66 protein-coding genes, 1 other RNA gene, 2 riboswitches and 1 other annotated feature (2 of these 70 cut by a window edge) are annotated in these 57,671 nt (G+C 29.1%); of the genes, 8 read left to right on the forward strand and 59 right to left on the reverse strand.

Features of this window, described 5'->3' with window-relative positions:
• The 4 genes in view from pstB to KQI42_RS09235 are tightly spaced (at most 44 nt apart) and all read right to left on the reverse strand, a layout consistent with a single transcriptional unit that may run on beyond the window.
• Positions 1–149, reverse strand: partial view of a phosphate ABC transporter ATP-binding protein PstB gene (pstB, locus tag KQI42_RS09220; protein WP_216519407.1) — the beginning only. 601 nt of this gene lie to the left of the window's left edge; 149 of the gene's 750 nt are visible here — the first part of the coding sequence; it begins with the start codon at positions 147–149; the stop codon falls past the left edge of the window.
• A 19-nt stretch (positions 150–168) separates the two neighbouring features.
• On the reverse strand, positions 169–987 hold the full coding sequence (gene pstA / locus KQI42_RS09225; RefSeq protein WP_216519092.1) for a phosphate ABC transporter permease PstA: 819 nt from the start codon (positions 985–987) through the stop codon (positions 169–171).
• On the reverse strand, positions 984–1,853 hold the full coding sequence (pstC, locus tag KQI42_RS09230; RefSeq protein ID WP_216519094.1) for a phosphate ABC transporter permease subunit PstC: 870 nt from the start codon (positions 1,851–1,853) through the stop codon (positions 984–986). The genes pstA and pstC overlap by 4 nt, the downstream gene beginning before the upstream one ends.
• A 44-nt stretch (positions 1,854–1,897) precedes the next feature.
• Positions 1,898–2,800 (reverse strand): phosphate ABC transporter substrate-binding protein, encoded by a 903-nt coding sequence (locus KQI42_RS09235; RefSeq protein ID WP_246566325.1) that lies wholly within the window; start codon positions 2,798–2,800, stop codon positions 1,898–1,900.
• A 180-nt stretch (positions 2,801–2,980) separates the two neighbouring features.
• Between KQI42_RS09235 and ychF the strand changes: the two genes are divergently transcribed.
• Positions 2,981–4,072 carry a redox-regulated ATPase YchF gene (ychF, locus tag KQI42_RS09240; RefSeq protein ID WP_216519097.1) on the forward strand — a complete coding sequence of 364 codons (1,092 nt, stop codon included), beginning with the start codon at positions 2,981–2,983 and terminating at the stop codon, positions 4,070–4,072.
• A 73-nt stretch (positions 4,073–4,145) separates the two neighbouring features.
• Here the strand turns inward: ychF and KQI42_RS09245 are convergent, their stop codons facing one another.
• The 16 genes from KQI42_RS09245 to KQI42_RS09320 all read right to left on the reverse strand — a co-directional run bounded on the left by KQI42_RS09245 (position 4,146) and on the right by KQI42_RS09320 (position 15,998).
• A complete protein-coding gene (locus tag KQI42_RS09245; RefSeq protein WP_216519099.1) occupies positions 4,146–4,418 on the reverse strand; it encodes a putative signal transducing protein in 273 nt (90 codons plus the stop codon).
• Between the two features lie 160 nt (positions 4,419–4,578).
• Positions 4,579–5,364, reverse strand: coding sequence for a family 1 encapsulin nanocompartment shell protein (locus tag KQI42_RS09250; protein WP_216519101.1), 786 nt, complete (start codon positions 5,362–5,364; stop codon positions 4,579–4,581).
• Positions 5,365–5,378: 14 nt separating this feature from the next.
• Complete coding sequence (locus tag KQI42_RS09255) at positions 5,379–5,732, reverse strand: encapsulin-associated ferritin-like protein (protein ID WP_216519103.1); 354 nt, start codon at positions 5,730–5,732, stop codon at positions 5,379–5,381.
• 136 nt (positions 5,733–5,868) lie between these two features.
• Positions 5,869–6,783, reverse strand: coding sequence for a ribonuclease Z (locus tag KQI42_RS09260; protein WP_216519105.1), 915 nt, complete (start codon positions 6,781–6,783; stop codon positions 5,869–5,871).
• 235 nt (positions 6,784–7,018) lie between these two features.
• A complete protein-coding gene (gene deoC / locus KQI42_RS09265) occupies positions 7,019–7,672 on the reverse strand; it encodes a deoxyribose-phosphate aldolase (protein ID WP_216519107.1) in 654 nt (217 codons plus the stop codon).
• Between the two features lie 11 nt (positions 7,673–7,683).
• Entirely contained in the window at positions 7,684–8,256 is a 573-nt protein-coding gene (pduL, locus tag KQI42_RS09270; RefSeq protein ID WP_216519109.1) for a phosphate propanoyltransferase, read from the reverse strand.
• A gap of 81 nt (positions 8,257–8,337) precedes the next feature.
• Positions 8,338–9,618 carry a 3-phosphoshikimate 1-carboxyvinyltransferase gene (gene aroA, locus KQI42_RS09275; RefSeq protein ID WP_216519111.1) on the reverse strand — a complete coding sequence of 427 codons (1,281 nt, stop codon included), beginning with the start codon at positions 9,616–9,618 and terminating at the stop codon, positions 8,338–8,340.
• A 43-nt stretch (positions 9,619–9,661) separates the two neighbouring features.
• Complete coding sequence (locus KQI42_RS09280) at positions 9,662–10,144, reverse strand: PTS sugar transporter subunit IIA (protein ID WP_216519113.1); 483 nt, start codon at positions 10,142–10,144, stop codon at positions 9,662–9,664.
• 79 nt (positions 10,145–10,223) lie between these two features.
• Positions 10,224–11,255, reverse strand: coding sequence for a 3-dehydroquinate synthase (aroB, locus tag KQI42_RS09285; RefSeq protein WP_216519114.1), 1,032 nt, complete (start codon positions 11,253–11,255; stop codon positions 10,224–10,226).
• 4 nt (positions 11,256–11,259) lie between these two features.
• A complete protein-coding gene (aroC, locus tag KQI42_RS09290) occupies positions 11,260–12,381 on the reverse strand; it encodes a chorismate synthase (protein WP_216519116.1) in 1,122 nt (373 codons plus the stop codon).
• Positions 12,382–12,407: 26 nt separating this feature from the next.
• A complete protein-coding gene (locus KQI42_RS09295) occupies positions 12,408–13,001 on the reverse strand; it encodes a flavodoxin family protein (protein WP_216519118.1) in 594 nt (197 codons plus the stop codon).
• 9 nt (positions 13,002–13,010) lie between these two features.
• Positions 13,011–13,568, reverse strand: a complete 558-nt coding sequence (locus tag KQI42_RS09300; protein WP_216519120.1) for a folate family ECF transporter S component — start codon at positions 13,566–13,568, stop codon at positions 13,011–13,013.
• 65 nt (positions 13,569–13,633) lie between these two features.
• A riboswitch (THF riboswitch) is annotated at positions 13,634–13,727 on the reverse strand.
• A gap of 29 nt (positions 13,728–13,756) precedes the next feature.
• Positions 13,757–14,689 carry a restriction endonuclease gene (locus KQI42_RS09305; RefSeq protein WP_216519121.1) on the reverse strand — a complete coding sequence of 311 codons (933 nt, stop codon included), beginning with the start codon at positions 14,687–14,689 and terminating at the stop codon, positions 13,757–13,759.
• Positions 14,682–15,329, reverse strand: coding sequence for a TIGR01906 family membrane protein (locus KQI42_RS09310; RefSeq protein WP_216519123.1), 648 nt, complete (start codon positions 15,327–15,329; stop codon positions 14,682–14,684). The genes KQI42_RS09305 and KQI42_RS09310 overlap by 8 nt, the downstream gene beginning before the upstream one ends.
• Before the next feature lie 107 nt (positions 15,330–15,436).
• Positions 15,437–15,610 (reverse strand): hypothetical protein, encoded by a 174-nt coding sequence (locus KQI42_RS09315; protein WP_216519125.1) that lies wholly within the window; start codon positions 15,608–15,610, stop codon positions 15,437–15,439.
• 214 nt (positions 15,611–15,824) lie between these two features.
• The gene (locus tag KQI42_RS09320) at positions 15,825–15,998 is read right to left on the reverse strand and encodes a hypothetical protein (RefSeq protein WP_216519126.1); all 174 of its coding nucleotides are present in this window, start codon (positions 15,996–15,998) and stop codon (positions 15,825–15,827) included.
• Positions 15,999–16,240: 242 nt separating this feature from the next.
• Here KQI42_RS09320 and KQI42_RS09325 point away from each other — a divergent pair, with 242 nt between their 5' ends.
• The gene (locus tag KQI42_RS09325) at positions 16,241–17,458 is read left to right on the forward strand and encodes a helix-turn-helix transcriptional regulator (protein ID WP_216519128.1); all 1,218 of its coding nucleotides are present in this window, start codon (positions 16,241–16,243) and stop codon (positions 17,456–17,458) included.
• A gap of 190 nt (positions 17,459–17,648) precedes the next feature.
• Here the strand turns inward: KQI42_RS09325 and KQI42_RS09330 are convergent, their stop codons facing one another.
• The 5 genes from KQI42_RS09330 to nadE form a co-directional block, all read right to left on the reverse strand.
• Complete coding sequence (locus KQI42_RS09330; protein WP_216519130.1) at positions 17,649–17,855, reverse strand: hypothetical protein; 207 nt, start codon at positions 17,853–17,855, stop codon at positions 17,649–17,651.
• Positions 17,856–17,970: 115 nt separating this feature from the next.
• On the reverse strand, positions 17,971–18,105 hold the full coding sequence (locus KQI42_RS21340) for a hypothetical protein (RefSeq protein WP_281420398.1): 135 nt from the start codon (positions 18,103–18,105) through the stop codon (positions 17,971–17,973).
• A 281-nt stretch (positions 18,106–18,386) separates the two neighbouring features.
• Positions 18,387–19,277 (reverse strand): hypothetical protein, encoded by an 891-nt coding sequence (locus tag KQI42_RS09335; protein ID WP_216519132.1) that lies wholly within the window; start codon positions 19,275–19,277, stop codon positions 18,387–18,389.
• Positions 19,278–19,742: 465 nt separating this feature from the next.
• Positions 19,743–20,486 (reverse strand): YebC/PmpR family DNA-binding transcriptional regulator, encoded by a 744-nt coding sequence (locus tag KQI42_RS09340; RefSeq protein ID WP_216519134.1) that lies wholly within the window; start codon positions 20,484–20,486, stop codon positions 19,743–19,745.
• A 69-nt stretch (positions 20,487–20,555) separates the two neighbouring features.
• The gene (nadE, locus tag KQI42_RS09345; RefSeq protein WP_216519136.1) at positions 20,556–21,284 is read right to left on the reverse strand and encodes an NAD(+) synthase; all 729 of its coding nucleotides are present in this window, start codon (positions 21,282–21,284) and stop codon (positions 20,556–20,558) included.
• A 111-nt stretch (positions 21,285–21,395) separates the two neighbouring features.
• Between nadE and KQI42_RS09350 the strand changes: the two genes are divergently transcribed.
• Both KQI42_RS09350 and KQI42_RS09355 read left to right on the forward strand, forming a co-directional pair.
• A complete protein-coding gene (locus tag KQI42_RS09350; RefSeq protein WP_216519138.1) occupies positions 21,396–21,755 on the forward strand; it encodes a sulfite exporter TauE/SafE family protein in 360 nt (119 codons plus the stop codon).
• Complete coding sequence (locus KQI42_RS09355) at positions 21,752–22,102, forward strand: sulfite exporter TauE/SafE family protein (RefSeq protein WP_216519141.1); 351 nt, start codon at positions 21,752–21,754, stop codon at positions 22,100–22,102. Before KQI42_RS09350 ends, KQI42_RS09355 begins: the two co-directional genes overlap by 4 nt.
• Before the next feature lie 12 nt (positions 22,103–22,114).
• On the opposite strand, the gene KQI42_RS09360 is transcribed toward KQI42_RS09355, so the two are convergent.
• The 5 genes from KQI42_RS09360 to yunB form a co-directional block, all read right to left on the reverse strand.
• Positions 22,115–22,522 (reverse strand): CoA-binding protein, encoded by a 408-nt coding sequence (locus KQI42_RS09360; RefSeq protein ID WP_246566328.1) that lies wholly within the window; start codon positions 22,520–22,522, stop codon positions 22,115–22,117.
• 50 nt (positions 22,523–22,572) lie between these two features.
• Complete coding sequence (locus KQI42_RS09365) at positions 22,573–23,220, reverse strand: YigZ family protein (protein WP_216519143.1); 648 nt, start codon at positions 23,218–23,220, stop codon at positions 22,573–22,575.
• Positions 23,221–23,352: 132 nt separating this feature from the next.
• Complete coding sequence (locus KQI42_RS09370; protein ID WP_216519145.1) at positions 23,353–23,793, reverse strand: NUDIX hydrolase; 441 nt, start codon at positions 23,791–23,793, stop codon at positions 23,353–23,355.
• Positions 23,794–23,894: 101 nt separating this feature from the next.
• The gene (hflX, locus tag KQI42_RS09375) at positions 23,895–25,178 is read right to left on the reverse strand and encodes a GTPase HflX (protein WP_246566331.1); all 1,284 of its coding nucleotides are present in this window, start codon (positions 25,176–25,178) and stop codon (positions 23,895–23,897) included.
• A gap of 63 nt (positions 25,179–25,241) precedes the next feature.
• On the reverse strand, positions 25,242–25,895 hold the full coding sequence (gene yunB / locus KQI42_RS09380) for a sporulation protein YunB (RefSeq protein ID WP_216519147.1): 654 nt from the start codon (positions 25,893–25,895) through the stop codon (positions 25,242–25,244).
• A gap of 159 nt (positions 25,896–26,054) precedes the next feature.
• Between yunB and KQI42_RS09385 the strand changes: the two genes are divergently transcribed.
• Positions 26,055–28,961 carry a penicillin-binding protein 1A gene (locus tag KQI42_RS09385; RefSeq protein WP_216519149.1) on the forward strand — a complete coding sequence of 969 codons (2,907 nt, stop codon included), beginning with the start codon at positions 26,055–26,057 and terminating at the stop codon, positions 28,959–28,961.
• 10 nt (positions 28,962–28,971) lie between these two features.
• Here KQI42_RS09385 and spoVAE read toward each other — a convergent pair whose 3' ends face one another.
• The 13 genes from spoVAE to KQI42_RS09450 form a co-directional block, all read right to left on the reverse strand.
• Positions 28,972–29,328, reverse strand: coding sequence for a stage V sporulation protein AE (spoVAE, locus tag KQI42_RS09390; protein WP_216519151.1), 357 nt, complete (start codon positions 29,326–29,328; stop codon positions 28,972–28,974).
• Positions 29,329–29,340: 12 nt separating this feature from the next.
• Positions 29,341–30,360, reverse strand: coding sequence for a stage V sporulation protein AD (gene spoVAD, locus KQI42_RS09395; RefSeq protein WP_216519153.1), 1,020 nt, complete (start codon positions 30,358–30,360; stop codon positions 29,341–29,343).
• 4 nt (positions 30,361–30,364) lie between these two features.
• The gene (spoVAC, locus tag KQI42_RS09400; RefSeq protein WP_216519155.1) at positions 30,365–30,814 is read right to left on the reverse strand and encodes a stage V sporulation protein AC; all 450 of its coding nucleotides are present in this window, start codon (positions 30,812–30,814) and stop codon (positions 30,365–30,367) included.
• Between the two features lie 12 nt (positions 30,815–30,826).
• Entirely contained in the window at positions 30,827–31,246 is a 420-nt protein-coding gene (locus KQI42_RS09405; protein WP_216519157.1) for a stage V sporulation protein AB, read from the reverse strand.
• Positions 31,247–31,266: 20 nt separating this feature from the next.
• The gene (locus tag KQI42_RS09410) at positions 31,267–31,899 is read right to left on the reverse strand and encodes a stage V sporulation protein AA (protein ID WP_343231679.1); all 633 of its coding nucleotides are present in this window, start codon (positions 31,897–31,899) and stop codon (positions 31,267–31,269) included.
• A complete protein-coding gene (locus KQI42_RS09415) occupies positions 31,883–32,047 on the reverse strand; it encodes a hypothetical protein (RefSeq protein ID WP_216519161.1) in 165 nt (54 codons plus the stop codon). The genes KQI42_RS09410 and KQI42_RS09415 overlap by 17 nt, the downstream gene beginning before the upstream one ends.
• Positions 32,048–32,116: 69 nt before the next feature.
• Positions 32,117–32,875: an RNA polymerase sporulation sigma factor SigF gene (gene sigF / locus KQI42_RS09420; RefSeq protein WP_216519163.1), complete on the reverse strand. Its 759-nt coding sequence runs from the start codon at positions 32,873–32,875 to the stop codon at positions 32,117–32,119.
• Positions 32,876–32,880: 5 nt separating this feature from the next.
• Positions 32,881–33,321 (reverse strand): anti-sigma F factor, encoded by a 441-nt coding sequence (gene spoIIAB, locus KQI42_RS09425; protein WP_216519165.1) that lies wholly within the window; start codon positions 33,319–33,321, stop codon positions 32,881–32,883.
• Positions 33,322–33,334: 13 nt separating this feature from the next.
• Positions 33,335–33,670 (reverse strand): anti-sigma F factor antagonist, encoded by a 336-nt coding sequence (spoIIAA, locus tag KQI42_RS09430; RefSeq protein WP_246566333.1) that lies wholly within the window; start codon positions 33,668–33,670, stop codon positions 33,335–33,337.
• Between the two features lie 119 nt (positions 33,671–33,789).
• Positions 33,790–34,635, reverse strand: a complete 846-nt coding sequence (locus KQI42_RS09435; RefSeq protein WP_216519167.1) for a bifunctional 5,10-methylenetetrahydrofolate dehydrogenase/5,10-methenyltetrahydrofolate cyclohydrolase — start codon at positions 34,633–34,635, stop codon at positions 33,790–33,792.
• Positions 34,636–34,798: 163 nt separating this feature from the next.
• Complete coding sequence (locus KQI42_RS09440) at positions 34,799–36,283, reverse strand: Na+/H+ antiporter NhaC family protein (RefSeq protein ID WP_216519169.1); 1,485 nt, start codon at positions 36,281–36,283, stop codon at positions 34,799–34,801.
• A 214-nt stretch (positions 36,284–36,497) separates the two neighbouring features.
• The gene (locus KQI42_RS09445; protein ID WP_216519171.1) at positions 36,498–37,529 is read right to left on the reverse strand and encodes a C40 family peptidase; all 1,032 of its coding nucleotides are present in this window, start codon (positions 37,527–37,529) and stop codon (positions 36,498–36,500) included.
• A 215-nt stretch (positions 37,530–37,744) separates the two neighbouring features.
• Positions 37,745–38,608 carry a cation diffusion facilitator family transporter gene (locus KQI42_RS09450; RefSeq protein WP_216519173.1) on the reverse strand — a complete coding sequence of 288 codons (864 nt, stop codon included), beginning with the start codon at positions 38,606–38,608 and terminating at the stop codon, positions 37,745–37,747.
• Positions 38,609–38,994: 386 nt separating this feature from the next.
• Here KQI42_RS09450 and KQI42_RS09455 point away from each other — a divergent pair, with 386 nt between their 5' ends.
• Positions 38,995–39,669: a PHP domain-containing protein gene (locus KQI42_RS09455; protein WP_216519175.1), complete on the forward strand. Its 675-nt coding sequence runs from the start codon at positions 38,995–38,997 to the stop codon at positions 39,667–39,669.
• Between the two features lie 30 nt (positions 39,670–39,699).
• Here KQI42_RS09455 and KQI42_RS09460 read toward each other — a convergent pair whose 3' ends face one another.
• Positions 39,700–39,954, reverse strand: a complete 255-nt coding sequence (locus tag KQI42_RS09460; protein ID WP_216519177.1) for a TIGR03905 family TSCPD domain-containing protein — start codon at positions 39,952–39,954, stop codon at positions 39,700–39,702.
• 417 nt (positions 39,955–40,371) lie between these two features.
• A riboswitch (glycine riboswitch) is annotated at positions 40,372–40,476 on the forward strand.
• A 109-nt stretch (positions 40,477–40,585) separates the two neighbouring features.
• Between KQI42_RS09460 and KQI42_RS09465 the strand changes: the two genes are divergently transcribed.
• On the forward strand, positions 40,586–41,647 hold the full coding sequence (locus tag KQI42_RS09465; protein ID WP_216519179.1) for a PTS sugar transporter subunit IIC: 1,062 nt from the start codon (positions 40,586–40,588) through the stop codon (positions 41,645–41,647).
• A 350-nt stretch (positions 41,648–41,997) separates the two neighbouring features.
• Positions 41,998–42,996, forward strand: a complete 999-nt coding sequence (locus KQI42_RS09470) for a 3-oxoacyl-[acyl-carrier-protein] synthase III C-terminal domain-containing protein (protein WP_216519181.1) — start codon at positions 41,998–42,000, stop codon at positions 42,994–42,996.
• A 23-nt stretch (positions 42,997–43,019) separates the two neighbouring features.
• Here the strand turns inward: KQI42_RS09470 and KQI42_RS09475 are convergent, their stop codons facing one another.
• The 15 genes from KQI42_RS09475 to era all read right to left on the reverse strand — a co-directional run.
• Positions 43,020–43,376 (reverse strand): hypothetical protein, encoded by a 357-nt coding sequence (locus KQI42_RS09475; protein ID WP_216519183.1) that lies wholly within the window; start codon positions 43,374–43,376, stop codon positions 43,020–43,022.
• Between the two features lie 158 nt (positions 43,377–43,534).
• An RNA gene (rnpB, locus tag KQI42_RS09480) (RNase P RNA component class A) lies at positions 43,535–43,876 on the reverse strand.
• A 92-nt stretch (positions 43,877–43,968) separates the two neighbouring features.
• Complete coding sequence (locus tag KQI42_RS09485) at positions 43,969–44,688, reverse strand: zinc ribbon domain-containing protein (protein WP_216519185.1); 720 nt, start codon at positions 44,686–44,688, stop codon at positions 43,969–43,971.
• A 20-nt stretch (positions 44,689–44,708) separates the two neighbouring features.
• Entirely contained in the window at positions 44,709–45,809 is a 1,101-nt protein-coding gene (locus tag KQI42_RS09490) for a Nif3-like dinuclear metal center hexameric protein (RefSeq protein ID WP_216519187.1), read from the reverse strand.
• Positions 45,799–46,494 (reverse strand): tRNA (adenine(22)-N(1))-methyltransferase, encoded by a 696-nt coding sequence (locus tag KQI42_RS09495; protein WP_216519189.1) that lies wholly within the window; start codon positions 46,492–46,494, stop codon positions 45,799–45,801. Before KQI42_RS09495 ends, KQI42_RS09490 begins: the two co-directional genes overlap by 11 nt.
• A 59-nt stretch (positions 46,495–46,553) precedes the next feature.
• Positions 46,554–47,678 carry an RNA polymerase sigma factor RpoD gene (gene rpoD, locus KQI42_RS09500; RefSeq protein WP_216519191.1) on the reverse strand — a complete coding sequence of 375 codons (1,125 nt, stop codon included), beginning with the start codon at positions 47,676–47,678 and terminating at the stop codon, positions 46,554–46,556.
• 24 nt (positions 47,679–47,702) lie between these two features.
• Positions 47,703–49,559, reverse strand: coding sequence for a DNA primase (gene dnaG / locus KQI42_RS09505; protein WP_343231676.1), 1,857 nt, complete (start codon positions 49,557–49,559; stop codon positions 47,703–47,705).
• Between the two features lie 66 nt (positions 49,560–49,625).
• Positions 49,626–50,642 (reverse strand): deoxyguanosinetriphosphate triphosphohydrolase, encoded by a 1,017-nt coding sequence (locus KQI42_RS09510; RefSeq protein WP_216519193.1) that lies wholly within the window; start codon positions 50,640–50,642, stop codon positions 49,626–49,628.
• Positions 50,643–50,867: 225 nt separating this feature from the next.
• Positions 50,868–51,695 (reverse strand): pyruvate, water dikinase regulatory protein, encoded by an 828-nt coding sequence (locus KQI42_RS09515; protein WP_216519195.1) that lies wholly within the window; start codon positions 51,693–51,695, stop codon positions 50,868–50,870.
• Positions 51,696–51,706: 11 nt separating this feature from the next.
• Complete coding sequence (gene ccpN, locus KQI42_RS09520; RefSeq protein WP_216519417.1) at positions 51,707–52,345, reverse strand: transcriptional regulator CcpN; 639 nt, start codon at positions 52,343–52,345, stop codon at positions 51,707–51,709.
• Positions 52,346–52,390: 45 nt separating this feature from the next.
• On the reverse strand, positions 52,391–54,472 hold the full coding sequence (gene glyS / locus KQI42_RS09525) for a glycine--tRNA ligase subunit beta (protein WP_216519197.1): 2,082 nt from the start codon (positions 54,470–54,472) through the stop codon (positions 52,391–52,393).
• On the reverse strand, positions 54,465–55,352 hold the full coding sequence (gene glyQ / locus KQI42_RS09530) for a glycine--tRNA ligase subunit alpha (protein ID WP_216519199.1): 888 nt from the start codon (positions 55,350–55,352) through the stop codon (positions 54,465–54,467). Before glyQ ends, glyS begins: the two co-directional genes overlap by 8 nt.
• A gap of 57 nt (positions 55,353–55,409) precedes the next feature.
• Positions 55,410–55,583, reverse strand: a binding site (T-box leader).
• A gap of 61 nt (positions 55,584–55,644) precedes the next feature.
• A complete protein-coding gene (locus KQI42_RS09535; RefSeq protein ID WP_216519201.1) occupies positions 55,645–56,148 on the reverse strand; it encodes a DUF4342 domain-containing protein in 504 nt (167 codons plus the stop codon).
• Between the two features lies 1 nt (position 56,149).
• A complete protein-coding gene (recO, locus tag KQI42_RS09540) occupies positions 56,150–56,905 on the reverse strand; it encodes a DNA repair protein RecO (protein WP_246566337.1) in 756 nt (251 codons plus the stop codon).
• A gap of 14 nt (positions 56,906–56,919) precedes the next feature.
• Positions 56,920–57,671, reverse strand: partial view of a GTPase Era gene (era, locus tag KQI42_RS09545; protein WP_216519203.1) — the 3' portion only. 133 nt of this gene lie beyond the right edge of the window; 752 of the gene's 885 nt are visible here — the last part of the coding sequence; its start codon lies off the right edge, out of view; the stop codon is at positions 56,920–56,922.

Genomic DNA, 57,671 nt, shown 5'->3' on the forward strand with positions numbered 1-57,671 from the left:
TTTAAAGTTCTTAAAAAACTAGTTTTCCCACATCCTGAAGGCCCTATTAATGCAGTAACTGAGTTAGCTGTAAACATCATATTAATACTGTACAATACTTTAACCTTGTCATAACATAGGTTTAAATTTGTAACATCTATCTTAGCCATCATCATTTATTCCTCCTAATTAATTTCCTTTTAATTTTTTATTTACAATTTTACCTAAGCAATTAGAAATTATATTTATTATTAAAATAAATATAATTAGTATAGATGCAGTAAAATATGCTAACTCAAAAGAAATACCTTCTTTAGCTAAAATATATAAATGAACAGATAAAGTTCTACCGGAATCAAATATACTTGATGCTAATCTTGGTACCATACCTGCAGTTAAATATACTGCTGCTGTTTCACCAATGACACGACCAACACTTAGGATAATAGAAACCATAATTCCAGGTAATGCTGTAGGTAATATAACTTTATATATAGTTTCTATTTTAGAAGCTCCTAAAGCTAAGCTTCCTTCCTTTAAAGTTATAGGAACCGTTTTTAAAGCTTCTTCTGTGGTTCTAATTATTATAGGTAAAATCATAATACTCAAAGTCAGAGCTCCCGATAGTATTGACCATTTTAACTTTAAATTTGTAACAAAAAATATCATTCCAAATAATCCAAATATTATTGAAGGTATTCCTGCCAAACTTTGAGTTGAATATCTTATTAAGCTAACAAACTTACCTTCTTTTGCATATTCATTTAAATATATTGCTGCCCCAATGCCTATTGGCGCTGTTATTAATACGGATAACAGAACAATATAAAAAGTATTTATAAGTGAAGGAAGAATCGCCTTATCTTCCAAAGCTACTTTCCAATCTACTTTGATTATTCCATTTATTAGAATATGACCTAGTATCCATAATACTATTCCCAAGGTTATCAAAGCTGAAATATATATATAAAGTCTTAAATTTTCTTCTCCTTTTTTGGTTATTCTCATTTGTTCTCACCAACTTTCTTATTAAATTTCATTAGTAATATATTTAAAACTATGATGAAAACAAAGAGTATTACTCCTGTAGCAAATAAAGCATTTTGATGTAACCCATAAGCGTACCCCATTTCCAATGCAATATTAGCCGTTAATGTTCTTATCCTTTCTGCTAAAGCTTTAGGAATTAAGGGAGTATTTCCTGCTACCAAAATCACTGCCATAGTCTCTCCTATTGCTCTGCCAATAGCCAATACAATAGATGCCAAGATACCTGATCTAGCTGCGGGAATTAATACTTTAAATATAGTATATATATCAGAAGCTCCTAAAGCCAAAGATCCCTCCCTTAACTCCATTGGCACACTTTTAATTGAGGTTTCTGATATGCTTATTACAGTTGGCAAAATCATTATACCTAGAATAATGGAGGCAGCTAAAAGACTATTGCCTCCACCTCCAAATATTAAATCTATTGCTGGAACTATCGTTGCCAATCCAAAAAAACCATATACTACTGAAGGTATTCCAGCTAATAATTCTACTAACCTTCTGTAAAAACTAGCTACTCTTTTAGGGGCTAATTCACTAATAAATACAGCTGTTAGTATACCAATAGGCACCCCTATCATAACTGCTCCTAAGGTAACATATAGAGAACCTACTATCATAGGATATAGTCCAAATCTTCCTCCTGTTGGCTGCCACTCTTCTCCAAATATAAATTCCTTTAGCCCAATTTCTTTTATAGCTGGAATTCCTTTTGAAAATATGAATATAGTAATACTTAATACAGCTATAATTGAGATTAGTCCACATATAAGCAGCAATCTTTCATTTATTTTTTCATATATTTTTTTTCTATTTAATTTCATGTAAACTATCTCCTTTATATTCCAAAATTCCTTATTAAAATCTATTAATTTACCGGAACTTGTTTTTCTCCAACTATTTTTTGTCCTTCATCACTTAATATGAAAGCTAGAAATTCTTTCACAACTTCAGATTCTTCACCCATTGTCAACATAAAAAATGGTCTAGATACTTTATATTCTCCTTTTTGAATACTTTCTACAGTGGCTTCAACACCTTCTACTTTTAGGCCTTTAACAGTATCATCTAAATAAGATAGAGAAATATATCCTATAGAGTTCTCCTTTCTAGAAATATTAGCTTTTACAGATCCATTTCCATCAGCTATTAATGCATCTTTTTTAATTGTACTTAAAGTATTACCTGAACTATCTTTTTCCTGTAAATTTAGGATTTCTTCAAAAGCCCCTCTAGTTCCTGATCCATCCTCTCTTGATACAATTAAAATTTCTTCATCTTTGCCACCAAGATCTTTCCAGTTTGTTATTTCACCTTTAAATATTTTTTGAATAGTTTCCATATCTAAATCACTTACAGTATTATTAGGATGTACAACAACTACGATTCCATCATAAGCAATAGTATATTCTCTAATTCCAGTACTTTTTTCTTCATCCTTTAAGTTTCTTGAAGACATTCCAATGTCAGCAGTGCCATCTATAGAAGCTTTTATACCAGCAGTAGAACCAACACCTTGAACGTTCATCTTTACGTCTTTATTTAATTTCGAGAATTCCTCACTTAAACTTTCAGCCATAGGTGTTACAGAAGTTGAACCTACAATATTAATTGTTCCTGATAAGCCGTTTTCAACTGAATCTCCATCATCTGTCGACTGTGAAGTACCACCTTTATTTGCCCCTGTAGTTTTATTACTACAGCCAGTAAAAGTAAGAATTAAAACAAGAACTAAACTAAGTAATACCAAAGGTTTTGTAAATTTTTTCAATTTAATATCCCCTTTCATTTTCTTATTTACAATTTAATATTAATATGAGAATGTTAAGTTTAAGTTAAGGACAAGTTAAGTCTATGTAAAATAAAAGCCTATTCGTATTGAATCTATTCTATAGTTAATATATAATTGTTCTTGTGTAAAATTATTGGATTACTTGAAAGGAAGATTTTAATGAAATTAGGAATAGTTGGACTACCAAATGTAGGGAAGAGTACTTTATTTAATGCTTTGACTTCTGCCAAAGCTGAAGCAGCAAACTATCCTTTTTGTACTATAGAACCAAATGTAGGGATTGTTGCCGTTCCAGATAAAAGGTTAGAAATGCTTAAAGATTTAATGAATTCAGAAAAGGTTATTCCTGCTACTATAGAGTTTTTTGATATAGCTGGTTTAGTTAAAGGTGCTAGTAAAGGAGAAGGACTAGGGAATAAATTTTTATCTCATATTAGAGAAGTAGAATCTATTGTCCATGTAGTTAGATGTTTTGAGGATGAAAACATTACCCATGTTGAAGGAAAAATAAGTCCTTTAGATGATATTGAAATAATAAACCTTGAATTAATGTTATCTGATTTAGAAATGATAACTAAACGACTTCAAAAAGTAGAAAAGTTAGCTAAAAATGATAAGAGTTATGCTAAAGAGTATGAACTATTAGATAGATTAAAAGAGGGTATTGAAAATAATATGCCTCTAAGACATCTAGAGTTTACAGAAGAAGAGTTAAGTATTATTAAAAGCTTTAATCTTTTATCTTCTAAACCTGTTCTATATGTATGTAATATTTCAGAAGAAGATTTGTTAAGTGGAGAAGATAATGATTATGTAAAAAAGGTAAAGGAATATGCAGAAAAAGAAAATTCAGAAGTTATAACTATATCAGGTAAAATTGAATCAGAAATATCTCAATTAGATAATGAAGAAAAGAAAGAATTTTTAAATGAACTTGGTCTTGAAGAATCAGGTCTTGATAAGCTTATAAGAGCAAGCTACAGCTTATTAGGATTAATGAGTTTTATTACGGCAGGACCTAAAGAAGTTAGAGCTTGGACAATTAAAAAAGGTACTAAAGCTCCTCAAGCAGCAGGAAAAATCCATTCAGACATGGAAAAAGGCTTTATTAGAGCAGAAGTAATTAATTATATGGATTTAATAAATACTGGAGGATTCACTCAGGCTAAAGAAAAAGGGCTTGTACGTTTAGAAGGAAAAGATTATATAGTACAAGATGGTGATGTGGTTTTAATTAGATTTAATGTGTAAAGTCCAAGTGGATTGATTTCCACTTGGACTTTATTTTATAGACCTTAACACTTATAATTTACATAACTACACTTTAATCATCCCAAGGGAATTCATCTAGAATTGCTTTTGCCTTTTCAAATGAGGATTTTTCTACTAATATATCGGTTCCGTAAAGAGAAGATCCACCAATTATTCTCATATATCCACCCATTCCACGATCTTTCACAATATATGAAATCTTATGTTCATCTAATAAATTTTTTATTAAGCTTAGCTCATAGTTATTACTAGCAGTTTTTAAAAGAACCATTTCAAAATCATTTGACGTACTTTCTCCTTGAGTACCATCTTTGTTTTTAAACATAGAACTCACCCCTTTCAATAATTCTATTCTCTATGTTTTGTTAATTTTTTTGAAATTTTCTAAGCTCTTTTAATAAATTTAAAAAATAGTTTCTTATGTTATTTCGTCTGTCTAACAGCTTTATAATATAAGAAACTATTTTAAAATAAGTTATACTTTTTTATAGACTATATCTAATTATCAAAGATGAGTCTAATACTCTAAAAGTAAAAGATTCTGTAACAAAGAATCTAACCTTATCATTAGTATGAGATTGATATCCTATAGAAAAGTCTCTTCCTATAGTTAATTCTAAATCCTCATGATTAAAAGGTAATAAAAGTGCTCCATCTAGCACATGACTAAAAATGATCTTATCGCCAATTAACTCTTCAATTCTCTTATCTAATGGATATGATGTTTCTTTTGATATAATTCTTCTATAAGCTTCTTCATTTACTACCAAAGTAAAAGGTCCTTCCTCATAAACTTCTCTTAACCTTATAATCCCTTGAGTAATAGCATCCATTATATCTGTCGGATTTTCTCCAAAAGGAATAATAGGATGTTCTGAAGTTTTAGTTAATCCCATTATTGAAGTTTCTTCTAATCCATTATATACTGCCTTTTCTTCAAACAAAGCAATATCTTTTACTGCTTCCTCTAATGGCTCATAATCAATATCTTTAGCTCCACGCCAGATATTGTCTAATTCCCATCTATCCATTTCAAATTCAACTCTCGCTTCTGTTAAAGGAAGTACTTTATAAGAACTATAAAATACATTATCTTTATTTTCAATTTCTCCTAATCTACCTTCTGTTAGTACATTTTGTCGAGGACCTTTAGGTCCATTTACTTTTACTACTTTCCTTGCTGATAAATAAGTTTTAAGGACTTCTTTTGCTCTTTCATCAATTTCTTTCCAAGCTTCTTTAGTTATAGGTGCATTTTCTCTATATAGCATACATTAATCCCTCCCTATTTTAAATCACCAATATTTAATTGAAATCCAGAATCATCATCTTCTTGATTATTACTTTCCTGTTTTCCTTCTAATCCTACAATAGGACCTTCAGTAAACAGATAAGTCCTAAGTTCTTCATCCCATACAGGCATATTTCGTCTTAGCCATTCTAGAGTCATACATACATGTTCAATTTCTTCATCTCTATTATGAGCCATTATTGCTTTTAATTCTGGATCATTTGATGCAACTACTCTTTGATTATACCAATCAATTGCTTCAACCTCTTCCTTCAAACTGTTTAAAGCTCTTACTATGTCTTGAGCCTTCTCATCTAGCACTTCTACCGGTTCATGATATTGTGTCATAAATAATCTCCTCCCATCGTTTTATTCCATTAATTTTGTATTACCCTTCCCAAATATTATTAAACATATCCTTTTTTGTAAGTAATTTTTAAAATAAATTTATAATATGTCCAAATTAGACAAAGACAACATTAGTTTATTCTTTAAACTTTAAACTTATAACCATTCTATCATGGGAAATCTTGGTATTTCTAAAAATCTTTATTGCATTATTTATGTACAGTTCTGGTTCTTCCATAGATGGACTAAAATGGGTTAATATTAACTCACCCACTTCTCCATCTTTAGCCAGTTTAGCACTTTCAGTAAAAGTCATATGCTTATTCTTAATAGCTTTTTCAATATCTAAATCATCCCCATAAGTTCCTTCACATATAAATAAATCACTATTTTTTATAAATTGATGAATAGTATCTATAGGTCTTGTATCTGTAATATAACTAAGTTTTATTCCCTTTCTTTCTTCTCCTAATACCATATAAGGCTGATATAAAACTCCTTTAAATTCTACTTCGCTTCCTTGCTGAAGTTTACCCCATATTGATTTAGGTACATTATGCTTCATAGCTTTTTCTACATCAAATTTAGGATTTCTCTTTAAGTAAAATTTATACCCTATACATGGAGCTGAATGATCTAATTCTAAAGTAGATAAAATAAGCTTTTCTTTAAAGCTTAATATTATTATAGAGTCTTTAGGGTCTTCTACTATATTTATCTCATAAGGCAAATATGGTACTATAACTCTAAGTCCATCTACTATTTTTTCAATTCCTTTTGGCCCTATTATAGTTAGTGGATCTGTTCTTCCACTATTTCCTATAGTTGATAATAATCCTGGTAGTCCCACTGTATGATCTCCATGCCAATGAGTTATACATATAGCATCTATAGTTTTAAATCCACATCCTAATATCCTCATGGAAACTTGAGTCCCTTCACCACAATCAACAAGTACTTTTCTTCCATTATAACTAATAAGAAGAGAGGCAAGCCCTCTATTTGGCATAGGCATACTTCCACCAGTTCCTAATATAGCTACATCAAGCATGAAAACACCCCCATTTTATAAATATTGCAGCTTAATAATATCACATCTTTCCTAATTTTTATTAAAATTATTCATTCTCTAGCTTCTATATATTATTTATTATCTATTATGTAAATACTTTAACTATACACTTCAACTTCTACATTAACCTCTATAACCATGTAAAAATACATAAAAAAGACTTAATGTTAAACATTAACATTAAGTCTTTTTTGATAAGTAATATAAAAATTAACTACTCTATTTCCTTAGCAATTTTTATTCCTGAACTAGTACCTAATCTAGTAGCACCAGCTTCAATCATTTCTTTAGCTGCATTTAAATCTCTTACTCCTCCCGAAGCTTTAACTTCCAGTTTATCTCCTACTACCTCTTTCATAAGCCTTACATCAGAAACAGTAGCTCCACCTGTATTAAATCCAGTTGAAGTCTTAACAAAATGTGCTCCGGCTTCCATAGATAACCTACAAGCTATCCTTTTTTCTTCATCTGTCAGTAAGCAAGTCTCTATAATAACCTTAACTATTGCCTTATCCTTTGCTGCCTCTACTACCGCTCTTATATCTTCTTTAACAATATTAAGTTCTCCATCTTTTAAAGCGCCTACATTAATTACCATGTCAATTTCATCAGCACCATTATTTATAGCATCAATTGTTTCAAAAGCTTTAAGCTCTTTAGTGTTAGCTCCTAATGGAAATCCTACTACCGTAGCTACTTTTACATTTGAACCTTTTAGTAGCTCTTTGCAGAACCTTACATGGTATGGATTTACACAAACAGCTGCAAAATTATATTCTCTAGCTTCTTTGCAAAGAGTTTCAATCATACTTCTAGTCGCTTCTGGTTTCAATATAGTATGATCTATCATGGAAGGTATATTTTTCATTTAAAAACCCCCTATTTAATTAGTTCTACTAAATCACAATTTTTAACGCCACAAGCATTGCCTTCTTCTATATCAACATGCATTTCTAAATGAAATTTTTCAGACACTCTGACTAGTACATTATTGAATACTAATCCTCTTGGTCCATCTATTTTAATACTAACTATATCTTTATCTCTAACACCATAGTATTCAGCATCTGTAGTATGCATATGAATATGTCTTGCAGCAACTATAATTCCTTGTTCAATTTCAATTTCTCCCTTTGGTCCAACAATTTTTGCTCCTGGCGTACCTACAATATCCCCAGAATTTCTAATAACAGGTTTTACACCAAGGGTAAAAGCATCTGATACAGAAACCTCAATCTGAGTATTTTTTCTAACAGGCCCAAGAACTCTTACTCCTTTTAAAGTCCCTTTTGGTCCAACAATATCAACTTTCTCATCACAGGCAAATTGACCTGGTTGAGATAGATCTTTCATCTTAGTTAGTTCATAGCCTTCTCCAAATAAAACATATAAATCTTTTTCACTAAGATGAATATGTCTATTAGATAAAGCTATTGGTAATGCTTTTTTCATTTAACTTCCTCCCTCATCTATATAAACTGTATCTAAAGTTCCTTATCAATTATATTCCTTTGTTTTCAAAAAATCAAATATCTAATGTTCCAATTGAAATAAAGTTTCATAAAAATTAGGATAACTAATGTTTACACATTCATGGTTATCTATTATAGACTCTCCTTCTGTATTAAAAGCAGCAATAGATAGTGCCATAGCAATTCTATGATCATTATAGCTTTTTAAAGTAGCTGGTTTCAATTTTTCTTTTCCCTCAATAATTAATCCATCAGGAAGTTCAATGATATTAGCATCCATATTTTTAAGCTCATTGACCATTGCTTTAATTCTATTGGTTTCTTTATATTTTAATTCTTCTGCATTTTTAATAATCGTTTTCCCCTTAGCAAAAGCTGCTGCTACTGCAATTATTGGTATCTCATCAATAAGAGTTCCTAATATCTCTTCTTGAATCTCGATCCCTTTTAAAGGAGAGTAACTGGCATGTATATCTCCTATAGTTTCATTATTAAGAATTCTAACATTTTCTATTTTTATGCTTCCACCCATATCATTTATAACATTGATAATCCCTGTTCTTGTAGGATTTAACCCCACATCTTTAATTATTACTGAAGATCCTTCTATTATGGTGGCAGCAACTATTAAAAAAGCAGCGGAAGAAATATCTCCTGGTACATAAATATTTTTAGCTATAAATTTTCCCTTTGGTTCCATATAAATATAATCTTTTTCTTTAATTATATGGGCTCCAAAATAATTAAGCATTCTTTCAGTATGATCTCTAGTAGGATTTTTTTCAATAATCCTAGTTTTACCATTAGAATATAAACAAGCTAATAAAATAGAAGACTTCACTTGAGCACTAGCTACAGGTAATTCATAATCTATAGACTCTAAAGGAGTTTTGGATGGTAAAATCTTTAAAGGCGGATATTTATAATCTACACCCTTTATATTAGCTCCCATCTTTGATAAAGGCACAATAATTCTATCCATAGGTCTTTTATTTAAAGAATCATCCCCTATTAAAGTTGTAGGAAATTGCTGACCTACCAATATACCACTAATCAATCTCATAGCAGTCCCTGAATTTCCACAATCTAAAACTTTATTAGGATCTTTTAGCCCATTAAGACCTACTCCCTTTATTTTTACTCTACAATCTTCTATATCTATATTTACCCCCATTTGTCTAAAACACTCAATGGTTCTAATAGTATCTTCAGATAGAAGAATGTTTTCTATAATTGTTTCTCCTTCTGCTATAGAGCCAATCATTACACCTCTATGAGATATAGACTTATCTCCGGGTACCCTAATTTGACCACATAATCTTTTCTTACCTTTTATTATCAAAAATTTCACCCTTTATAATTAATTATAGGTTTGGAATACTATTTTATCCTAATATTACATTGATTATTTCATTTTTTCCTTTTTCTGCAGCCCCTAATTGCTTATGTATTTCTTTTGTAAAATCAGGATTTGTAATTATTACAGGACTAACTATTGACTTACCACTTTTCTCAATGAAATTGAAATCTACTTCTAATAATTTATCTCCTATTTTTACTTTATCACCACTGCTTACAAAAGCTTTAAAACCTTCTCCATTTAATTCTACAGTATCTAACCCAATGTGAATTAAAATTTCTAATCCCTCTTTTGTTTTTATGCCTATAGCATGATTAGTTGGGAAAATTTGAACTATTTCTCCATTACAAGGTGAAACTACAACTCCATCTGTAGGCTTAATAGCTACTCCATCTCCTACCATTTTTTCTGCAAAAACTTGATCTGGAGTTTCTGTTATATCAATTATTTCCCCAGTCATCGGAGCAATTATAGCTACTTCTTTTGATTTCTTTAAAAATTTAAACATATAATTCTTCCTCTCTATTATGAATTTTGTATTTAATATAAACTGCTCTAATTTATGTTTAAAATAGATAATATAATATCTATCTGTCACCTAGTATTTTTTTAATAATATCTTCACCAATATTGTTAAACATTCCTACCTTTCCTTTACCAATAGGTAAAACAAAGCTAATATTGCCATTCTTATTTTTCTTATCATTTTTCATATAATCTATAATTCGGTTAATTTCCTCTTCATTAAACTTTCTAGTTTGAACTAAAGGATTAAGAGTTTTAAAAATTTCTTGAAAATAGCTATTGTCTATCAATCCCTTTTCCTTGGCAATATAGCTTTCATATACCATTCCAAGAATCACTGCTTCTCCATGATTGAATATTTTATACTTATAATAAGATTCTATACCATGTCCCACAGTATGTCCAAAGTTTAATATTTTTCTTAATCCCATATCCAATTTATCTTTCTCTACTATAGATTGTTTTATAGATATAGATTTAGTTATAGCATGTAAAATTACTTCTTTATCCTTTTCATACATCTTTGTTATATTGCTTCTCATATATTTAAAAAAATCATAATCTATGATTAATCCATATTTAAGAATTTCTCCTAATCCACAAGTAATTTCTCTTTGTGATAATGTTTTCATAAAAGAAGTATCAACAAATGTAGTCATAGGGAAATAAAATGAACCTATTACATTTTTATATCCTTCAAAATCAATTCCTACTTTACCTCCAATACTACTATCTACTTGAGATAATAATGTGGTAGGGACTTGTATATATCTAATACCCCTTTTATAGGTAGATGCCACAAATCCTGCTAAATCTCCTACAACTCCTCCACCTATTGAAAGAATAACCCCATCTCTATCTATTTCTTTATTTAATAGTTCCTTATAAACTAAATGGACAGTATGAATATTTTTATGTTCTTCTCCTGGTTCCATTATAAACAAATTGTTGTTTTTATTTATAAAAGTATCTATATTTTCTTTATAAAGATTATAGATATTTTTGTCTGTTATAATAAATAATTTTTTTATATCTCTTTCAATAATATATTCTTTTAATTCTAGCCAAACATTTTTTACTATTTGAACCTCCATCTAATCACCTATTATTTAAATATTTAACATAATTATAATAATTTGATTTTACTTCTTCTAGAAAGTCTCCACCAAACTTTTTCATAAATTCATTAGCCAATACATATGCTGCCATGCTTTCAGCCACTATACTTGCTGATGGTACTGCACAAACATCAGATCTTTCAAATTGAGCTAGTGCTTTTTCTTTTGTTTCCATATCTATTGTTTCTAAAGGTTTCTTTAAAGTAGGTATAGGTTTCATATAGCATTTAAAAACTATATCTTCACCATTAGATATACCAGCCTCTATTCCTCCTGCATTATTACTTTTTCTCTTATAAGTTTCATTGAAAATAATTTCATCATGAAATCTTGACCCTAAAGTAGAGACGACTCTATTTCCTAATCCGAAGTCTATTCCTTTAATACCCGGTATACTCATAATAGCACAAGCCAATCTTCCATCAAGCTTAGAATCCCAGTTGTTATGACTTCCTAACCCTACAGGGACATTTTTGATAATGATTTCTATAGTTCCACCTAGTGTGTCTCCCTCTTGTTTTGCTTCTCGTATTTTTTCTATCATAAACGCTTCATAATTTTTATCGGCAACTCGTATTACCGATTCATCTACTTTTTCTAATTCCATTTCGGATATATTAGAATAATAATTTAAATTAGATTCTATCCCACCAATATTTATCACATGACTAAAAATTTCTATATCAAACTCTTTTAACAAAAGTTTACATACACTACCTAATGCTACCCGCATAGCAGTCTCTCTTGCTGAAGCTCTTTCTAATATATTTCTTCCACCTTTCTGATTGTACTTTAAAGCTCCAACTAAATCTCCATGACCTGGTCTAGGTCTTGTTACCTCTCCTAATTCTATGTTAACTCCTCTATTTTTAATAAAAATAGTAATGGGATTGCCTGTAGTGTAGCTATTACTAACACCAGAAATAATAATAGCTTCATCCTTTTCTATTTTCATTCTTTCACTTCTACCAAAACCGCCTTGTCTTCTCCTAAGTTCTTCATTTATATAATTCCTATCTAAATATAGATTAGCAGGTATCCCATCAATTATTCCTGTTAACCCCTCTCCGTGAGATTCTCCAGCAGTTAAAAATCGTATCATTTTCTCACCCCATATACGAAAGACTTCTACCTGTGAAGGTAGAAGTCTTCTATAGTCCAAATATTTTTACCAATTTCTTTTAGTTCTTCCCTTACATCTAATCTTTTATTTATAGGTCTATTATCTGTATTGGATACAAAATAATTTCCTTTATATTTTACATTAATGGCTTTAAAAAAGAAATCTATTATTGGTATGGCTCCATTAAATTGGTTATGAGAATACTCAGCACCACCTACAGACAAGAATAATCCTACTCTTTCTACATTTCTTTTATACTCCTGGCCTAGTTGGTATTTTATAGACCAATATTTTTGACATCTATCAATCATATTTTTAGCAAGTCCATTTATTGAATTAAAATATAACGGTGCAGCTAAAATAACTATATCACTGGAATCAAAACCTTCATAAATAGAAATCATATCATCTTTAAAAACACATTGTCCTTTTGAACCACAATAATTACAGCCAGTACAATGATTTATTTTCATATCACCTAAATAAACTTTATTTATTTCATATTCTGTATCCTCTATATTCTGTAGTAAATAATCCAATAAAATATCTGTATTTTTATTTTTTCTCGGACTACCCATTAGAGCTAAAACTTTTTTCATTATATCCTCCTATACTCTTACTACATTTGTAATATACTTCAATAAAGTAGTAATGATTAAAGTTTGGATAGGTATATTGGCTAATCCACTTATTAACCTTCCTGGTAATAAAACTAAAACACCTTTGTCTAACATTATTGACAGCCAATAAGTATTAAGCATTACTGATACAATAGCAATACATGTAATCACTGTAAGTCCTATTCTTTTAATAGAAAAGATATCTTTGCTATACCCCTTCCTTCTAAACAGCTGACCAAAAACTCCAGGTATAACTCCCCAAAGTATAGAACTAACAGTAAAACCAGGAAAATAAGCTCCTTGTGGATTAATTAAAACTCCTATTAAGTCAGCAGCTAAGCCTGTTAGACCACCAACTAAAGGACCAAATAAAAAGCCACTCATCATGATAGGTATCTCACCAAAACTAACTCTTAAAGTAGATGGTAGCCCAGCTAATGGGATCATTAAATAAAAGAACCTTGTGAGTACTATACTTATTGCAGTTAAAAAGCTAGCCATGACAAGAGTTTTAATGTCCATACTGCTTCTTCTACTATTATTCATTTATATCCTCCTTTCTTTATTAGGACAGTCAACTGTCACACTAAAGAAGGAGAACTCTTTAATGGACCAGCGGATGCGATAAAGAACCGCAGACCAAAGTCTTTCGTTTAAAGGCTACTTCCCATCCTTTAACACTTAACGCTCTTTACCTACTCTGTCTTTCTATAATCTAATTATATAATAATTGATTAATTATGTAAATGAATATCATCTTTTGTCCTTATGTATTCTGTTAAATTATATCCTCCTATTATAGTGCCTAGGATAAAAGCTACTAAAGCCATAATTTTATAATATTTAGAATAAGGTACAAAAGTAGATATCCCATAAAGAACTAGAAACAGAATATAGAATTTATATATTTTATCTTTACTGAAAAAAGTAATATTTGATTTAATCTTTCTCTTTTTATCCTTATATCTAGTCAGTATATAATCCTGAATTTCTGTTTCTGAAGGACACTCATTGATTTCCTTTAATATAGATTTGATTTTGTCTAAATCCATTAAAATTAAATTAGATTTCTCTTTAACTTCATCGGAAAAATAAGAGTTTGTTATTATAATTCCACCATCTACATCCATATCATTCATTTTTATTTTAAAATTTTCAATGTCTTTTAAAGTAACTCTATCTTCTAATGAAGTTTTTAGACATTTTACAACATAAACCTCATCACCAACTTTTCCTGTCAAATCAATAGGGTCATTATATTGAAAAAAAGTTGTAGAATAATACTTTTCTAAAAAACTTTTTATATATTTTATAAAATCTTCTTGATTTAAAACACTTAATTCTCTAATAATCTTTTTATTTATAATATTATCGTTTATTTCACCTATTTTTTTATATCTTTTTTTCATCTTTATTTTATATAAAGTTATTGCAAGAAAAAACACTATTACTAATGCCGTAAATGTAGATAATATAATATTATTGGAAACTTTTAATAATAATAGGGATATTAATAAAAAAATAATTAAAATTAAAAATATGTCGTCCAATAAAGCTGCTCTAGTAGTTTTTCCTCCCTTTATTTCTTTAGTATAATAGTTGTTTAAAACCATCTTTCTTCTAACTCTGTTATACCTTTCTTTAAAAATTACCCAATATTTATTCAAACCGTTCCCTGCCTTTCTTCATTAATAAATATCCTATACTCTGTATTATTGCCAAATATTTGAAGAAAGATAATGCAATTTTCTTAGCCATTCCAATAAAAAATTCTTCAGGTAGCATTTGAATAAGCAAATCTGTCTTTGGGTTTAAGAGCCAAAGATCATTTCTAAAAAATATCAAATGAAAATAAGTGAAATACTTATCAAAATCTAGAAATACTAGTAAAAGTAAAATTAATAAGAAACTCCAATTAACGAAAAAACCATAATAAATATATTTACCTATTATTCTATCCATTTTATTAATTAATAAAATGGATAAAGATATTATAGCTAAAGATAAAGAAATATACTTTAAGATAAATCCATATTTAAATAAAATTTTTACATCTTTTAAATGCAGAATTTCTTCTTGATTAAAATTAGATTCTAAAACATCTTCATTTGATTTTCCTTTTAAATAACTATGTAAATCTAGTGTAACGTTTAATAGCTCTTGAGAAGTTTTTCCACTAGTTTTAGGGACATTGTATTTTTTATAGGATTGAAGATAATAGTTAGAATCAAAAGCATTAATTTCTACACTTGCTAACAAACTATAAATAGATAAAGTTATTATTAAAATAATTAATAATCTTTTCAAGATTAAATTCCTCCTAATAAGCTTTTACTTATTTATACTATTAAATTTAAGATACTTAAACAAAAAAAGATTGAAAGAAAATTCTCTTTCAATCTCTTAAGTTGATATTAACCCATTGCTTTTTCCAATTTATCTAAATATTTTATTGGAAACATTCGAAGTAACTCCTTGTACTGTTCCACTGTTAATCCTTGTACAGTTGTGTATATTTGAATTTTACCATCTACATCAGCTTCTCGAAACCTATTTTTTACTTCTTCAAAATTTTGATTGGTATCCATAGGATTCCTCCTTTTTATATGTTACTTCAATAGTTATTATGTTTAATATTTAACCTTTTATACAGTAATTTGATCAATGTAAGGAGGATAATAAGTTTTGAAAAATCGAGAAGCCAGAACCATAAAATGCAATAACTTAATTTATATTACAAAAAATAAATTAATTAGAAAAATCAAATATTTCCTCAACAAGTTTTTTAATTATATCTTTTTTTTATCTGTTCTGTTCCATTTGAATCGTCTCAAAAAATTTATATAACATATAGTATTTATCGTTATATACTTCCTTTTCACTTGAATCCTTTCTAAATAAAATATGTCCTGCCCCGCCAAATCCCTCTATACAAGTTCTATATTTAGGAAATAGCTCTATTATATGCTTTGCCATTTAATATTTACCACCGTACCAGTTTATTGGACTTCTATAATTCATTCTTCTATCCCTCCTTATCCTCATCTTTATATAGCAGTAGTATAATTAATCTAATTAAGTAAAAATGTTTCTTTATTTTAAATTGTTATACTTTGTATTAATTTGTAGAAAAACAGGGAGGTGAAATCGTTTGCAAATATACTTCTATATGGTAAAATAATGGCAAAATACAATTATTTTCTAAAGGAATGAGTATAATGGTAAAACATAATGATTTATCCATTGGAGAAAACTTGAAGAGAATAAGATTAGAACTAGACTTAAAACAGTATGAAATTACAGGGGGAGAAGTTACAAGAAATTTAATAAGTATAATTGAGAATGGCAAAACTCCTCTTAGTGAGGATAACGCTAGGCTAATTTGTCGAAATATTAATAAGATTATGGAAGATAAAGGTTTAGATATTATCATTGACCCTGAAGATATTTTTAATCCTGAAAGATATGATGCCAAAAAACAAGCTGATTTATATATCGAGGAATTGGACAGGCTGTTTACAACTAAAAACTACAATATTGAACAAGAGTACATAAATGAAGTAGAATTATTTTTAAACAAGTGGAATCTAATGGATAAGAAAATAAGGATTTATGAAATTTTAGGAGATATTTATTATTATTCAAAAGATTACATTAAATGTTACTATTATTATTTTAAGGGGCATGAATATACTTTTAGTTACCCTAACAGGAAATTAAACTATAGAATTACGTTGAAATTGATTGGCATTTGCATCCCTATAGGTAAATATAAAGAAGCGATTAATTTATGTGATTATATTTCTTTAGATAAGAAAAATATACCTAAAGAACATATTGGTATTTTGTATTATAATAGTTCTCTTGCTTATAGTAAATTAAATTTAATAGATGAAAGTTTAAAACAAACAACAAAGGCTTTAAAGCATACAGAGGATACAAACTATATACAACTAGGGAAAATATTAATTCTTCAAGGTAACTCTTATCTTAGAATCGAAAATTATGGTGAAGCTTTAAAAAGCTATAATAAAGCAATAAATATATTAAGTTTAGGAAACTACTATGATGAATTACTATTATCATACGTCAATATAGCTGAAGTACATATGAAAATGAATTGTGAAGATAAAACTATTGAATATATAGATAAAGCTCTAAATAATATTTCTAAATTAAATAAAAACTCAGATTATTTTTCTAGACTATATAGTCAGATTGCTTTTGTATATAAACATCTAAATAAATTTGATTTAGCTGAAAAATATTACAATGAATCATTGATGTATGCAAAAGAATGTAATCAACAAGAGCGAATTAAAAAGAATATATTGGACTTGTTTTATATTTATCAAAACAACTTAGATGCCAATAAAATACATAAATTATTTGAAGATTTTGGTAAGTTTTGCCTCACTAACACTAATATTAGTTAACTAGAGTTTAGGATTTGCTTATTTACAGAAGATCCAGGCACTATAGCCGTTAAGTAATCACATTCGATACTAAAAAAATAAGAAAATAATACAATAGCTATCTCAAAATGATTAAAAAGTCATCTTGAGATAGCTATTTTTTACCTAATATTTTCACTAGTTAGTTAAAATCTTTATAAAATATAAGATTCTAACCTAAAATCTGTTCTTTAGTTTCACAAAAATATTTCTTTTTTATCTCTAAATCTATAAATTTTCCTAACATTTTATTAGCTATTTCTCTCTCATATGAAGTTCCTTCTTTTATATACTTTTCTAGTGCTACCTTTAAAAAATTATTCTCTTTAACAGTAAAAGGTGTAGGCAAAATTCCTAATTTCTTGTTCCAATCATTCATTTCCTTCTAGAATTACTATCATACCATCTTTATAGGTTTCAATGTAAAGTACTAAGATATTATTTATATAAACTTCCTTTTTAAATAAAAGATTAGGCTCTAATATTGTATCTTCTTATAGTCCTTCTAATTTTTGTTCTATAAAACTTAGTCCATCTTCTTTGTATTCCTCTAATTCTTTATGTATTAATTTTAAAGGCACTTCCTTAACAGCTTTTTCTGATATAGTTATTTTACCTAAATAAAACATATTAGCACCTCCCCAAGTATAATGTAAATGGCTCTGTTGAGCATTTTAAACATTATAACGCTCCTTCGGGGGAAATACATCTAAAAAATGAAATAATTTATTTTATCTTCTAAAAACAAAAATAATACCCTTTTTAAAAATAAACAGCTCCCTTCTACTTTAAAGGAAGCATAGTAAAAAATAATATGTATTATATTTTGGTTGTAGAATATATAAAAATCATTGTAAAGATATTGTGAAATATCTAAATTTTAGGATTAAAAACATTATTAGCATGTCCACTATATAATATTAACCATTTGTTCAAAACAATCTCTCCAAATATTATATAGATCTATTATAGCTTTACCTGTATCAATTAATATAAATAACATAAAAAATGATGTAACAAACATAATTAGCATAATCAATGGAATATGTAAATACCTTATTCTAAACAATATCTTTTCCCTGAATTTTTCTTTAAACCAAATTAGATTGTATTTAGTTTTAATGCCAAAAACCCTAAAATCATAAAATTTATTTGGATTTAACTCAAGAAAATATGTTCTTATAAAATAATTTCCTTCAATCCTGAAATTTTTATCTATTTTATCTTCAATCTGAACTTCATATATGTAAATATCGAAACTATCCCAAAACTCCATTTCATAGGTTATAAAATTATAAAAAATTCTTTCATTAAATGCTTTTTTAAGATTATCAAACTCAAAATAAATTTTACTTATTCTTGTCCGTTTCTCATATAACGATATATATCCTTTTACATAATCAATATTATTATCTACCTCGTTTTTTATTATTACCTCAAGTATTTTCCCATATGTACCATTTAATTGTCCATATCTTTCTATTAAATTTACACTAATATATTTTCTACCTTCTGATTTAATAATTAATGGTTCACTATAAACATCAATTCTTTTTTGAGATTTTTCATCACTTAATTTAAAAAAATATTTAATGGTAATTAATATAATTATTATAACTAACACACTTACCATATGGGGTAATAAAGAAATTATTGATTTGAGTAGAGTTTCTCCTATTAAAACTACCAAATTCCAAAACTTAACTATTAAAAAACAAATAAGAATAGAAATTATAATTCTATGTATACTCGGACTTTTATTTCTAATTTCATCAATTATTTTAATAAATATGTCCTTCAAATATATATCACTCCTTACATTTTATATGATATTTAATCAACTTATTGTATTATACCATAAACTCCCATATGGATTGTAAAAAGACTAAAATGATTAAAGTATTATAATTATGCTAAAAGATATTCTAGCTATAAAATCTTAGTAGTAACAGCTTGAATTTATAATAAAAGAATATTTAATAAAATCCTCTTAGTTCGCTTAACTTTTATTACATTCTTTTATACATTCTTCCTCTACACAATAGTTTAAAAGAAACCTTATATTTTTCAATATACTATTTGCATATAACTCTGATAACTTTCGTTCCTTTAATAGTAGATATGAAAAAAACACCCTCCTCATATGGTTTTTATACATATAAAAAGGGTATTTTGTACATCGATAATTCTGTTATGATTTTTCATTGTACATTATAACTCAAAGGATTTTTTACTTATTTTTGATAATGAAAAATTCTATAAGTGGCTATTCCTCTAAATCATCTGGCATTTCCCAGTTATGGTACACATCTTGAACATCGTCATTATCTTCTAATACGTCTATCATTTTAACCATGTTCTTGATATCCTTTTCATCAGTTAAAGATACTGTATTTTGTGGTATAAATGTTACTTCTGCTACTACAAAATGAAATCCATTCTCACTTAAACCATCTCTAACTTTATTAAAATCTTCAGGACTTGTAATAATTTCAAAACCATCTTCATCACTTATAAAGTCTTCCGCTCCTAAATCTATAGCCATCATCATTAGTTCTTCTTCATTGATAGATTCTTCTTTTTCAATGGCAATTAAACCTTTCCTATCAAACATGAAAGAAACGCATCCTGTTTGACCTAGATTTCCACCATATTTATCAAAGGCATGTCTAACCTCTGAAGCTGTTCTATTTCTGTTATCAGTTAAACATGATACAAATACTGCTATGCCTGCTGGTCCATATCCTTCATAGATAATTTCTTCAAAGATATCTGCTCCTAATTCACCAGTACCTTTTTTTATAGCTCTTTCTATATTGTCATTAGGCATATTTTCTGCTTTAGCCTTATCTATAGCAGCTTTTAGAGCTGGATTGTACTCTGGATCTCCTCCACCTTCCTTTGCTGCTACCATAATATATCTAGCTAATTTGGTAAATATTTTACCTCTTCTAGCATCTTCTTTACCTTTTTTATTCTTTATATTATTCCACTTAGAATGACCTGCCATTACATTTTCAACCTCCTTAAAATATTGCCTTATATATTTTAACACAATATTTTGTTTATTACATTATATTTATTCATTTCTTAATGTAAAAATCGGTGGATATTCCCTTTTATGTTTACTAATTTTATTCATTTTATCTATTTTTTCAACAATTTTCTCTGGTCCATTACCAGTTCTAATGTATTCATCTAATACATCATAACCAAACCCCATCTCTTCTTCATCAGTTTGATTTGCCCATAGTCCTGCAGTAGGAGGTTTTTCAATTATTATTTCAGGAATTTCTAAAAACTTAGCAATTTCTCTAATCTCACTTTTAACAAAAGAAGCCAACGGAAGTAAATCTACTCCACTATCTCCATGTTTAGTGAAATAGCCAACAGTAAACTCACTTTTATTACTAGAACCTACTACTAAATAATTATAATTTTGAGCAAAATAATATAAAGTAGTCATACGAAGTCTTGGTTTTATATTTGCCAAAGCCATTTTAGTTTTATTCTCTACGTTTAAAGAATTTTTAAAAGTATCAAATATGCTAGATAAATCTACCTTGTGGGTGGTTAAATTTAATGCTTCTGCTACTAGTAATCCATGTTTTTCATCTATTGGGTCACTATAGCAAGGCATTATAATTCCTAAAGAAGTTTCAGGAAAAGCTCTTTTAGCAAGCCCTGCCACAACAGCAGAATCTATACCTCCACTTAGTCCAAACACTAGACCTTGAGCGTTTGCTTCTATAGCTTTTTCTTTTAACCATTCTACTAATTGATCACAGACAGATTGTATATTTTCCATAATTCAACCTCCAATTTTATTATATATGTATAAGTTACACATATTTGGTGAAATTAATAATTAGTAATTATCGGTATTTTTCTTAATAATTATAACATAAAGGAGCTATATATGGATAAAAATAAGATTAAGTTATTAAGTATTGGCTTAGTAACAGGTTTAGTAAATGGATTATTCGGTTCAGGTGGTGGAACTATAGTAGTACCTGCTCTAGTATTTTTACTTGGAATAGATGATCATAAAGCTCATGCTACAGCTATTTCAATTATATTACCTTTATCAATTATAAGTACCATAATATATTTAAGTAATAGCTTTATACCTTTAAATATTGGATTAAAAGTTGTGATTGGCGGAGTTATAGGTAGCTTTATTGGTGCTAAAGTTTTGAACAAAATTCCTATTCATATTTTAAGAAAAATATTTGGCAGTGTAATTATTTATACTGCTATAAGGATGATAATGAAATGAAATTAATTTTTATTGGGTTTTTATCAGGAATTATTAGTGGAATGGGAATTGGTGGAGGAACTATTCTTATTCCTTCTTTAGTATTGTTTAGTAATTTAGCTCAACAAGAAGCTCAAGGAATTAATTTAATCGTTTTTATTCCTGTAGCTGTCATCGCTTTAATTACTCATTATAAGGAAGGAAATATAGATTTTAAGTTTGCAAAATTAATAATATTAGGAGGAACTGTTGGTGCTATAATTGGTTCTATTATAGCCATCAGAGTTGATCCTTTAGGTTTAAAAAAATATTTTGGTGTATTTCTTCTGATAGTAGGTATATTTGAATTATTTAAAAAGAAAAAATAGGTCAAATTAGACCTATTTTTTCTCAAGTTTAACTAAAGTTGCTAAAATACAATCATCATAAAGTATCTTAAATCCCATATTCTTAGCTTTATTAACGATTTCATCATTAAAAGTTCCAGGCTGAAACCAGATGTATTCTACTCCTGCTTCTTTAGCTTCATCAAGAGTATGAGTACCAATTTTAGGTGGTACTACCATATCAATTACATCTACTTTTTTAGGTAATTCTTTTAGGAAATGATAAATTTTTTCTCCTTCTATTTCATCATAATTTGGATTAACACCATAGGTTTCATAATTATGCTGTATTAACTTTTTCCAAATCTTATATCCATATTTATCTTTGTTTCCCGTAACTCCTACTACTGCCCAAAGTTTTTTCTCTAACATTTCTTCTTTGATTTTTTTCATATCTTCCATGACATCACCTCAATTTAATTATACCCTCATAATCAGGGTATTAATCTTTACTATAATAATCTTTCTCCATCTTTTATAGTTAAGTATTCTTCTAATATTTCTTCCATCATTACATTTCCACTGCACAAATCTATAATAGTCTTATTAAAAGATTCTACTTCAGAAAATTTTATATATACAAAAATATTTACTCCATCGTCAAATATTACATCATCTACTAAATAACCATTAGTCATAAGATAATTTTCTATTTTTCCATATAAAGTATAATCTACTCTAATTTTAATCTTTGTATGTAATATTCTCTCAACAATAATCCCTGCATCTAGTCCAATTTTTGCTCCCTTAGTATAAGCTCTAATTAATCCACCAGTACCTAATTTTATCCCGCCAAAGTATCTTGTTACTACAACAACTACATTTCTTAAGTCTTCTTTTTTTATAACCTCCAAAACAGGTATGCCTGCTGTTCCCGATGGTTCACCATCATCATTAAATCTTTGTATATTATTATTATCGCCTACAACATAAGCATAAACATTATGGGTTGCATCTCTATGTTTAGTTTTAATTTTATCAATAAATGCTAATGCTTCTTCCTCATTGTTTATTGGCATAGCATAACCAATAAATCTTGATTTATTTATTATAACTTCTTCTTCACCATAATTATGTATTGTTCTATATACATTATTCATTTGAACCTTCCTTTCCAATATAATACTATATGTATTATAGCAAAACATAGATTATAAAAAAATAGAGTAAGGATTATCTTATAACTTACCTTACTCTAATATTTTATATCTATTAAAAATTTTATCTATTTTTTAAGCATACATTTTTTCTTTCTCATATTCTTTAAATTCTAAATATTTTCTGTAAGATAAACTTACTAGAGATTTATCCTGACTATGAGTAATCATTTCTATTGCCTTTTCTATAGGATAAAAACCTCCTTCTTTAAAGCCTTCTTCTAAGTTAACACAATAGTTCTCGTCATTTGATTCCATGATATACCAGGTAATCTTGTTGTATACTGCTTGGTTTCTTGTAAAAGAATAAAATTCGTAACAAGTTTCACCAGCTGTAGAAACAATCTTAGCATTAACTCCTGTTTCATACTCTACACGACTAATAGCCGTCTCTGGCGGAAGAAAACCGTTACGAATTTTACCTTTTGGTAAGACCCATTCACTTTTATCATTTTTAAGAATAAAAACTTTACCTTTGCTAAACACAACTCCACCTGCACAATTTCTAAATATCATTGGCATCATCTCCTTTTTATTCTTATAAATATAATATACAAATTTATCTAATAATTCAATGGATTTAGAAAATATAATATTAAAATCCATTGAATTATTATTTAGTTCATAATGTAATCCTTATATTTTTGTAAATCAATATGATTTATAGTTAAATTTAATATTGTACCTTCTTCTATATATTCTACTTTGTCTACTTGGTAGCTTTTCATGAAATAGTTAACTATATTTTGCTTGTCGTAAGGTATTTTTAAAGTTACTTGTTTAAATTGTTGAGGTAAATTTTCCTCTATGGTTTCCATTAGCTTATCTATATTAATTTCATCTTTAGCAGAAATAAATATTTTTTTATCAACATATTTATTATCATAAATTAAATTATTTATATCTGCTTTATCTATTTTATTAAATACAGTAACCATCGGCTTATCCAATACTTTTAGATCTTTTAATATATGATAAGTAGTTTTTATTTGGATATCTAAATCTTCATTAGAAGCATCTACAATATGAAGAAGTAAATCTGCATATTGTACTTCCTCCAATGTGCCTTTAAAAGCTGCAATTAAATGGGTAGGAAGTTTGCTAACAAAGCCAACTGTATCTGTTATCAAGAAAATTTGTCCATTAGGAAGTTTACCTCTCCTTAATGATGTATCTAGTGTAGCAAACAACATATCATACGTGAAAACTTGCTTTGAATCATTATATTCATCATTCATTTCAATTATTTTGTTCAATAAAGTAGATTTGCCAGCATTAGTATATCCAACTAAGGCTACTATAGGAAGGTCAGAATCTTCTCTTTTCTTTCGCTTTATACTTCTTACTTTTTCTACCTCTTTTAATTGTTTCTCAATGTTATCTATCTCTCTTAAAATATGTCTTCTATCAGTTTCTAATTTTTGTTCTCCTGGTCCCCTAGTTCCTATCCCCCCACCTTCTCTTGATAAATAGTCTCTAAATCCTATAAGTCTAGGTAACCTATATTTAAGTTGAGCCAGTTTTACTTGAAGCTTACCTTCCTTTGAATTGGCCCTATTTGCAAATATATCTAAAATTAAATTAGTTCTATCTACTATCTTCTTATCTATAATTTTTTCTAGATTTCTAAGTTGAGCTCCCGATAATTCATCGTTAAAGACTACCGTTGTAATTTCTAACTCGTCACAATAATTTTTAATCTCTTCTGCTTTACCTTTACCAATAAAATAAGCAGTATTAATAGAATCTTTTTTTTGAATTAGTCTAGAAATTACTATTCCTCCAGCTGCTTTCACCAATTCTTCTAATTCATCCATAGAATTATCGATATGTATTGTGTCTGTTCCCAATTCTACTCCAACAATAAGGACCCTCTCTTCACTAATAGTATCCTGTACCAAGATATCACCTTCCTTATATATCATTTTCATCAGCTTTCATTATTATACCATTTTTATTTAATATTATCTAATAATGTGTATAATATCTTCTTTAGGTACAGAAATATATTGTTCAGGAACATCTCCAACAATTATAGTTTCTGCAATAGGTACATTGGTTGTAATTTTTAAATTTTCTGATACTAAGGGAATTATCATCTTAATGTCCGTTACAACTATTAAGTATATTCTATGACGAGTTTGATTAATTCCTGATTCCTGAAATTCTGTTGCAAAATCTACAGATACTGAACCTTGAGGTATTATTCTTAACTTTACACTTGGTAATCTAATTATCTGAGTATCAAATGCATTATTTAAAGGCACTGATACTTTTGAGCCGGACATATTTTTAAGCTGTTCTTGAACCTCTAAAGCTACTTCTGCTGCTATACTATTCATTAGTATAGTATTTGCTTGCATCATAGTAACTCTACCTTCGTTATTATATTTTACAAATATTAAATCATTATAGTTGATATCTCTTTTAATCTTTGATTTTATAGTGTCATTTATCGTCTTTGTAGTAACAGCTTTTGCTCTAATTTCAGCTATTGCTACTAAAGTAGGTCTAATATTTTTATCAATATAATCAAGTAAGTATATTGATAGGGCAAATAGGGCAACAATCCAAATAAGATATTTTTTCCTCTTTATTTTATATAATAAATGGTTCATAGTATTCCCTCCTATAATAATATATGATAGTTATTATATATAGTTTCATTCGTAACCGTATTGTAATAATTATTTACTCGCCCTAATTATTAACATTATAGTATTTGTATGATATAATAAATTTGTTTACGACCTTTTCTCAATTAAGGAGGTATTTTAATGTCAGAAGACAACAAAAAGAAGTCTAAGAAAAAAGGACGAAAAGGGTTAAAAATATTTTTAGTTGTATTACTGATGGCAATAGTTATATCAGTTGGTGCCGTTAGTGGTATTATATTATCTATATTAAAGGATACACCTAAAATTGAACCCACTAATATAAGTTCTACATTAGACCAAACTTCATTTATATTAGATCCTGAAGGAAATGTAATTGAAAAAATCCAAACACTAGAGTTCAGAACCATAGTTAGTTTAAACAAAATGCCTATACATCTTCAAGAAGCCTTTATATCTATAGAAGATGAAAGATTTATAGACCATATTGGTGTAGATCCAAGAGGCATAGTTAGCTCTATGATTGATAATCTAAAAGCAGGCCATATTGTTAGAGGGGCTAGTACAATAACTCAACAGTTGGCCAGAAACCTATATTTAAATAATGAAAAAAAATGGGACAGAAAAATTAAGGAAGCATATTTAGCATTACAAATAGAAAAGGTATTAACAAAAGATCAAATCTTGGAAGGTTATTTAAACAGAGTTAACTTAGGACAAGGAGCTTACGGAGTACAAGAAGCTGCTCAAACTTATTTCTCTAAAAATGTAGAGAATTTAAGTCTCGCTGAATCTGCTTTGTTAGCTGGTATAGTTAAAAGTCCTTCAAAATATGCACCTTACAAAACTGTTAGTCCAGAAAATTTTGATAGTACAAAACATTATGAAGTAGGACAATTGGATATTCTAGGTGAAAAATACATTGCCATCTATAATGAAGAAGCTGTTAAAAGACAAAAAATTATATTAAACAAATTGCTAGAATTAGACAAAATAACAAAACAAGAATATGAAGAAGCTTTAAATGAAAATATAAAAGAAAATTTAAAGCCAGGGCAAAAAAAGATAAAAGGAATTTCTTCTTATTTTACAGACTATGTTAAAACTCAAGTAGTTAATTCTCTTATAAATGAATTAGGTTATACTAAGGAACAAGCAGAAAAAGAATTATTTACAGGTGGACTAAAAATTTATTCTACTATGGATGTAAAACTTCAAAGAGAATTAGAGGATGTTTATAATAATTTTACCGAAGTCTTGGTAGGCAATCCAAGTAAAATTAAAGGGCCAATATTAGTAGATTGGAGATTAAATAGTGCAAAAGATATAATTGATGAAAATAAAAATATAGTCTACTATAAACAAGAAAATCTACTTAATGAAAACTATGATTTAGTTATAGAAAAAGGTACCTTTGATATAATAAATGAAAATTTGGTTATCAAAAACAAGAAGTTAACCCCTTATAAAAAACATATAGACGTAGCAGACTACTACACCATAGATGAAAGAAAAAATTTAGTAAGCCATACTGTTGGTTCATTCACTATACCTGAAGGCAGTTTTTCTGTAAATGAAAGTAAAGAAATTACCATTAAAAGTAGTTTCTTAAACAATAATAAAGATTTTTATTCAGTAGATGGAAATGGTAATCTAATTATAAAAGAAAAATACTTCTTTAGAAGTAAAGATGGTATAGTTCAACCTCAATCTGCAACGGTTATATTAGACTATAAGACTGGTCAAATCAAAGCTTTAGTAGGTGGTAGAGATGTGGAAGGAGCAAGAATACTAAACAGAGCTACTGCCTCTCAAAGACAACCTGGTTCAGCTATGAAACCAATAGCTGCCTATTTACCAGCTTTAGATAATGGATTTACTGCTGCTAGTCCTATAGATGATGTACCTTTTTATATTAATGGGAAATTATGGCCTAGAAACTGGTATAGAGGTTATAGAGGCATAAACACTCTAAGAACTTCTTTAGAACAATCTATAAATGTTAACTCTGTACGACTTGTAGATTCTATTGGTGTAAAAACTTCTATGGAATATTTAGAGAAATTAGGAATAATCAATAGAGAACATCCCGAGAAAGATAGTTTCATAACTAGTGCAGAGAATGGAAGTAGTAATGATGAAAACTTGTCAGCTTTAGCATTAGGAGGTATGACTAAAGGATTGACTCCTTTAGAAATAACTGCTGCTTATGGAGCTATAGCTAATGGTGGTGTTTATTTAGAACCTGTATCTTTTACAAAGATTTTAGATAAAAACGGTAACTTGTTGCTCGACAATACTCCTAAGGAAACTAAAGTTGTTTCTCCAGAGGTTGCATATGTTATGGGAGATATACTAAGAACTACCGTTTCAAATGGTATTGCTGGAAGAGCAAAATTATCCAATATGGCAGTAGGTGGTAAAACTGGTACTACTCAAAATCAAGCAGACATCTGGTTTGTTGGATTTACACCTTATTATGCAACTGGTGTTTGGATAGGAAATGATTCACCAAAAATAACTATATCAAAAAATAGTGGAACAGCCGCCCAGTTATGGAAACATATAATGACAAGAGCTCATGAAGGATTAGAAAGTAAAACTAGTTTTAATAAACCTGCTGGTATAGTATCAGTAAAGGTATGTACTCAATCAGGAAAAATACCTACAGATTTATGTGCCCATGATCCAAGAGGAAGTACTACAAAAACAGAAATATTTGTTAAAGGTACTGAACCAAAGGAATATTGTGATGTCCATGTAGAGGTGCCAATTGATATTACTACTGGTAAAGTTGCTAATGAATACTGTCCTATTGAAAATGTAGTTAATAAAGTATTTGTTAAACGTAATCCACCATATAATCCAGCAGAACATGGAGGTATAATACCTAGTGATTATCAATATAGCGTGCCTACAGGAATCTGTGATATTCATGGTCCAAATACTCATATAGACGATCCTATAGATGATTTCTTTAATGAAGAAGATGATGAGGAAACTTATATTCCACCAAATTATAATGAAAATAACGACTATAATAATGAAGATGAAAATAATGAAAACTAAGGGGAAACCCTTAGTTTTTCGTTTTTGGATCAGCAACTAATGCCATAATATATCCAAATATAATAGCGGCTGCTACTCCCCCTGCGGTAGCCTCCAATCCACCAGTAAATGCTCCTATTATTCCTTTTGATTTAGCACCTTCCATAGCTCCCTTCGCTAAGGAATAACCAAATCCAGGTAAAGGCACTGTGGCTCCAGCGCCTCCAAACTTAACTAAAGGTTCATATAATCCTAATCCTCCTAACACTACACCTGCTGTAACAAATATTACCAAAATATGAGCTGGTGTAAGCTTGGTGGTATCTAAGATTATCTGCCCTACAACGCATATTAAGCCACCTACAACAAAAGCTTTCAAGTATTCCATCCTATTTCCTCCCTAACCTTTATTTACATCTATAGTAACTGCATGAGCAATACCAGGAATTGATTCTCCTTGCTGAGTAATTACTGGAGAATGAAGAGCTCCTGTAGCCATAAGCAACACTCTATTCAAAGTTCCTTTTAACATTTCCTTATATATATATCCATTAAAAACCGTAGCAGCGCAGCCACATCCACTGCCACCAGAATGAGTATCCTGTTCAATATTATTAAATATCTCTACACCACAATCTGTATAGATTCCTTTTAAATCATAACCTTCTTTTGCCATTAGTTCTAATACAATATTTTTCCCTACAATCCCTAAATCTCCAGTTATTATTAAATCATAATCACTAGGGGAAAATCCAGTATCTTTAAAATGGTTGATAAGTGTATCCATAGCTGCTGGTGCCATAGCTGCTCCCATATTATTAACATCCTTTATTCCCGGGTCTATAATTTTTCCAGTAGTTACATAGGTAATATAGGGTCCATTTCCACTAGAAGACAATACAGTTGCACCAGCTCCCGTTACTGTCCATTGGGCAGAAAAAGACCTTTGATTACCATATTCTAAAGGAAATCTATATTGTCTTTCAGCTGTACTAAAATGACTAGATGTAGCACAAACGACTTTATCTGCAAATCCTCCATCTATGAGCATAGATCCTAAAGATAAAGATTGTGACATAGTTGAACAAGCCCCATAAAGTCCAAAAAACGGAACACTTATTTGTCTAGCAGTATAACCAGAAGTAATGATTTGATTTAGCAGATCTCCAGACAGAAGATAATCTATATCTTTTGTAGCCAATCCTGCATTAGCTATAGCAGATTTAATAGTCTCTTCTTGAATTTTGCTTTCACTTTTTTCCCAAGATTCTTGCCCCCACAAATCATCTTCTAGTATCTCATCAAAATATTCTCTCAAAGGACCTTCTCCCTCTTTAGGACCAACTATAGTATATGTACTTAGTATCGAAGGAGGATTTTCCAATTTAACAGTTCGCGTTCCTATTCTCTTTATAGCCATACAATCACCTTCCCTTAGTCAATAGTAATTTTAAAATCCCTACAATTATTGAACTTCCTACTCCATAAACCAAAACTGGACCTGCAATTGAAAACATTTTAGCGGCAACTCCAAAGATAAATCCTTCTCTTTTAAATTCCATAGCAGGTGAAACAATAGAGTTGGCAAAACCTGTTATTGGCACTGCAGCACCAGCTCCTCCAATTTTTCCAATTTTATCGTATACTCCGATACCTGTCAGAAAGGCACCTAAGAAAACTAATATTATAGAAGTGCCAGCAGCCACAGCTTTTTCATCTAAACCATATTTAAATAATGTATTTCTAATAATTTGACCAACCACACATATTAGCCCTCCTACTATAAAAGCTAAAATAATATTTTTAAAATAAGTAGGCTTAGGAATTTTCCTTTCAGCATATTTCTGATAATCCTTTTTATTTAAGTTATCCAAACTATCCCCTCCCTAATGCTTTTTAAATATTAGCCAATAATATAATGAACCTGTAACTTTCCCCAATATCAAGGCACCTATAACATACTTTAGTCTATCTTTTATTTTAAATTTTTTTGAAAGAACAGGTACAACGTTTAAAACCTCAGCTAGAGCAGATGAGAATAAACCAATGAATATCCCAAATACCAATCCAATTAATCCTACAAAAATTTTATTTAGACCTATATGAAAATTTGAAAAATATAGAAAGCTAAATAAAACAAAACCAGAAACCGTTACGTATTGATAAAGCTTAACATATTCTTCTGTCTCTGTAAATTGGATTAATCTTGGTACTATTTGGAGCAAAGTAATAAAGGCAGCAGCTGCACTTCCTACCGTAATCCCTCCACCTAATGCTACTACTATACTAAATATATTTTTAGTCATTGGATTCACCTCATTTATCTTTAAGAATTTTCATCTTTTTTTAATTCATTCATTATATGCTCCTCCATATCTTTATCATATAAATATAGTTCTATTTCCATAGGTCCTGGTTCTTTTCTCCTTCTTCTGCTAAAACTAAATATTCTATTGAAAAAAGTTAGCATGCCTACACCAATTCCAATGGAATAAGGTATTACCATTATTAAAGGATTTTTGTCCTTTTTCCCTGTAAAAGTATAATATAGCTTCTCTAAAGATACTTTCATGTTAACATCTTCGTGAAAATTAATAATGGCCAGACAAGCACCAAAAAAAAGTATTATGCAGACAAAAGCTATTTTCAAAAATTCTAAAAAAGGTTTTTCTTTTTCCTGACTTTTAATTTCTAATAATACTTCATCTGCTCCAATCATATTAACATCAACATTTTGATAATATTCAATTATTTTATTAGTTACATCTATTGATGTAATAAACTCCCAATCCTCTTCTTCTTTCCCATTAAGTATTCTAAGTTCCTCAATATTCTTCTTTAATACTTTATTCTGACAGTATACTTCTCCAATGTCTTTTATAAAAACATGAGTATTAGTGTCTACTGCAAATTTTTTATCTAGCATTATATAAACTTGTTCATTAGCTATAATAATCACCTCTTTCAATGATAGTTTCTACAAATTTGGCTTTTTTAGGTACTTCTTTATTGGTTTTTTGTTCTTTATACCAAATGAATCCAACTACAACTAACAATAAAGCCATAAAAATTATTATAGCTCTTTTCAAATTTATTTTACATACCATATAATCACCCCATTCTAATGTTATTATTTACTTTAATTTTTTTTTCATGCAAAAAAACAAGGCATATATTTATGCCTTTGCTAACATTTTTCTCATATCCTCAATTATTTTCTTTTCAATTCTAGATACTTGCACTTGAGATATACCTAATAATTTAGCTACTTCTGTTTGAGTTTTATCTTGAAAATATCTTAAAATAATAACCTGTCTATCTCTAGATTTTAATTGAGATAGCATTTCTTTTAATACTATATTATCAACAATATCCTTCTCCTCTTCGGTTTCTAAACTAATTTTGTCTATCAGATAAAGTGGAGATCCGTCACTTTGATGAACAACATCATATAAGTACTCTGGATTATAAGAAGACTCTAGAGCCATAATTATTTCTTCTTTATCTACATTAATCTCATCAGATATTTCCTCAATAGTAGGTTCTCTACCTAGCTCTTTATATAATTTTTCTTCAGCTATTTTAGCTTTAGCCGCTGTTTGTTTAAGAGACCTACTAACTTTAATCATTCCATCATCTCTTAAAAATCTTTTAATTTCACCGATAATCATAGGAACAGCATAAGTAGAAAACTTAACATCATAAGATATATCAAATTTATCAATAGCTTTTAATAAACCTATACTTCCTATCTGGAATAAATCGTCTACTTCATAACCTCTATTCATAAAACCTTTTAGAACACTTCTAACCAATCCTATATTATGATTGACCAGTTTGTCTTTAGCATCTTTGTCCCCTTTTTGAGATTTTAAAATAAGATCTATAGTTTCATCATGCGATAATAAATTGTTCCCAGTACCTCCTAAACTCATAATATCTACTCCTCACTCGAAAGGCTTTTAAATGTCTTTACCATCTTTATTTTAGTCCCTTCACCTTTTATACTTTCTACCTCTAATCTATCCATAAAAGTTTCCATTACTGTAAAACCCATACCCGAACGTTCTAAATCAGGCTTAGACGTATAAAAAGGTTCCATAGCCTTATGAATATCAGCTATACCCATTCCCTTATCTTCAACTGTTATTTCTATCTGATTATTTTCAATTCTAGATTCTACAATAACGATTCCTTCTTTATATTCATATCCATGTATTATTGCATTAGTGACAGCTTCAGATACTGCTGTTTTAATATCAGATAATTCTTCTAAGGTAGGGTCCAACTGAGAAGCAAAAGCGGCCACTACAACCCTAGCAAAGGATTCATTATTAGATTTACTTAAAAACTCTAATTTCATATAATTTTTTTCCAGCATATAAATCACCCCTTTATAAATTTTCAACAGCTTCTTCTATAGTTGGATATACATTAATTATTTTTAATAATCCTGACATTTTTAACATTCTATCTATGTAAGAATTATTACTGACTAGGACTATATTTCCCTTTCTTTCCTTGCAATTTTTATATCTTCCCATAATAAGTCCGATTCCAGAGCTATCCATAAAATTTAACTCTCTTAAATCTAATACCATATTGATCAAGTTTTTGTCAAAATATTGCTGATCGATTTTCTGTCTCGTATTTTCGGTACTATGATGATCTAACTCTCCTTTTAACTGAACAATAAGTCCATTATTATGTTTTTCCATTTTTAAAAGCAAAATATCCCCTCCAGAACCTATATTTTATACCTCTATATTCTAGACAGAGTAAGAGTTTTCCTTCAAAGAAAAATAACTACTTTTGTTCAAAAATGAAGAAAAGAGTCTAAAAAGACTCTTTATAATTTTTTACACGCTTCTACTACTTGGCTTAACAATATAGAGGTCGTTACACTTCCAACTCCACCCGGTACTGGTGTTATCATCTTTACTATATGAGAAACTTTATCATAGTCAGCATCTCCACTTAATTTTCCTTCACTATCTAAGCTAACTCCTACATCAATTACAACCGAATTTTCATTAAAATATTTTTCATCAAAATATTTAGCTTTACCTAAAGCTGTAATTACTACATCAGCTTTACTAGTAATCTCATATAAATTCTTAGTTCTAGAATGACATATAGTTACTGTAGCATTTTTTTCTAATAGCATCATGACAAGAGGTTTTCCTACAACCATACTTCTGTTAATAACTACTACATTTTTTCCTTCTAAAGGAACATTATAATATTCTAAAATTTTCATAGCGGCTTTTGGAGTACAAGGTGCAAAGCCTCCCATATTTCCTTCGAAAATATTTTCAAGATTTAAAGGATGCATACAGTCTACGTCCTTTTCTGGACTAATAGTGCTTCTAATTTTTTCTTCATCAATATGTTTTGGTAACGGTCTAAATACTAATATTCCAGAAATACTGTTATCATCATTTAATTCTTTCAAGGCATTGACAACCTCATCGGTACCTATATTCTCGTCTTTCTCATATACTTCTGATTTAATACCAATAGCTTCACAATTTTTTATTATACTTCTTTCGTAGGAAACATCTCCTGGATTATTCCCTAATCTAAGGATTGCTAAAGTAGGTGTCTTATTTGATTTTTTCAATTCCTCAATATCTTTTCTCATATTGTCTTTAATATGAGCTGCTACAGCATTACCTTTTAATACTTCTACCATTCAATAACCTCCTTGTATTATATAAATTGTCATAAGGATATTGTGATATAGATGTGGTATGTATATTAAATAATATAAACTGACAATTCAAATTATACCACATTATAGTATTTATGCAATAAACCATTAACTAAAAGCACCCTTTCGGGTGCTTTTAGTTAAGTTATTTAGCTTTATTTGGTTTTAATTCTTTTTTCTTTAATTTTACATCGAGTCCAGAAGGTAGTCCAAATAATGGAATGAATCGATCCCAACCTGTAAGAGTTAATAATAAAATTGAAAATACGGCGACTATAGCCATAAAATTAAATTTTATAATATGAAAAGCATCAAATTCAAACAATGGATATACTGATGATGCTATTCCTGTAAAAAATCCAATATAAACATGCCAAGGAATAAACTGAGAACCAAATACTCCCAAAGCATCTGAAAAAGTAGCATTTCTCAAACGTAATTTATACATATCTTCTTCACTACATTCAACATTCTCATCAGTCAAAGTTTTAATTATAGGACCTATAGTAACTATTTGAGCCATTTCATCTGCTAAGGCAGCGTTACCAATTATAGATAGCAAACCATTAGCAAACATTAATTGTCTCACACTTCTAACCGTCTTTGCTATAAAATTGGAAAGAGGTTGAAAAGCATGCATTTTGGCCATTATACCACCAAAAGCTCCTACCCACATCATCATAACAATAACCCAAGATCCTGCCTCTTTAAAGCCTGCCATTACCAATCCTAAGAATTCTATTATAGAGCCAACTGTACCAGCAAACAATCCTAATATTAATGAAGCAATAAGTCCAATTCCTAAACAAGCTAAAGTAGGTATTCCCTTAATCGCTGCAATTAATACTAATATCAAAGGCACTACCATATAATAAGGTACTCCTTCTTTAACTTGATTTAATAAATCTATGGCAACTGGCTTTTCTTCAGCTAAATAATTCCAAGCTTCTTCTGGAATTTGATTAATAGCCTCAGCAGCGTTACCAACTTCATTTGGTAGACCTAAACTGGATATAAAAAATAGTACTGCTGCAAGAACTAAGCATAAAATCGACCATACTCCTTGATGCTTCACTCTGTCTATAACTTCTACTCTTTGTATACCAGAGCTTACTACAGTAGTATCTGATATTAGTCCAATATTATCTCCAAAACAAGAACCACCAGCTATGGCTCCAATAGTTAGGATAACGTTTCCATCAACAATATGATTTAGCCATAAAAAAATTGGTGCACAGGCTGCAAAAGTACCCCAAGAAGTTCCTGTAGCTATCGAGAGAATGGAACATACTATAAATGCTGTTACTGCAACAGTTTTAGCAGTTAAACCAAAACCCAATGCCATATTAATAATTGCGGCTCCTACTCCTGTAGACATAAATGCTTCTGCCATAGCATAAGCAAGCATTAAAATAAAAAATACTAATTGCATTTCTTTTACATTATCTACTGCAGAATCAACTAGATCTTTAAAACTAATCTTTTCAATAATAGCAGCTATGATAGCGGCATAAACAGTAGCTATAGGAGCAATTTGTAAAATATCCAACTCAATAACTTCGAATATATTACTAGCTATCATAAGTCCTGCCATAAGAAAAACTGGTGAAATTTTTAATAATGCAACCATATATTTTTCTTCCTCCTTTTTATTAGCCTTGATCTATGGGCTATTAGATTATAGACAAGTTTAGTATAGCATATAAGTTATGTCTATACAATAAAATAATAAAGTAAAATAAAAATATATAAGTATTAAAAACTTACAATTAAACCAAAAAATAAAAGCATATAACTCAGTCTTAAATAAGACTTGTTTACATGCTTTTATTTATCCTTATTTACTATCTAGAAATTATTCTTCTTGCAGTAACATATCTATTCTTATAATAAGTAGAATCTACTTCTGTAATAATAACTTTCCGTTGGCCCGTAGAAGCGTGAATCATATTTCCATCTCCAATATAAAGTCCTACATGAGAAATTCCCTTACCAGATGTATTGAAAAACAACAAATCTCCTGGTATTAACTCTGACTTATCTACTTGTATACCTGAATTAACTTGATCACTGGAACTGCGAGGAAGTTTAATACCCAAACTGTTTAAATAAACAGAATATGTCAATCCAGAACAATCATATCCTCTATTACCAGTATCTGCACTTACATAGGGTTTCCCTAATGCACTATATGCATTTTGAATTACTGCACTAATACTTGCTGATCTTCTAGAAATAGCTGACCTAGATGCTGTTAGCTTAGTACTTTTTAAATCTATGTAATTTTCTTTGGCTATGAATTCATTCCCCTTATTATCCATTATAATAAAATCTTTATCATAGTTTTTTATTGCTACCATTTCACCTTTCGAAAGCACATAATAAAGGTCGCCACTTTTTAGCACTTTGTCTACTGTTGAAATACCATAAGTTAAAGATTCATTTTTGATAACTTCTAAATCATCTAATTTTATATATCCACTTTTGCCATCCTCAGTTCTAAATAAGCCATAATCCTTCTCATATCTTTCTGCCCTAACTATTTCACCTAATGTTAATTTTGCAACGGTATTACCCATTGGCTTGTCTAAAAGATTTGTGTCTTTAATAATTTTAAAATTTTGAGAACTTCTACTTGTTCTTATCATTACTTCCTTTGGAATTTGATGAGCAACTCCATCTTTTTCAACTACATAAACTTCTTCACCTTCTCTAAGAACGTTAACATTTTCCTCTTTATTAAACGTAACTTGTGGACCATTTTCTTTATTACTTACGTACTCTTTGACAAATATACCAGTGTCTTTAAATCCTAATAATGAAATTAGACAAATTATAAGAATAGTTACAGGTAGTTTCCGTCTTTTATGGAACAATATTAACACTCCCTTTTCAAGTTTAAAAGTTTATTTATACTACATTATATTATAAAATTATGAATCTATCAACCTAATTATTACAATTTGGTTACAAAAAAAGCTATGCTGTTTATCTGCATAGCTTTAACATCTAGTAATTACATTGATTTGACAAGATTTACTTGCTTTTTTAACAATTCCAATTCACTTTTACATGGATTTATATTAAATATCTACCTATATGGTTCAATATGAACCATACAATGTTTTATATCTTCAATCTCCATTTCTATTGTATCATGAACTTTTTCTGCAATGTCATGGCCTTCTTTTACTGAAATAGTAGAATCAACTAATATTTCTATATCAATAAATATCTTATTTCCAAATATCCTAGTCTTTAAACTTTTTATTCCTTTAACACCTTTAACAGAATTAGTTTTTTCTATAATTAAGTTTATAGTTTCTTGATTAGCTGATTCATCTACTAATTCTCTCACAGACTTTATATATAATTCTACTCCAACCTTAATAACAAAAAAGCTAACCACAATACCAGCTATAGGATCTAAAGCTGTAAATCCTAGTCTAGCTCCTAAAATACCTACAAATGTGCCTATAGATGAAAAGGCATCTGATCTATGATGCCAAGCATCAGCTTCCATAGATAGACTCTTTATCTTCTTAGCCGTTTTTATAGTGTACCAATACATTCCTTCTTTAACTACAATTGATAAAAATGCTGCAAATAAAGTAATCATACCTGGTTTTCTTATATTTCCGCTGATTAAAATTTTAATAGCTTCATATCCAATGAAAATTCCTGTTAATAATAATAGGATACTTAAAATCTTTGCAAAAACAGGTTCATATTTTTCATGACCATAGGGATGATTTTCATCAGCTTCCTTAGAAGAAATTTTAAGTCCTATCATTACAACAAAAGTCGTTAAAACATCAGATAAAGTATGAACACCATCTGCAATCATAGCACTACTGCTTCCAACTATTCCCGCTATAATCTTAAAAACTGATAATATAACATTTATTAGAACTGTAATCCAAGATATCTTTACCCCCAGTTTATAATTATCCATTTTTAAAACCTCCATAATATATTATATACTTTTCAATTAAATTTTATATCTACCATATTAATTGATAATTAATAATACTAATTATATACCCCATTTTCCCTATTTTCAATAGTTTTTGCAAGATTGAAATCATTATCAATTGATACATGTTTTTAATGCTTAACCTAAGTCCGCCCTTGGCTTAATATCTAATTTGTTCCATACTACTTCAGCACAAGATTATATTTTTATATTATCTGTTCTATGAAGAACGTTAAAGCTATCATCTAGTTTAATGTATAGATATCTTTTATGGATTATTGCAAATATATAGTATTTGTCTATGTTCAAATTTGAATAATGATTTTATGGTATAGTTTAATAGAAATAATATTGGAGGCGTCATTATGATTATAGATACTCATGTTCATGAAAGTAAATATTCTTCTGATAGTTTTATTGATTTTAAAAAAGCTATAGAATTAGCTAAACTTATCGGTCTAGATGGCTTATGTATCACTAACCATGATAATAATTATTTAAGAAATGAAATTGGTGATTCTGCCAAAATAAATGGTGTTCTAGTAATTGTAGGTGCTGAGGTATTAACTTATCAAGGAGATATTCTAGTGTTTGGTTTAAAAGACATACCTAAAGAAATGATTTCTGCCGAAGAATTGTTAAATTTAGTTAAAAAATATGATGGTGTAGCCATATGTGCCCATCCTTTTAGAAATAACAATCGTGGCATTGGAAATAATATGAAAGAACTCAGTCATATTTTATCTGGGGTAGAATCCTTTAACGGCAGTACTTATTCCTACCATAATCTTCAATCCTATGCTTTAGCTACAGAGTTAAATTTACCATCATTAGGTGCTAGTGATGCTCATGTATTAGAAAAGTTAGGAACTTATGCCACAAAGTTTTATAGTAATATAAGAGACCATAAAGATTTTATTGAAGCAGTTAAAACTAGAAATTTTCATCCTGTTATAAGAAAAGAAGGTCATTTTAAAAATATAGATTATTATTATGAAGAACATTTCATTGCAGGAAAAAATATTATATCCTCAAAATAATAAAAGCTCCTATGAAAATATAGGAGTTTTTTATTTATCGTTATGATTTTTAATTTTTAATAAAGCTTTTGATAGTTGATCTGGGCAAGAAGTATTTTTATTACCACATTTTATTCCAGACAATTTATCTATAAGTTTATCTACTTCCATTCCCTCTACCAGGCTTGCTATTCCTTGTAAATTTCCATTACATCCTCCAGTAAATTTAACATTCTTTACTGCACCATTTTCTACATCAAAAGTAATATCTTTTGCACAAACTCCATTTGTTGAATACTGGTACATATTTAATTACCTCCTGCTCTATTATTATAATGATAAAATATATTATACATTATTTTATGTGTATTAGGAATGGCATAAATATAATATTTTGCTTTATCTAACAGAAATATATAGTTCAAAATTTACACTTCTCCAATTAAATGTAAAAAGTATAATGAATTTGAACTTGTAATGCTGATATTATCAAGGTTTAGTCATTTTGAAGATTTTCTTATTATTTATGATTTCTATGTATAATTATCCATTTATAAATTTTTCCTTGTAACGGTTTCCCGTATATGTTAGAATAATAATTAACAATCTTTTATATGTGGATGAAGTTTGTTGGAAATATCTAATCTTAGATAACCGAAGGAGCAAGAGGTAGGCCCTATACTCGCCCTATTATCGAAACTCTCAGGTCATAGACAATAAACTGACACAACCCCTGGAGAGTCCCGTTAAATCGGGCATCGAAGAAGCAACCTATATATAGAGACTTTATATAGGGAAACTTTCAGATACAAGGACAGGGCGGTAGAGTAGCAAACGTTTTTTATGCTATTGTACCTCCATGTCTTTTTGCTTTTTTGAAGACTTTACTAAATTTAAAAGCGAAGACAATGTAATAATCATACAATGGAGGGATTTGATGTTAACAATTATCAAAGGAATGGGTTTATTATTAATAACCCTAGTATTATTTTCACTTTTTAGTCTAAAGGCACCAAAAGGTGATAAAGCTATGTCGGGCTTAGCCGGAGCAGCTATAGCAAGTTTCTTAGTTGAGGCTATCCATAAATATATTAGTGGAGATTTTCTTAAAATTGCCTTTTTAGGTGAAGTCGGAGCATCTTCAGGAAGTATGGCTGGAACAGCATCGGCTATTTTAGTTTCCTTGAGTATGGGAGCTAATCCTGTTTTCTCTGTAGTAGCAGGTGTAGCATTGGTTAATATTGGCATATTGCCGGGATTTATTGCAGGATATATTATTGGATTAGTTGCACCAATAATAGAAAAGAAGCTACCTGAAGGATTAAATGTAGTTATTGGAGCACTTACTATAGCACCTTTAGCGAGACTTATTGCTATTGGAGTCACACCTATTGTTGACGCTACTTTATTAAGTGTCGGCCAAGCCGTTTCAGTAGCAGCAGAACAATCGCCTTATGTAATGGGATTTCTTTTGGGTGGAATGATGAAAGTAATTTGTACTTCTCCACTAAGTTCCATGTCTGTAACAGCAATGCTTGGTCTAAATGGACTCGCTATGGGAATATCATCAATTGCCAGCTTTGGAGGAGCTTTTACAAATGGAGTAGTCTTTAAACGAATGAAAATTGGGGATAATAGTAATGTACTTGGTGTAATGTTGGAACCTTTGACACAAGCACCTCTAATTACAGCAAATCCAGTACCTATATATTTTTCTGACTTTATAGGTGGAGGTCTTGCTGGTATAGTAGCAGCAGCTTTAGGAATCATCAACAATGCTCCAGGAACAGCAGCACCAATTCCAGGATTACTTGCCCCCTTTGGATTCAACCCACCACTAAAAGTATTTTTAGCTTTATCTTTAGCAGCTATATGTGGTGTTATTGGAGGCTTTGTTGGGACAAGTATAATAAAATTATTTTATGATAAAGAGATTATTAAACCTAGTGAAAAAAATAATAAAAACTTTTCTTCAAAAGAAGTTTTACAAAATAGATAATGTTAAAGTCATTACCCTAGGGTAATGACTTTTTGAATTCTATAAACTTTTAATTCTGTTATATGAAACATTTATTAGATTACAATAAAGCAATTATAATCTGATAAATTAATTATATAAAAGTGTTTAATTAAAAAATATATCCTTAGAAATAAATAAGTCTTAAATCCTATTTTTATATTTATTTCTTCATAAATGATTAAAGGTACTATAATTCCTATCGTCCTGCACAAATAAGGATTCAAATAATACTTTCTTATTTGCCGTAAATAAATTTTCCATATCAAACCATGTCTAAAATATGCTATGATGAAAAATATAGAATAATGACAATTAAAGGGGGATATTGTATGACAGTAATTAAAATTTTATCAAGTTCAATCTATCATCCACAGAATAAAGTTACAAAAAAAGAAATACTAGAAGATTTTGATGCAAGAGGAATTGATGTTAGAGGTTTGATGAATTCTTTAGGACGAAATCAGCTATTTAAAACAAAAGATGAAAATATTATAGAGATGTGTGTCATTGCAGGAAGAAAAGCTATTGAAAAAGCTAATATAAACCCTAAAGACATTGATATGCTAGTATTTGCTTCAGACAATCCTGAATATTTGGCACCATCAAACTCATTAATTTTGCATCATAAGTTAGAAACATTAAATGCAAATAATATCTTCGATTTCAATAATAATTGTTTATCTATGGTTAGTGCAATGGACTACATATCCAAATATATGCTATCTTCTGCTCATATTAAAACTGCTATTATTCTAGGTGGTCAAATGATGAAATTTTTTTCAAGAGAAGACGATCCCGTAGTTAAAGCTACATCAGGAGATGGAGCAGCATGTGTAATTTTGAAAAAGGAAGAGTTAGAAGACAATAGCGGAATAATAGACTCTATATACTTAGCAGATTCTTATCTTAATGATAAAATGCGTCTCCCTATGTGTGGAATGAGCAATATATTAAGGGATGATATTCTAAAAGAAGATAAAAAAGCGTTGTTTTCTCCTCATGATGTTAGTTTTTTTTCTGAAAAATGGACTTATTTAATAACAAAATTATTAAAAAGAAATGGATTAGAACCTAATAATATTAGTCATTTTATATTTTCTCAGTTTTCCTTAAATGACATAAAAAATACGCTAAGCTCATTGAATATAGAAAATTCAGAAAATAAATATACCTTTATTGCCGATAAATATGGATATACTGGATCAGCAAGTCCAATATTTGCATTAGATGAAGCCTATAATTTAAATAAAATAAAAAAATCAGATTATATTATATTTTGTACAGTCGGAATTGGGTATTCAATGATGGCTCTATTATATAAAGCATAAGACTCCTTATATAGGAGTCTTTTTTAAATTATTGATAATACTTCCCCCAAAGTATCCTTAAAAACAACTTCAAAATTTTTCTCATTAACAATTTTAGATAATTGCATTTTTGCAATGGCAGATTTAGGATAAGTTCCAAAATACTTTTTAAACCCTGTATCCATATACATAGATATACATTGTTCTAAAACAGGTATCATTTCTTTTTTAGAAACTACTAAACCTTCTCCACATATAACCATAGAATATTCTTTCGGATTTATCTTACCTACATTACTCTTATAATCAGATAAGAATTGTAATCCTTCGTCTTCCTGTATAAATCCCTCTACCATCACTATAAATGATTTCTTCCTTTCATCTACTTCAATCTTATACAATGTCAAATACCTCCTTTTTTGTTATATTTCAATTATACATGAAAAACCATGTATTTCCAATAAAATTAGACAATTTATAACAGATTATTTTATAATTATATATTACTTGCATCAAAAAAATAAAAAATCACCTATCATAGTAAGTGATTTAATTATGTATAAAGAGTAAGCCTATAAGCCGTGTTCTGTTTTAAATGGTCATCTATCTAGATCTATTGTTGCCAATAAATTCATGCGACCTACCATTGGGACGGTAGCGGGCAACCACCTTTTTAGTCCCTTACTTGGTCTTGCTCCAGATGGGGTTTACAGAGCCAATTAGTCGCCTAATTGCTGGTGAGCTCTTACCTCGCCTTTCCATCCTTACCTAACTAAAGTTAGGCGGTATATTTCTGTTGCACTATCCTTAGGGTCGCCCCCACTGGACGTTATCCAGCATCCTGCCCTATGGAGCACGGACTTTCCTCATGCTTAAAGCATGCGACCATTCAGCTTACTCTTACCTTATTATTTTTTACATAATTTAATATAGCATAAATCATGCCAATTTGCAAATGTATTTATTGAAACTAATGGTATTTTATTCCATGTTTTAATTTGGCTCTTTATTATAGTAAAGAATTCTCCCACAATTTTCACAATAAATTATGTCTTTATTATTTTTTAATTTATCTACGATATATGTGGGAATCAATATATTGCAGCCACTACAAACATTATTTTTTATTTCTCCAAAACCGTTACCTCTATTTTCCCTTAATTGATGATATCTATTCAGTAAATCTTTATCTATTTTATTTAATAAGTCCTCTATAATAGACCCTTCTTCTCTTATTTTATTATTTAGTTCTTCTGATAAGGACTTATAATATTTTCTTAACTTCTTATAGTCCTTCTTTATTTCTTCTAGACTAGTTTCCATATTATTTAAATCTATTTCAATATCTTCTATTTCTTCCATAATAAACAACATGTCAATTTCAGTAGAGTTAACAAGAGCTTTTAGTTTATCCCTTTCTTTAGATAAATAATCTAACTGTCGCAAGTCTATAATTGTGCCATCATATAAATTTTTTTCAATTTCTTCTAACTGATAATTATAATCTTTTAATATTAGATTATTTTCTTTTAATTTCTTTTGATACTTTCCTAGATTATCTCTTAAACTTACTAACTTATTTTCTGTTTTTTTTACCCTATCAGCAATGTCTCTAATATCCGAAGTGTTCATAGCTTGTTCTAATTTGTATTTATAGCTTTCTAGTGAATTAAAATGGATTTCTAGATTCCATAATAAATCTAATTGTTCCATTATACTCATCTCCCCACAAGTTAATATACTACATAAGGTGGACTAGGCTCATTAAGCATATCTATATTTACTGTATTATTAGTCTTTTTAATTAAATATTCTTTTATTACTGGTAATATTACTTTTTCCGTATTAAAATGTCCTGCATCCACTAAGGTAAGTCCAAGCTCATAGGCTAATTGAGCATCATGATATTTAATATCCCCTGTTATATATAAGTCAGCGTCATGTATATAGCTATCATGGATAAATGAACTCCCACTACCACCGCAAACAGCTACTCTTTTTACCTTTTTATTCATATTTCCATATACAGTTAAATAAGGTGTATCTAATTTTTCCTTTACATAGTTTAAGTATTCTTGTAAGCTGGTTTCGTAAATATCTCCTACTCTTCCATATCCATATTTATCTCCTTTATTTTCTAAAGGATAAATATCATAGGCTACTTCTTCATAAGGATGGACATTTAACATTTCTTTAATAATGTTACTTAGCCTGTCTTTCTGGACTATTGTTTCTATTCTAGCTTCTCTTACCTTTTCTAGCTCTCCTTCATTTCCAATATAAGGGGTTGTTCCTTCCATTGGCAAGAATGTTCCAAAACCTTCAATATTATAAGTACAATGACTATAGTTTCCTATATATCCTGCTCCATTATTTCCAAGAACTTCTCTTATAATATCGGCATGAGTTAAAGGAACAAAGACTACTAATTTATATAAATCCTCTTCATAGTTCTTCTGAAGAGGAATGGAATTTTTCAAGCCTAAGAGTTTTGCCAATTCATCGTTTACTCCATTTTTAGCTAAATCTAAATTAGTATGAGCATTATAAACAGCTATATCTTCTCTAATTAAATTATATACAAGTTTTTCTTTATAGGATAGAGTTGTTATTTTCTCTAGGGGTTTAAATATCAATGGATGATGAGTTATTATCATATCATACCTTTCTTCTAATGCCTTATTTAGCACTCTATCATCTAAATCTAAAGATATTAATATTCTTTCTACTTTTCTATCCTCATTACCTATTTGAAATCCAGTATTATCCCATTTATCTATTAATTTAGGCAAAGCCCAATTATCCATAAATTCAATAATATCCTTAACTTTCAAAGTTAATCAACACCTCTTTTAAATCATTTAATTTTCCAATCAACTCAAAATATCTTTCTTTACTTTTATCAGTATCTTTTCCTTCTAAATCTGCTAAGATATTTTCTGTCATTTTCATCTTATTTTCTATGAATTCTTGAAGTATAGGATCTTTTCTTTCTATTAAAATTTTACTTATTTCATAGTAAATATCCTTTTCAATATAACTCTTACCCTTTTTAGCATATATAATTTCATAATACTTGTTTTCTTCTTTCACAATTTTTTCATCTAATATTATAAAATTATTGTCATGAAGATACTTTCTTAATTCCTTAGATGCTATCATGGGTTGAAAAATAAAATGAGTTATAGAATTGGATACTTCCTTATTATCTTCTAATATGTCTCTTATTAATAAACCGCCCATTCCAGCTATAATTACAGTGTCAACTTCATAAGGTTTTAACACCTCTAACCCATTACCTAATCTTGATTCTATTTCTTTTTCATATCCAATTTCTTTTACATACTCTATTATCTTATCTAAAGAATTTTTACTGATATCCGATCCTATGACCCGTTTACTTATTCCACTTTCTATTAGATAAACAGGAATATATCCATGGTCTGTCCCAATATCAGCTACTATAGAGTGTTTTGGTACCATCTCTCCAATAGCTTGTAGTCGTTTTGATAGCTTCATTTAATTCTTCCTTTCAATGTTTCATGTATAATTAAAGATCCGCAAAAGCGAATCTTTAATTATTCTAAAAAGTCTTTTAACTTTTTACTTCTACTTGGATGTCTTAGCTTTCTCAAAGCTTTAGCTTCTATTTGTCTAATTCTTTCTCTTGTAACTTCAAACTCTTTTCCAACCTCTTCCAAAGTTCTTGCTCTTCCATCATCTAATCCAAATCTTAACCTTAATACTTTTTGTTCTCTTGGAGTTAAAGTATCTAACACATCTATTAATTGCTCTCTTAACATAGTAAAAGTAGCTGCTTCTGCTGGTGCTAGAACTTCATCATCAGGAATAAAATCTCCAAGGTGGCTGTCTTCTTCTTCTCCAATGGGAGTTTCTAAGGATACTGGTTCTTGAGCAATTTTCATAATTTCTCTAACTTTTTCCACTTCCATATTCATTTCTTTTCCAATTTCCTCAGGACTTGGATCTCTTCCTAACTCCTGTACTAATTGTCTTTGGACTCTCACTAATTTATTTATAGTTTCTACCATATGAACAGGTATTCTAATTGTTCTAGCTTGATCTGCAATAGCTCTTGTTATTGCTTGGCGTATCCACCAAGTTGCATAGGTACTAAACTTAAAGCCTTTTCTATAGTCAAATTTTTCTACAGCTTTCATCAATCCTAGATTACCTTCTTGAATTAGGTCTAAAAATAGCATACCTCTTCCAACATATCTTTTGGCTATACTAACTACAAGTCTAAGATTTGCTTCTGCTAGTTTTTTCTTTGCTATCTCGTCTCCTTCTTCCATTCTTAAAGCCAATTCAATTTCTTCTTCTGCTGTCAATAAAGGTATTTTACCAATTTCTTTTAAATACATCCTTACAGGATCATCTACACTAATTCCTTTTGGTACAGATAAATCTTCTTCTTTAATATCATCAATATCTTCCTCTACATCATCGTCACTTTCCAACAAAATATCTTCTTCTTTTTCTCCTACTATATCAATTCCTATTTCTTCAAGTTTTTGATATATATCATCAATTTGCTCTGTATCTAAGTCTATCTCTTCTAAACAATCCATAATTTCTTTATATGTTAACATTCCATTTTTCTTGCCCTTGCTAATAAGCTTCTTTACTGCTTCTATCTTATCTTTTTGAATTTTCTCATTATCCTTATTTCCTTGGTCCAATGAAGTCCCCTCCTTTCCATATGCCTACTGATGTGTTTTTAACTCTTTGTCTAATTCTGTTATTTCTATACATAAGCTCTTGAATCTCTCAACATCTCCTTCATTTTTTTCTTTTTTCTTCTCAATCTCCTGTATTTCTTCTATGATTTTCTTTCTTCTATTTTCTAGCTTCCAATATACTATCGTATTGACTAAATCATCAATTATTTGCCTAATACTTTCAGGTAAAAAGTTTAATTTTCTTTCAAATATACTATTTAGAATATCTATATCCATATTAGGTTTTTCTCTAATTTTCTTATATAAAGATATTTCATTTAAAATATCTTCTTTTTCATATTCTTCAGTAATCAATTGTCCTATTTCCCTACACTCATAATTTTCAATTTCTTCCAAAGAAATTTTTTGATTTATCAATTCAAAATAATCTTTATCATATATCATCAATTTAATTAAATCTATTTCTGCTGTTAAATAAGCTGAAGGTAATATAGGCTTTACTGGGGAAATATTATCTTTTATATTTTTGTTTTTCTGAGCATACTTGTCCTTGTAAGTATTGCTATATGGAACTTTGTCAATTTTCCCAAAAACTTCTTTCTCTATAGCTTCCTTTGAAATATTAGTTTCTTTAGATATTTTATCTATATATACATCTTTTTCAATAGGGCTTTTTAATTCTTTTATAATTTGAGCAATTCCTCTAGTAAACTTTATCTTATCTTCTGCTTTATTTAGATCATATTTTTGTTTATTTATATATACCTTAAAATCTATATGAGTTAAAGCTTCATTAAATAGCTTTTCAAAACCTTCTATACCTTTTTCTTTTATAAAATCATCTGGATCCTTTCCAGAGGGTAACATAATTATTTTAGGATCAATACCTTCCTTTAGAAAAAGTTGGATAGCCTTAGTTGTAGCATTTATACCAGCTAAATCTGAATCATAACAGATATATATACTTTCTCCATACCTTTTTATAAGCTTAACTTGACTTTCAGTTAATGCCGTTCCTAAACTGGCTACTCCATAATTTATTCCATTATTATATAAAGAAATAACATCCATATATCCTTCAACTAATACAATTCTCTTCCTATTAGAATACTTATTTAATAAATTTAAACCGTAAAGCTGATTTCCTTTGCTAAATACTATAGTATCTTGAGAATTTAGGTACTTTGGCATTGAATTATCTAGTACTCTTCCTCCAAAACCTACAACTCTAGACTTAGTATCTATTATAGGAAACATTATCCGATTTCTAAACTTATCATAGTATCCATTATCTCCTTTTTTCTTACCTATCAATCCTGTTTTTTCTATCTCTTCCTGAGTATATCCCTTTTCTCTTAAATAATTATATAAACTATCCCAATTATTTAAAGAATAACCTAAACCAAACTGTTTTATTACTTTTTTATTAATATTTCTTCTTTTTAAATACTGTAATGCAGTTTCATTATTATTTAAATTATTTAGGAAGAATAAGGCAGCTTCTCTATTAATTTTGTAGCATTTATTTTTTTCATCAATATATTTATTATTAATTTTTTTATTTTCCTCTATGGGAATACCTAATTTATCTGCTAAAAATTTTATTGCTTCGGGAAAAGATAAGTTTTCCATCTTCATTATAAATGTTACTGCATCCCCTCCTTCTCCACATCCAAAACAGTGATATAACCGTTTTGTTTCAGAAACAGTAAAAGATGGAGTTTTTTCATTGTGAAAAGGGCATAAGCCTACATAATTAGACCCGGTTTTCCTTAAAGGAACATAATCAGATACAATATTTACTATGTCACAACTATCTCTTACCTTTTCAATTGTTTCATCATTAATATAAATTGACATAATATCACCTAATAGCTTCACCTACCAATAATAAAATCAAAAACACTTAAATTATATTCGACATAAAAGTTAATAATCCTTCTTTTTTTAATATTTTTCCCATGGCTTCGGAATAAAAAGACTCGTAAATAAATTAACTACATATCTATCCGTCATACCAGCAATATAGTCACATATAATATCTTCTAATGTACAGTCTTCATTTTTATAAAGATTTAAGTGTTCTTTTGGTAAATAGTGATTATTTTTTAAATAATATTTATAGAGCTGCTCTATTAAGTATTTAGCTTTATCTTCTTCTCCTTTAGCAGCTTTATTATAATATACTCTATTAAACATAAAATCTCGTAACTTTTCCGTACATTGACCTATTTCTTCACTCATAAATATAGCATTTTTTTCAATGCTACTTTCAATGATATCTAAAATCATGGTATTAATTCTTTCTCCATGAGTTTTCCCTAACATTTCTATACAATCTTTAGGTAAATCTTCATTACTTATAATTTTTGCTCTTATAGCATCATCTATATCATGGTTTATATAAGCAATTCTATCTGCAAACTTTAGTATTTGACCTTCTAGAGTTTTACTTTTATTTTCACCAGAATGATTTAGTATACCTTCTCTTACTTCATAAGTCAAATTAAGTCCGACTCTATTATCTCTATGTTCTAAAAAATCCACGACTCTTATACTTTGTTCATTATGCTTAAAACCGCTAGGATGCAGTTCATTTAATACACTTTCTCCTGTATGACCAAAAGGAGTATGCCCAAGATCATGTCCAAGAGAAATAGCTTCAACTAAATCTTCATTGAGCCTTAAAGATCTAGCTAAAGTTCTAGCTATTTGTGCCACTTCCAAAGTATGTGTTAATCTTGTCCTAAAGTGGTCACCTTCAGGAGCTATAAATACTTGAGTTTTATGTTTCAATCTTCTAAAAGATTTAGAATGGATTATTCTATCCCTATCTCTTTGAAAATCAGTTCTGACATGACATTTTTCTTCTTTAATTTGTCTTCCTATTGAATTTTCACTTAGCATAGCATAAGGAGATAAAGTTTTTCTTTCGATTTCTTCTGTATGTAATCTAATTGTCATAGAATAATCCCTCCTTAATGATTCTTATATAATAATGTTAAATATAAATTTTTATCCTATAAAAAATTGATTCTATTGAAAATCTATAAAGATTTCAATACCATAAGGTACATGCTATATATATACAACATAACTTATTATAATCCTTCAAGATTTTAAAATTTTTATATTATTTTTTACAATTATATAAAATGAATAAAAAGAAGTGCTGTATTTACAACACTTCTAATCTAGCATTTCCTCTCCAAAATTCTTCTTCATATGATCAATAATAATCCCTGCTGTTTCTTCTACTGCTTTATTAGATACATCTATAACCTTACAACCTAGTCTTTCCATTAATTTCTTAGAATATTCCAATTCTAAATTAATTCTGTCTATACTTGCATAATTAGCATTATTGTTTAAACCAAGAGATTTTAATCTTTCTTGTCTAATTTCATTTAGTTTAAATGGATTAGCTATTAATCCTATTACTCTCTTTTTATCCTTCAAAAAAAGTTCTTCAGGTGCTGGCACTTCAGGTACTAAAGGTACATTGGCTACTTTAAAGTTCTTATGGGCTAAATACATACTTAAAGGGGTCTTTGAAGTTCTTGATACACCTACCAGCACAATATCTGCCTTTTTAATACCTCTGGTATCCTTTCCATCATCGTATTTCACAGCAAACTCTACTGCTTCTACTTTTTTGAAATATTTTTCATCTAATCGCCTTATTAGCCCAGATTCTCTCTTTGGCTGATATCCTAATACTTGTTCTATAGCATCTAGAGCTGGCGACATTAAGTCTACTGTCGGTATATTATATTCATTTCCTTTTTCAATAATATATTTTCGCAAGCGTTCTATAACTATAGTATATATCAATATACTATGTTCACTTTTAGCTTCTTGAAATATTTCATATATTTGATTTTCATCAGTTATATAAGGAAATCGCCTGACTTCATACTTCTCTGGGTTAAATTGACTAATCGCTGCTTTTGCTACTTGTTCTCCAGTTTCACCTATAGAGTCAGATAATACATATACAGTAATATTCTTATCCATAACTTAACCCCCTAACTATTTATACCTAATTCTACAAACAACCTAGTTATCGTAGTCTTAGTAACTCGTCCAACAACCTTATAATTTCTTTTATCCCTATCTATCTCTTCAACTACTGGTAAACTATCAATTTCATGCTCTATAAGTTTTATAGCTGCACTTAAAATACTATCCTCAGATTTAACAAAAACTATATTTGGCATTCGAGTCATTATTACCCCTACTGGAATCTTATGTAAATCCGTACCCCCTATAGCATTTTTTAAGAAATCCTTTCTAGATACAACACCTGATATATATCCATTATTTGTAATGAATATGGAACTTACATCCTCTAAAAACATTGTAACTATGGCGTCGTATAGACTAGTTTCTTCACTCACTACTATAGGAATGGATTTCACATCAGCCACTTTTATACCCTTTATCTTTTCCGAAATAAAACTTAAAGTAGTCTTCCCAGTATAAAAATAGCCTACCTTAGGTCTTGCATCTAATATACCAGACATAGTTAATATAGCTAAATCTGGTCTCAAGGTTGCTCTAGTTAATTCTAATTTTTTAGCAATAGCTTCACTAGTTATTGGTTGACCTTCCTTTACTATATCAACTATCTTTTCTTGCCTTTCACTTAATTGAATAATGATCACCACCCTTGAATTTTTGGGCTATATTAAAGCCCACAAATAGTGGGCTTATTTGTTTACAATTTTTGATAAATCACAAATCAGCAACATAGTATCGTATATTTTCTTTAATAGGCCTAATCTATTATCTCTTATATCTTCATCTTCCACCATGACCATTACATTGTCAAAAAATTTATCTACTGGTTCTCTTAGTACTACAAATTGATCTAAAGCTTTATCATATTCTTTTTTATTAATAAAACTTATGACCTTTTCTTCAATGTTGTTGAAAGTATCATAAAGATTTATCTCTTCTTCTTCTATAAATAAATCTCTCTTTACTTCATCAGTTATAGCTTTTTCAGCTAAATTAGATACTCTATTAAAGGCTGATAAGATTTCTGATAATCCATCTTTACTTAACCACTCATTTAATTTATCTGCTCTAATTCTCATGTCATAAATATCATCAGTCTTTGTACTAATCACTGCATCTATTATATCATATCTTATCCCCATATCCATGAACATATTTTTTATTCTTCCATTAAAGAATTCTGTTATTTCTAGCTTCACCTTGTTATAATCGAAAGCTAGCCCATTTTCTTCTACATATATATAGAGAGCAAATTCTATCAGTTCACTTAAAGATAGATTAAGTTTCTTATCTAGAATTATATTTATTATACCTAAAGCTTGCCTTCTTAACCCAAAAGGATCTTGAGAGCCAGTAGGTTGTATTCCTATAGCAAAGGAACCTGCTATAGAATCTAATTTATCCCCGATACTTAAAATAGCTCCAGCTGTAGTAGTTGGAAGTTCATCTCCAGAATATCTAGGTAAGTATTGTTCATAAATTGCTAAACTTACAATTTCATTTTCTCCTGATGTTTTTGCATACTCCATACCCATTTTTCCTTGAAGTTCTGTAAACTCGCTCACCATTTTAGTTACTAAATCTGCTTTAGAAAGATATCCTGCTCTATCTATATTATTCTCTGTATCTTCTCCTACTTCTAAATAACCACCAATTTTAGCAGCCAGTTTTTGAACTCTTTTTGTCTTATCATAAAGAGTTCCTAATTTTTCTTGGAAAACAATATTTTTTAAATCTTCTACATAAGAATCTAGAGGCACTTTAATATCCTCCATATAGAAAAATTTAGCATCTTCCAATCTAGCTCCTAGTACTTTTTCATTTCCTTTTATAACTGTATCAATAAAGTCCTCATTCCCATTTCTAACAGTTATAAAATACGGCAATAATCTTTTTTTATCATCTACCACGGGAAAAAACCTTAAATGTTCCTTCATAGGTGTAATAATTACATCTTTTGGCAAACTCAGATACTCTTCTTTTATTCTTCCAATTATAGGAGTAGGATACTCAACAATATTAGTTACTTCATCTAGTAATGTTTCATCAGGTAATAAATTCCCGCCTTTTTCTTTAGCTAATTTTTCAGATCTGTATTTAATCGTTTCTTTTCTTTTATTTTGATCTACTATAACATAATTATCTTTTAATAAATCAAAATATTCATCTACACAATTTATTTCAATTTTATTGCTTCCTAGAAATCTATGGCCTTTCGTTATGTTTGATGCTTTAATTCCTTCCAAATCAAAAGGTATTATCTCATCATCTAATAAGGAAACTATCCATCTTATTGGTCTAGCAAATCTAATATTTTTTCCTCCCCACTTCATAGATTTAGGAAAAGTAATAGATTTTATTAAATTAATCATATTAATATTTAATACTTCTTTAATATTTTTGCCATTTTTAATAATATTGGCATAAACATATTCCTCTCCATTATATTCTTGAATATAAGTATTATTTATTTTTATGTCTTTACCTTTCATAAATCCCAAAAGAGCTTTTGTTGGATTTCCATCATCATTAAAAGCTATTCTTTTAGCAGGCCCTTTTAGAGTTTCTTTTAAATCTGCTTGCTTATCTTCTAATCCTTCAGCTACCAATACTAACCTTCTAGGGGTGGAATATACATTAATTTCTTCATAAGTTACTCTCTCGTCTTTAAATATCTTAGCACAGTTATCCTTTAACTGTTGTAAAGCATCTCTAACGTATCTAGCAGGTAACTCTTCAACACCTATTTCTAACAAATATTTTTTAGTCATTATCCACGCCCTCCTTTTTTAATAGAGGATATCCCATATCTTTTCTTTGTTCAATATATTTTGCTGCTACTATTCTAGCTAAGTTTCTTACCCTTGCTATATAGTTTGTTCTTTCACTTACACTTATTGCTCCTCTTGCATCTAAAACATTAAAAACATGAGAGCATTTTAAAACATAATCATAGCTTGGTAAAACCAAATCATCTTCTAATATTTTTTTAACTTCCTCTTCATAGGTATTAAATAAACCTTTTAATATCTCTACGTCTGCTTTTTCAAAACTATATACTGAATGTTCATATTCTGCCTTATTAAATATGTCTCCATAAGTAATACCTTCACACCATTTTATATCAAAAATATTGTCAACATCTTGTAAGTACATGGCAATCCTTTCTAAACCATAAGTAAGCTCTGCTGATTCTAAGTCACAATTTATACTACCTACTTGTTGAAAATAAGTAAATTGGGTGATTTCCATTCCATCCAACCATACTTCCCATCCAAGTCCCCAAGCGCCTAGTGTAGGAGCTTCCCAATTGTCCTCAACAAATCTAATATCATGCTTAAGAGGGTCAATTCCAATAGCCCTTAGGCTGTCTAGGTATAGTTCCTGCACATCTTCTGGAGACGGTTTTAATATGACTTGAAGTTGATGATGTTGATATACACGGTGAGGATTTTCACCATATCTAGCATCTGCAGGTCTTCTTGAAGGCTCCATATATACTACCTTCCAAGGTTCCGGTCCAAGAGCTCTTAAAAATGTATGGGGATTCATAGTTCCTGCTCCCTTTTCTACATCATAAGGTTCTAATATTATACATCCTTTGCTTCCCCAATAATTGAGTAGTTTCAGCATTAAATCCTGAAAATACATAATTAAACCTCCTTATTTTACCATTTAATTAAAAAACAAAAAAAACCTTTACATCCCTATAGGGACGAAAGGTTACTTCCGCGGTTCCACCCTATTTAACACCTTTAAGGTATCCACTTTATAAAAATATACTCAGAAGTGCCTTTCATCAGCATAATTATATCTAGATTTCACCATCCTAGACTCTCTTTAATAATTAATATTGATTAGTTTCTTCATCATAGCATACTTATACAAATTATCTGTGACTACTAATTTAGCAAAAATTTATTTTATTGTCAATAGAGTAACTTTATTCTCCATCATCATCTTTATGAGTTTCATTATGAGTATTGTCTACAAAATCTTCATTTTTTTCTCTTTTCATTCCTTCTTTAAATTTTTCCACATTCTTTTCAATTAAATCATTAATTTCAATAATCTCTCCATTTTCTTTTTGGATTTCTAAGCTACATTTAGATAAAAGAGCTGTACTCATACCTATTAATGTTAAAGGAGCAGAGATTAGTGTTCCTATAGCTGCTGCAGTAACAGGTATATTCATAATAACATCTCCGTCTTTCTTTATAGTTATCTTTGTAACGTTACCTTTCTTAACTATCTCTTTTATTCTCTCAACTAATATTTCTCCTTTATTAGTAAAATTCTCTCCAAAAGACTTATTATTTTTATTCTCTAAAATAATTATTGCCTCTACTATATCACCATTAGCTTCTTCTAAAGCTTCTTTTGCTTCTTTAAAGCTCACACTTGTTCTAGCTACTATGGCATCAATTTTTTCTAATGTAATGTCCATATTAACAACCTCCATTATTCTCTAATGACTTCATTAAATTCAAGGAATTAAATTCTTTTCTATCTATATTGTATAATATATATTTTACCAAGATATCATGTAAATTAAACATGACATCTTTAGGAATATTGATTTGAATTATTTTATTTAATGGCGTATAAAGGAGTGTTTTCATCACTTCATACATATATTTATCCATTCTTTCACTATAGGGTTCCATTATGCTACAATTTGAACATATTATTCCACCCTCTTTGATACTAAACTTAATATTTGAAGTATCTTCATTTTTACAAACTACACATTTTTCAATATATGGTTTATAACCTAAAAAGGAAATAAATTTCAATTCATAAGATACAATAAATTTCAAAAAATCCTTGTCTAGTTTAGACAAAACTCTTAAGCCTTTTTCTAAAAGCAAAAATAATTTCTCATTTTCTTCCTCTTCAGGCGTTGATTTTTCAACTAATTCTAGCATATAATATCCATAAATAAGTTTTTCCATATTTTCCCTTATAGAATAAAAAGAATCTATAATATCCGCTTGTGTAATATAATAAAAATTTTTACCCTTATAAAAATCATACTCATTTAAAGAAAATGGCTGTGTATTAGCTATTAACTGACTTTTTGGTTTATAAGCACCCCTAGCCATAGCATGAATTCTTCCAAATTTCTTAGTATATATATTCAATATTTTACTAGTTTCTTTAAATCTAATTTCTTTTAACACAATTCCTTGAGTCTTTGACATAATAAACTCCTATCTTATTTATAGCCAAAATATCGAACCTTTCCTTCCTTTTCCCTCCAATTTTTCTCCACCTTAACCCAAATTTGAAGGTTTACTTTACTTCCTAACAAGCTTTCTATTTCTATCCTAGCATTTTGCCCTATTTCCTTTAACATTCTACCATTTTTTCCAATGACTATTCCTTTATGAGAATCTTTTTCACAATATATAGTAGCGAATACATCTATAATATCTTTATTTCCCCTTTCCTTTATTCCATCAATATCTACAAAAATACCATGAGGAACTTCTTCTTCTAAATTTATTAAAGCTTTTTCTCTAATAATTTCAGATATTATAAGTCTTTCTGGTTGATCTGTTATCATATCCTCTGGAAAATACTGAGGTCCTTCTGGGATTATTTTTTTTAATGTATCTATATATTTGTCTATGTTTAAATGATTTATAGCTGATATCGGAATAATTTCTTGAAACATTTCCATTTTATTGTACTTATCTATTAACTTCATAATTTCTTCATTATTTAACTTATCTGTTTTATTTATAAGTAAGACTATAGGTGTGCTAATATCCTTTATTTCTTTAATTATATAACTATCAAGAGCTCCAGTTTCCATACTATCATCAACCATAAAAGTAACTACATCTACTTCTTCTAAAGTACTCTTAGAAACTTTTAGCATATATTCACCCAATTTGTTTTTAGGCATTTGGATTCCTGGTGTATCTAAAAATACAATTTGAAAGTCATCTCCTGTATATACTA

It is taken from the genome of Tissierella simiarum (genome assembly GCF_018917865.1).
GTDB classification, from domain to species: Bacteria; Bacillota; Clostridia; order Tissierellales; family Tissierellaceae; genus Tissierella_C; species Tissierella_C simiarum.

Coding starts and splice junctions, on each gene's coding strand:
- KQI42_RS09295 (WP_216519118.1), bottom strand. CDS start 13,001: ATGAAAAAAGTTTTAGCTCTAATGGGTAGTCCGAGAAAAAATAAAAAT.
- KQI42_RS09440 (WP_216519169.1), bottom strand. CDS start 36,283: ATGGTTGCATTATTAAAAATTTCACCAGTTTTTCTTATGGCAGGACTT.
- pstA (WP_216519092.1), bottom strand. CDS start 987: ATGAGAATAACCAAAAAAGGAGAAGAAAATTTAAGACTTTATATATAT.
- KQI42_RS09245 (WP_216519099.1), bottom strand. CDS start 4,418: ATGTTTAAAAACAAAGATGGTACTCAAGGAGAAAGTACGTCAAATGAT.
- KQI42_RS09350 (WP_216519138.1), top strand. CDS start 21,396: ATGGATAAAAATAAGATTAAGTTATTAAGTATTGGCTTAGTAACAGGT.
- KQI42_RS09460 (WP_216519177.1), bottom strand. CDS start 39,954: ATGTACCAGTATTCAACAAATGGAGTTTGTGCAAAAGATATTACTTTT.
- KQI42_RS21340 (WP_281420398.1), bottom strand. CDS start 18,105: ATGTTTTATTTAGGTAAAATAACTATATCAGAAAAAGCTGTTAAGGAA.
- spoVAE (WP_216519151.1), bottom strand. CDS start 29,328: ATGGAATACTTGAAAGCTTTTGTTGTAGGTGGCTTAATATGCGTTGTA.
- nadE (WP_216519136.1), bottom strand. CDS start 21,284: ATGGAAAATATACAATCTGTCTGTGATCAATTAGTAGAATGGTTAAAA.
- KQI42_RS09455 (WP_216519175.1), top strand. CDS start 38,995: ATGATTATAGATACTCATGTTCATGAAAGTAAATATTCTTCTGATAGT.
- KQI42_RS09405 (WP_216519157.1), bottom strand. CDS start 31,246: ATGACTAAAAATATATTTAGTATAGTAGTAGCATTAGGTGGAGGGATT.
- KQI42_RS09370 (WP_216519145.1), bottom strand. CDS start 23,793: ATGATATTTAGAAATTGTGCAGGTGGAGTTGTGTTTAGCAAAGGTAAA.
- spoVAD (WP_216519153.1), bottom strand. CDS start 30,360: ATGGCTATAAAGAGAATAGGAACGCGAACTGTTAAATTGGAAAATCCT.
- KQI42_RS09315 (WP_216519125.1), bottom strand. CDS start 15,610: ATGGATACCAATCAAAATTTTGAAGAAGTAAAAAATAGGTTTCGAGAA.
- yunB (WP_216519147.1), bottom strand. CDS start 25,895: ATGAACCATTTATTATATAAAATAAAGAGGAAAAAATATCTTATTTGG.
- KQI42_RS09320 (WP_216519126.1), bottom strand. CDS start 15,998: ATGGCAAAGCATATAATAGAGCTATTTCCTAAATATAGAACTTGTATA.
- recO (WP_246566337.1), bottom strand. CDS start 56,905: ATGTCAAAGACTCAAGGAATTGTGTTAAAAGAAATTAGATTTAAAGAA.
- KQI42_RS09330 (WP_216519130.1), bottom strand. CDS start 17,855: ATGAATGATTGGAACAAGAAATTAGGAATTTTGCCTACACCTTTTACT.
- KQI42_RS09470 (WP_216519181.1), top strand. CDS start 41,998: ATGACAGTAATTAAAATTTTATCAAGTTCAATCTATCATCCACAGAAT.
- KQI42_RS09510 (WP_216519193.1), bottom strand. CDS start 50,642: ATGACAATTAGATTACATACAGAAGAAATCGAAAGAAAAACTTTATCT.
- KQI42_RS09260 (WP_216519105.1), bottom strand. CDS start 6,783: ATGCTTGATGTAGCTATATTAGGAACTGGTGGAAGTATGCCTATGCCA.
- KQI42_RS09360 (WP_246566328.1), bottom strand. CDS start 22,522: ATGGAAGATATGAAAAAAATCAAAGAAGAAATGTTAGAGAAAAAACTT.
- KQI42_RS09340 (WP_216519134.1), bottom strand. CDS start 20,486: ATGGCAGGTCATTCTAAGTGGAATAATATAAAGAATAAAAAAGGTAAA.
- sigF (WP_216519163.1), bottom strand. CDS start 32,875: ATGAGTTTAGGAGGTACTGGGAACAATTTATTATCGCATGATGAAACT.
- ychF (WP_216519097.1), top strand. CDS start 2,981: ATGAAATTAGGAATAGTTGGACTACCAAATGTAGGGAAGAGTACTTTA.
- spoIIAB (WP_216519165.1), bottom strand. CDS start 33,321: ATGCTGGAAAAAAATTATATGAAATTAGAGTTTTTAAGTAAATCTAAT.
- KQI42_RS09365 (WP_216519143.1), bottom strand. CDS start 23,220: ATGAATAATGTATATAGAACAATACATAATTATGGTGAAGAAGAAGTT.
- KQI42_RS09300 (WP_216519120.1), bottom strand. CDS start 13,568: ATGAATAATAGTAGAAGAAGCAGTATGGACATTAAAACTCTTGTCATG.
- pstC (WP_216519094.1), bottom strand. CDS start 1,853: ATGAAATTAAATAGAAAAAAAATATATGAAAAAATAAATGAAAGATTG.
- KQI42_RS09450 (WP_216519173.1), bottom strand. CDS start 38,608: ATGGATAATTATAAACTGGGGGTAAAGATATCTTGGATTACAGTTCTA.
- glyQ (WP_216519199.1), bottom strand. CDS start 55,352: ATGTATTTTCAGGATTTAATGCTGAAACTACTCAATTATTGGGGAAGC.
- pduL (WP_216519109.1), bottom strand. CDS start 8,256: ATGAAAAAAGCATTACCAATAGCTTTATCTAATAGACATATTCATCTT.
- KQI42_RS09250 (WP_216519101.1), bottom strand. CDS start 5,364: ATGCTATATAGAGAAAATGCACCTATAACTAAAGAAGCTTGGAAAGAA.
- KQI42_RS09415 (WP_216519161.1), bottom strand. CDS start 32,047: ATGGTATGTAAAATAAATTTGAAAAGAGCTATAATAATTTTTATGGCT.
- KQI42_RS09495 (WP_216519189.1), bottom strand. CDS start 46,494: ATGAAGCTATCAAAACGACTACAAGCTATTGGAGAGATGGTACCAAAA.
- KQI42_RS09325 (WP_216519128.1), top strand. CDS start 16,241: ATGGTAAAACATAATGATTTATCCATTGGAGAAAACTTGAAGAGAATA.
- KQI42_RS09515 (WP_216519195.1), bottom strand. CDS start 51,695: ATGGATAAGAATATTACTGTATATGTATTATCTGACTCTATAGGTGAA.
- KQI42_RS09255 (WP_216519103.1), bottom strand. CDS start 5,732: ATGACACAATATCATGAACCGGTAGAAGTGCTAGATGAGAAGGCTCAA.
- KQI42_RS09280 (WP_216519113.1), bottom strand. CDS start 10,144: ATGTTTAAATTTTTAAAGAAATCAAAAGAAGTAGCTATAATTGCTCCG.
- KQI42_RS09465 (WP_216519179.1), top strand. CDS start 40,586: ATGTTAACAATTATCAAAGGAATGGGTTTATTATTAATAACCCTAGTA.
- deoC (WP_216519107.1), bottom strand. CDS start 7,672: ATGAAAAATATACCTTCCATGATAGATCATACTATATTGAAACCAGAA.
- KQI42_RS09535 (WP_216519201.1), bottom strand. CDS start 56,148: ATGGACATTACATTAGAAAAAATTGATGCCATAGTAGCTAGAACAAGT.
- glyS (WP_216519197.1), bottom strand. CDS start 54,472: ATGACTAAAAAATATTTGTTAGAAATAGGTGTTGAAGAGTTACCTGCT.
- aroC (WP_216519116.1), bottom strand. CDS start 12,381: ATGATACGATTTTTAACTGCTGGAGAATCTCACGGAGAGGGGTTAACA.
- KQI42_RS09385 (WP_216519149.1), top strand. CDS start 26,055: ATGTCAGAAGACAACAAAAAGAAGTCTAAGAAAAAAGGACGAAAAGGG.
- KQI42_RS09355 (WP_216519141.1), top strand. CDS start 21,752: ATGAAATTAATTTTTATTGGGTTTTTATCAGGAATTATTAGTGGAATG.
- KQI42_RS09435 (WP_216519167.1), bottom strand. CDS start 34,635: ATGGTAGAAGTATTAAAAGGTAATGCTGTAGCAGCTCATATTAAAGAC.
- aroB (WP_216519114.1), bottom strand. CDS start 11,255: ATGGAGGTTCAAATAGTAAAAAATGTTTGGCTAGAATTAAAAGAATAT.
- KQI42_RS09485 (WP_216519185.1), bottom strand. CDS start 44,688: ATGGAACAATTAGATTTATTATGGAATCTAGAAATCCATTTTAATTCA.